This is a genomic window from Microbacterium sp. MYb62, from assembly GCF_002979475.1.
In the GTDB taxonomy this organism is placed as follows: Bacteria; Actinomycetota; Actinomycetes; order Actinomycetales; family Microbacteriaceae; genus Microbacterium.
In genome coordinates this window covers 114487-170953 of the sequence record NZ_PCOY01000002.1, presented here as the reverse complement: position 1 = coordinate 170953, position 56467 = coordinate 114487, and the positions used below count along the sequence as shown (strand labels likewise).

Genomic DNA, 56467 nt, shown 5'->3' with positions numbered 1-56467 from the left:
TCCCTTCCCCACGGAGGGTCTTCACGCGCCCGATGCACTCACCTGTGGAACTCGACATGATCAACGTCGATGACGAAGGCGCATCACCAGACCCGGAGTACTTCCCTCTCCAGGTTCGCCGCGACTGTTTCACGTGAAACACGGGCACCGCCCCCGACGCCTCACAGGGGTCGGTCGTGGCCATGCGAGGTTCGAGAATCTCCGTAGATACGCATGACGTGGAAGCGCGATCCCTGGCACACACCCACTCCTACTCCCACTCCCCCATCTTCTCCACGATCTACATACGAGCCTTCATCTGGCCATCGCCCGGGGGCGGATAACACTCCTGCCGGCGCGCACACGCCAAATCTGTCATCGCGGGAGCGCTCACCGCCTCAGATCAGTCGGGTGGTACGTTTCACGTGAAACATCCCAGATACCGATGTAACGGAAGCGCACTGCCCCATCGGCCACTCCCCCGACGACGTCGACCCCACAGACAGGCTTCCCGTTGTGCATCCGCTTTGCACAGATGGCGAGATGTGCACGGCTCACCGCCGCTGTCCGCGCCCGGGGGGTTACCGCCACGGAGGTCGATCCGTGCTTCTCACGCACTCTCGACGCACGCTGGAGCAGACCACACTCTCCCCTGCCTCGCTCTCTCTGCCGTGCACGGCAAGTGATACTTCGGAAACCTCAATATGTGCCGCAGATCACCATCCCGACGACGTTTCACGTGAAACAACACGGTTTCGGCCCCTCTCCGAGATCGACACTGGCCCCGGCTACTGCTCGATCTCCAGAGGTGGGGAGCCGCAACCGCTCCTGACAGAGCGCTTGCGGCAGATGAAACCGGGAAGAAGAGCGAACATGAAGGAAGTTGCGACAATACGGGAACAAGCACGCTGTGGAGGGGGCGGTGGTGTTTCACGTGAAACACCACCACTTCATCCCGTCAGCACTCAGCTCTTCCCGTTCTGCACACCACAACCTCACAGACACCGCGCCCAAGACAGGGATGACTGACCGCCCCGGTCATCGATGATCGCCTCGGGGTAAGACGCTCGAACCGTGCGAGTGTGAGAACCAACACCGTTTCACGTGAAACATGACCCGCTCGCACCACTGGCCCCTGTCGTCGCACTCACTGTCGGGCACCACGCTCCCCAGCAGCTACTATCCCACCCAGGAAACACAGAAAACGGGGTGTTTCACGTGAAACACCCTGCATCAGCACCAGCGCCAGCAGCTATCGGACCCGTGCGCGAACCACCCGAGTGGTCTCAGGGAGAACGCCCTCACCCAGAATCTCGACACGCACATCCGTGAGTCGGAACTTCTTGACCTGCTTCTGTGCCGCTTCGATCTCGTTCGCGACGTTGATCCCCTTGAGCAATGTCAACTCTCCGCCATCCCGAACCAGCGGGGCGGTGAGAGGTATCAGGGTGCGTAGCGCACTGACAGCACGGGCCGTCACCACATCGAAAGCTGCAAGCGGACGAACGTCTTCTGCGCGAGCGCGAACCACGGTGACATTCGCGAGCTCCAGTGCCTCGACCTGCTCGTTGAGCCACGTGATGCGGCGCTCCATCGGCTCGACGAGTGTCCACTCCACATCTGGACGAGCGATCGCCAGCACGAGGCCGGGCAGGCCGGCACCGGAACCGATGTCAGCAACTGATCCGTGGAACAGGGGCGCTGCGATCACACTGTTAAGGATGTGCCGCGTCCACAGGCGCGGGAGTTCGAGCGGTCCGATGAGACCGCGCTCCTCCCCTTCGCGCGCCAGAGAATCGGTGAACGCGCGTGCCACCTCGATGCGATCACCGAAGAGAGCGACCGCCACAGAAGGTTCGAGCTCGAGCTCACTCATCGACTGCTCCGAACTGACGATGTTTCACGTGAAACATCAACGACGACGGAGGACCGTGTGTCGGTCAGCACCCTCGCCATACGATTCCGAGACCAGCCCGCGCTCGGCAGCGATGTCATGAACGAGTTTGCGCTCGTAGCTCGACATCGACGGCAGTGAAGCCTGCGATGAACCTTCGTCGAGCTTCATGGCAGCGGCGTCGACCAGTGTCTCGAGCTGGCGGCGACGCGTGTCGCGCGACCCGGCGATGTCGAGGATGAGTCGTGAGAAGGATCCGGTCTTACTCTGGACAGCGAGTCGCGTCAGTTCCTGCAGCGCCTGCACGGTGTCGGGGGCCGAAAGCAGGGAAAGTGCGTCGCCTTCCGCCTCGATCGAGACATAAGCCCGGCCCTGACGAACATCGAGATTCAGATCACCGTCGATGTCGGCGATGTCGAGGAGTTCCTCGAGGTAGTCCGCCGCGACGTCGCCTTCGTTCTCGAGCTGAGCCACCGTGGGCTCGGTGTTCTCGGTCATGGTCTCGCTCACGAACCGCTCCCCTTCTTCTTCGAACGCTTCTTGCCGACCGGCTGCTGACGCTTGGGGGCCTCGGCCTTCGCCTTCTCCGCCTCTTCCAGCAGACGCTGCTGCTCGGCTTCGTATGCGGCCATCGGGACGACCTTGCCCGAGGAGTCGATCGCCTTGCCCTTGCGTGCGAGGCGCTCTTCCCGAGCCTTGGCGGCTTCCGAACCCGGAGTCGGCATCTCACGGATGACGAGGAACTGCTGTCCCATGGTCCAGAGGTTCGAGATGAACCAGTACACGACGACGCCGAGGGGGAAGAAGACACCCGAGAAGATGAAGCCCAGGGGCAGCACGTAGAGCATGATCTTCTGCATCTGGTACGCCTGGCCGGTCTTGGCCTCGGGCGACAGGTTCTTCGAGATGATCTGCAGCTGGGTGAAGAACTGCGAAGCGATCATGAGCACGACGAGCGTGACCAGGATGACGATCGCGGTGGTGTTCTTGGCGTCGACGGCATTGCCGAGGGTCTCGTGCAGCGAGGCGACACCGAAGAGCTTGGCGTCGTAGAACTCCTTGGTGAGCTCCGGGCTGAGCAGCCCGACACCGCCACTGCCGGCCTTCGCGTGCTTGCTGACATCGCTCAGAACGCTGTACAGCGAGAAGAAGATCGGCATCTGCACGAGGAGAGGCAGACAGCTCGACATCGGTGTCGTGCCGTGCTTCTTGTACAGCGCCATCGTCTCGCGGCTCATGGCCTCGCGAGAGAGCTGATCCTTCTTACCGCGATACTTCTCCTGAACTTTTCGCAGTTCAGGAGCAATTTCCATCATCTTTCGCTGGCTCTTGATCTGCTTCACGAAGAGCGGGATCAGGGCAGCTCGGACGACGATGACGAGTCCGACGATCGACAGCACCCAGGTGATGCCGGATGCGGCGGGCAGACCGACGGCGGTGAGCAGCCAATGCCACGCGACGAGGATCAGCTCGACGACCCACTTGAGCGGCCACAGGATGGTGCCGATCAGATCGAAGCCACCCGCAGCGGGGGCGTCGCTGGGAGTGGTGCTGGCTAGCAGAAGGTCAAGACCCACCGATCAGTCCTTTCGGGAAGGGACGACGAAACCGTGTGCAGTCAGGTCGTAGCGGAAGTGTTGATGCGGACGGACGTCGTCGACGCCTCCGCTGGTCCAGGGGTTGCAGCGGAGGATACGCCATGCCGAGAGCACCGCTCCCTTCACAGCGCCGTGCTGCTGTACCGCACCTACAGCGTAGGCGGAACAGCTGGGGTAGTACGCACAGACATCTCCGTACATCGGAGAGATCACCTTGCGATAACCCGTGAGGAACCCCAGGACGAGATTGCGGGGGACCAGCGGGATGCCACGCAGCAGATCCTGTGGCTGTACCTGTGCCGTGCCGATCGACGAGGCGGGCAACGCGGTCATGATGATCCCGCGGTCGACGAGGGGGCGAGCCTGCCGAGACAACGACGAACATCCGCCTCTAGCTCGGCGAACGACGCGATCGCGGATGCAGGAAGGGCACGGATGACGACATCCGTGCCCTCGGGGACGCGTGGGAGCGCCTCCGCGCACACGGCTTTGAGCCGACGACGCACGGTGTTGCGCACCACTGCAGTACCTACCTGCTTGCTGATGATGAATCCGAACCTCGCGGCCCTGCTCTCACCCGTCGACAGCATCGACGTGATGACGCGCGCCCCACCACAGCGGGAGCCACGACGAACGACCAGACGGTAGTCGCTCCCGCGGGTCAGCCGATACGGGCGGGCGAGCACAGCGGACTACGCAGAGAGCTCGGTGCGGCCCTTCGCACGGCGGGCAGCGAGGATGCCGCGGCCGGCACGCGTGCGCATGCGGGCACGGAAGCCGTGCTTCTTGGCGCGACGACGGTTGTTGGGCTGGAAGGTGCGCTTGCTCATGGGATCACTCCGGGAATGCTGCCACCGGATTCACTTCGACCGGAGACATGGGGAACTGCCAAAAATGGCATAAGTCAACCGACTTAGGGTACGTCTTCCTGGCGCACAGAGCAAATCTGCGCGTCCGCGACTCTATCCGAACCCGCCGGCGGGAGCGCGGTCCACCTCCGGTGGTGCGGACTGCAGCAGGCGAACGGTGATGGTGCCCGCGACGGGAGTATCACGGACACCGTACGAGAGGACCACTCGATCGAGGTTCGCTCGGCCGCCATCCGGTGTGATGATCATCTTCGTCGGTCGGAGGCTTTCCAGGAACTGCTCCACAGAGCTCTCCCGGCCCCAGCGCGCACGCTCCCAGACCTGAAACAGCTGGGAGGGTGCGGAGTCGTCACGCCGCATGGCGCCCTCGATCGTCTCACGGGCGATGCCGTCGGCGACGTCGGGATAGTCCAGCATCACGTCGATGTCGTCGATGAGCGTCTGGGTGAGCCGATCGGGGTAGTCGATCTCCAGACGCGTGGGAACCTGATCTCCGGCGAAATCGATGACCGCTTCCATCGAACCGCCCCCGGCACCGCCGTCGAGTTCGATGGGTCCGAGATAGCGACTCTCCATCGTGATCACACTCCCAGGTCTACGGTCAGACGTTCATCGGCGAGGAGGTTTCTCACGGTCTGCTCGGCGTTCGCGTCGGTGTTGAAGTAGTCCGCCGCCGTCGCATCGAACAGGTCATGCCCGCGCGAATACTCGGAGATGGTGAGATCGAGACAGCGGGCGACCAGACCGTGCAGGGCCGTCGCCTCCGCGTGCGTGCCCGTCGAAGATCGTCCGATCCCCGACGTTCGCGACGTCGGGGCGCTGGTGGGGGCGCTGCCGAAAGCGGATCTGGCCTCGGCGAGGGTCTCTTCGATACGACCCATGTTCCGTGACACGATGTTCGCGTCGGTCCGGTCCATCCGCATCGCGTTGTCCTGAACCGGGTACTCCGCCAGCGTCGACGCATCGAGGTTATAGCTCGCGATGTCACCGCGCATCGTGGAATCGGCCGACGTCAGCATCTCGGCCAGGGCCTTCTCCTGCTTGGTGATCGCTTCATCCAAAGTGTCCAAGGCTTTCACCAGGGATTCCAGGATCGAACCGTACGAGCTGCCCGAGACGGCAGCATTCGCCGTGATCCCGGCAACGGCCGTGTTCGCCGCGAGCGCGACTCCGCCGAGGCCGGCGACAGCAGCGACGGTACCTGCGCCGGCGGTCACGACCGAACCGACCGCACCCGCCACAGCAGCGAGAACCGTCAGCTGGAACGTCGCCGTCGCCGCGGAGGAATTCTTCGCCTGCGTCTCCCACGCCACCCGCGCACTGTCGCAGATCGTGGCCACGTCGTCTCCGACCGCGGGCCACATCGCACCGCATGCGGCGTAGTTCGCCTGGAGGATCTTCGCCGCCTGCCCGATGCCGGGGTGCACCGCGGAGAACTGCGTGAAGTACTTGTCGATGAAGGGGTCGCGGAAACTTCCATCCATCCGGTTCAGCACCAGTTCGGAGATCGTGCCGTTCGACGTGGAGATATCGCTTCCACCGATCGCATTCGGATCCGTCCCAGCGGCCCCGAGCGATGCCGCTGCAGAGTTCGCGGCGCTCTGGGGATCGGCGCATGCCGACCCGTCAGGAAGGCCGCGCCATCTCTGGACGACCCCGTCGATCGCCGCGCGGATCGCGTCGAACTCCGCGGCGCACGACACACCATCGCCGTAACCGACGCTCCCACCTCCCCCCGAGCCATCGGCTTCGGGGCGGAAGTACTGGTACGGAGCCCATCCCCACTTCGCGTAGGTGCCTTCGTTTCCCCACACGGGGTCGAAGCCCTGATCAGCCATCCAGCAATCGATGGCGGCGCGCTTCATCTTGCCGATGATGTCGTCGAGCTCTGCATATCCGGCCACTGCTCATCCCCCCGTTACGGTCGAGGGAGAGCCGCCGTCACGAATCCGGTCGCGCACTGCGAGCCGGAAGTCGGTCGTTCCCCCCGCCGGTATGCTAATCGAACCGTCGAAGCAGCGGGAGTATCTTCCTACCGAGAGGCCGCGATGACTGACCAACCGATCGGTTCCGTGAGCGGATCCGAGGTCTCAGAAGCCGACGGGACGGATCGCACGGCCGCACGGACGATCGCCAGCCTCGCGATCGTGGTGGGAATCATCTCTCTGGTGCTCACGGCAGCGCTCCTCATCCCGTACTACGCGCTCCAGAATCCCTGGATCATCCCCGTCTTCGTCGTCGCCGCGGCCGGCGCCATCGTGGCGATCGTCCTCGGTCGTCGATCGCGGCGCGCAGGAGCCGGATCGCGAGGCTCCGCGAGTCTGGGACTGGCTGCCGGCCTCACCGCCCTCCTCATCGACATCGTGCTGCTCATCGTCTTCATCGTCGGCATCTGGTCGCCCCCGTTGAATCGGGTTCAACTCGAAGGCACAGGACCGCAGGCCGGAGTGACCGCGTCCTTCAGCGGCGATACCGAGACCAGGACGCTTCCCTGGCCGGCGGTGGGAAGCGCTCAGTACACCACGGCGAAGTCATCGACGTGGATCACGATCACCGCGCCGAGCGACAGTGAGAACCAGACGGTCGGCTGCAAGATCTACTGGAACGACGAGCTCGTCGTCGAAGAGACCTCCGATTCCGGAACCGTCAGCTGCGAGTACGACGCCGACTGAGCACGTTCCCGGCCGGTACACACAGGAGCTATCCACAGCCTTCGCGCCTGCACCGAACACCTCTCACGCCCTGATTCTCTGCGGCAGGTTGCCGTTCGTGGCCGCGATGACTACCGTTGGCATCCGTAGTTATCCACAGGGGCAGCCTTCTTCCGCGGCCCCTCACCGAGCCTCGTCCGGAGCGTCATGTCATCACCAGCCCAGCCCGATGTTCCCATCTGGACCACGGTGCAGGAGCTACTGGTCGATGACGACCGCGTCACCCCGCAGCTGCAGGGCTTCCTGAGCCTGGCCGTCCCCGCCGGCGTCATGTCGGCGACCCTGTATCTCGAGGTGCCGAACGACCTCACCGCCGCGCAGATCAACAAGCGTCTCCGACTCCCGATCATGGAGGCTCTCTCCCACATCGGTGAGGAGGTCACCTCGTACCGCGTCGTGGTCAATCACGAGCTGGCGGAGCAGCAGACGGCACCGATCGCGGTCGGCGACTTCGGCCGCCACGAGCAGGCACGCGTGGAATCGCCCATGGAGCAGCCGACCCAGCTGCGTCACGAATCGCGCCTGAACCCCAAGTACACGTTCGACAACTTCGTCATCGGCCAGTCCAACCGATTCGCCCACGCCGCAGCGGTGGCCGTCGCCGAAGCCCCCGCCAAGGCCTACAACCCGCTGTTCATCTACGGGGACTCCGGGCTGGGCAAGACCCACCTCCTGCACGCCATCGGCGACTACGCCCAGTCGCTCTACGCCGGCGTCAAGGTCCGCTACGTCTCGAGCGAGGAGTTCACGAACGACTTCATCAACTCCATCGCGAACAACCGCGGCGCCGCCTTCCAGGCGCGCTACCGCGACGTCGACATCCTCCTGATCGATGACATCCAGTTCCTTCAGGGCCGCGCGGAGACACAGGAAGCCTTCTTCCACACCTTCAACACCCTGCACGATCACAACAAGCAGGTCGTGATCACCAGCGACGTCGCCCCGAAGCACCTCACCGGCTTCGAGGATCGGATGCGCAGCCGGTTCGAGTGGGGTCTGATCACCGATGTCCAGGCGCCGGACCTCGAGACGCGTATCGCGATCCTCCGCAAGAAGGCGCAGAGCGAGGCGCTCCACATACCCGACGAGGTGCTGGAGTACATCGCGACCGTCGTCTCGTCGAACATCCGCGAACTCGAGGGCGCCCTCATCCGGGTGTCGGCCTTCGCCAGCCTGAACCGCTCGGCGCTCGACATCTCTCTGGCGCAGACGGTGCTCCGCGACATCATCGACACGGCCGAGGACAACATCATCTCGCCGACCGACATCATCACGGCGACCGCGCAGTACTTCAAACTCACCGTCGACGATCTCTACGGCTCCAGTCGGTCGCAGCAGATCGCCACCGCCCGACAGATCGCCATGTACCTGTGTCGCGAACGGACGAGCCTCTCGCTTCCGAAGATCGGGCAGCTGTTCGGCAACCGCGACCACACCACGGTCATGTACGCCTACAAGAAGATCAGCGAGCTCATGAAGGAGCGTCGCTCCATCTACAACCAGGTCACCGAGATCACCACACAGCTCGGACGACGCTGACGCGCCGCATCTCCGAGAAAAAGGGGAGGATCGCACCTGAACGGGTGCGGGCCTCCCCTTTTTGCGTGCCCGACAGGGATTCTCATCGACCGATAGATGCCTCTATGCACATGTGGATAACTTGTGGATGACCGTGGATTCCATCGGGATGAATGTGGGCCGATCAGCCAAACCTGTGGATAACTCCGGGGAGGCCTCAATGGACCTGGATGCCGGTAACCCGCGGATTCCTCAGGGTTTCCACAACTGACAACTGTGTAGTTCCCTACTCGCTCTTGCTATCCACCGACTTATCCACAGTATCCACAGCTGTTAACACCGTTAAGGAGTTAAGTCATTCAAGAGCGCGATCCGATCACCAGACGGTGGGGACGACCCGACGAACGGATCACAAGAACCTCGGCGTAGGGATACGCCGGAGTGTGGGGCTAGCATGGGAAGCCCTGCACCGGCAGGGCCGATGACAACGCATCACAGTTCGACGACAAGGGAGCACCCGTGAGGTTTCAGGTCAACCGCGATGTCTTCAGCGAGGCCGTCTCGTTCGTCGTCAAGCTTCTGCCGCAGCGCAATCCCCAGCCGATCCTCGCCGGAGTGCTGATCGAAGCCGACGGTTCCGGTCTCACGCTCTCGGCCTTCGACTACGAAGCATCGGCGCGGACGACCATCGAGGCGACCGTCGACACCCCGGGCACGATCCTGGTCCACGGCCGACTGCTCTCCGACATCGCCAGCCGCCTTCCGAACGCTCCGATCGAGATCGCCGTCGAGGAAGACGGCGGCATCGCGGTGACCTGCGGGTCGGCGCGCTTCACCCTCGCCGCAATGCCGGTCGAGGAATACCCGTCCATCCCCGAGGTCACCGGATCATCCGGTGTCGTACCGGCCGACGATTTCGGCACCGCCATCGCACAGGTCGGGTTCGCCGCGTCCCGTGATGACGTGACTCCCGTCCTCACCGGTGTGCAGCTCGAGGTCTCGGGACACAACCTCAGCCTGGTCGCGACAGACCGCTATCGGGTCTCCCTGCGTGATGTGCCGTGGGATGGCGAAGCCGTCGAGGCCACGGCGCTGGTCCCCGCCCGCACGCTGCTCGAGGTCGGCAAGACCTTCGGCCACGCCGGAACCATCCAGGTGGCGTTCTCCGGAGCAGGCGACCGTGAGATCATCGCCTTCACCGCTGGCAACAAGACGGTGACTTCTCTGCTGATCAAGGGCAATTTCCCGCCCGTGCGGCGACTGTTCCCCGAGCAGACGGACCACTACGCGGTCGTCAACACCGCCGACCTCGTCGAGGCCGTGCGTCGAGTGTCGCTGGTGCTCGACCGCGCCGCTCCCCTGCGCTTCACATTCTCGAACGACAGCGTCACCATGGACGCGTCCGGCGGAGACCACGCACGAGCATCCGAGTCTGTCGACGCGATCCTCTCCGGAGGAGACGAGGTCACGCTCGGCCTGAACCCGCAGTACCTGATCGAGGCTCTCGGCGCCGTCAAGAGCGAGTTCGTCCGCGTGACGTTCACCTCGAGCGACAACGCCAACAAGCTGAGCCCCGTGCTCATCACGAGCCAGACCTCGGTCGACCAGGCGGGCCTCGATTCGTTCAAGTACCTGCTTCAGCCCAACCTCCTCCTTCGCTGATCCCTTCCGCTTCCCCCTACCCGAAACGTTCCCGGATCAGCCTTTCAGCCGATCCACGGGACCGTCGCAGGTGACGATGCTCCCGGAGCGAGCATCGGGAGGGGCCCGCGAAGCGGGAGGGAACCCGCTCTGCGAACGAAGGGAGCACCACATCTCCCGAAACCACGCGACCAACGAGCAGAATCAAGTGTCAGACCCCGAAGGTAGGCTGACTCCGTGATTGTGGAGCACCTGAGTCTGGTCGATTTCCGCAATTACGCGACCGCTGAACTCACCCTCCACCGTGGCCCGAACGTTCTCGTCGGACGTAACGGTCAGGGGAAGACGAATCTGGCGGAGGCCGTGGTTTTCCTGGCCACGCTCGGATCCCACCGGGTGTCGTCTGATGCGCCGATGGTCCGGGACGGGCAGGAGTTCGCGGTCATCCGCGCACGTCTCTCCCACGGAGAGCGCCGGGTCCTCGCCGAGATCCAGGTGAACAGGCAGGGTTCGAACAAGGCGCGCATCAACGGCTCGCCGTCGAAGCCGAACGAGCTCCCCCGCTACGCGCATGTCGTCCTGTTCGCGCCCGAAGATCTGCAGATCGTCCGCGGAGATCCGTCGGCGCGGCGTCGTTTCACCGATCAGCTCCTCATCCAGCGCACTCCTCGTCTGGCGGCCGTCCTCGCCGATTACGATCGTGTGCTCAAGCAGCGCAACGCCCTTCTGAAGTCGGCGCGGGCTCGCGGCATCCGTGGAGAGGGCTTGAGCACGCTGGATGTCTGGGACGACAAGCTCGTCTCCCTCGGATCCGAGATCATCACCGCACGCCAGCGATTGGCCGTGGATCTGCAGCAGCCGGTCGCCGATGCCTACGAGGCGATCGCCGGCGAAGACCATCGTCCGCAGCTGGAATGGGCGCTGTCGGTGGGCGGTGCTGATCCGGAAGAGGACGAGGACGGCGCCGGCGATGCCGCGGCGGAGTCGAGCATCGACCGGCTCGGTGATCCGAAGCACATCGCAGACCTGTTCCGCGCGTCGCTCGCTGCCAAGCGATCGAGCGAGCTCGACCGCGGACTCACTCTCACCGGTCCGCACCGCGACGATCTGGTGCTGCGGGTCCGCGATCTTCCTGTGAAGGGGTATGCCTCTCACGGGGAGTCGTGGTCGGTCGCCCTCGCGCTGCGACTCGCATCGGCCGAGCTCCTGCGCAGCGAATCCCCCGCCGGCGACCCGGTGCTGATTCTCGACGACGTCTTCGCCGAGCTCGATGCCGACCGGCGTCAACGGCTCGCCACCCTGACGGCAGGGTACGAGCAGGTGGTGGTGACGGCGGCGGTGGAGGAGGATATCCCCGTGGTGCTGCACGCCCATGTGGTGCGGATCAGCGGCGGAACGATCAGCGATGAGCGGGAGGTGGCGGATGACTGAGTCGGCATCGACACCCGCAGCATCGACACCCGCAGCCGAGGTTCCGGAGACCGTCGGCACCTATCTGCGACTTCGTGGTCTGCAGCCCAGCTCGAAGAGCTGGAAGCGCAAGCGGCGCATCACCACAGACGATGACAACGCGCCGTTCACGCCGGGGCGGGATCCCGGTGCTCTCGGGGCGGTGCTCGACAAGCTGAGTCGTGACTCGGGCTGGCAGATCACCCTCGCCAGGGAAGACCTCGTGCGTCAGTGGGCGGATCTCGCCGGCGCCGACACGGCGAAGCACTCCGAGCCGGTGTCTCTGGAGCGCGGTCTGCTCACCGTCAAGTGCGACTCGACGGCATGGGCGAAGAACCTGCAGTTCATGAGGGCGACGATTCTCACCGAGATCGGTCGGCGGTATCCGGAGGCGGGGGTCGAGAACCTTCGCTTCATCGGACCGGACGTTCCCTCCTGGAAATGGGGTCCCAGAGCCGTTCCAGGACGGGGCCCGCGCGATACCTACGGGTAGGGCACCACGCAAGGGGTCCGAAACGCTCAGAGGGCCACACACGGCCGTTGAGCGGCATTTCCCGACGAAACTCCGCTAGAATGGGAGTTCGTGATATCGATGTGGAGAATGCCCTCTGATGACGCCTGAATCCCCTGCTGACGAGACGGAATCGAACACCGGGGGGACCCCCGCAACCGAGGGCACCATTGCACCCAAGGCGAAGCAGCCTGGAGAGTACGGCGCGGATTCGATCCAGATCCTCGAGGGTCTCGAGGCCGTGCGCAAGCGCCCCGGTATGTACATCGGCTCCACGGGTCCTCGCGGTCTGCACCACCTGGTCTACGAGATCGTCGACAACTCCGTCGATGAGGCGCTGGCCGGCTACGCCGACACGATCTTCGTGACTATGCTCGCGGACGGCGGCGTGCGCGTCGTCGACAACGGTCGAGGCATCCCGGTCGATCCGCACTCGTCCGACCCGAACAAGTCGACCGTCGAGGTCGTGCTGACGATCCTGCACGCCGGTGGAAAGTTCGGCGGCGGCGCCTACGCCGTCTCCGGTGGTCTGCACGGCGTCGGCTCCTCGGTCGTGAATGCACTGTCGACGCGCTTCGACGTGGAGGTCAAGCAGAAGGGCTTCGTCTGGCGGCACAGCTTCGCCGACGGTGGCATCCCGCAGCAGAAGCTCGAGAAAGGCGAGGCGACCGACGAGACCGGAACGAGCATCACGTTCTGGCCGGACGCGTCGATCTTCACCGAGACGATCGAGTTCGAGTACGACACCCTCCGCACCCGCTTCCAGCAGATGGCATTCCTCAACAAGGGGCTGCGCATCGAACTGCGCGACGAGCGCGAGTCTTCCGCCTACGAGGTGGAGGAAGACGGCTCCACCGTCACCAAGCAGCCGGGAGACGTGTTCTTCTACGAGCGCGGCCTCGTCGACTACGTGGAGTACCTCAACAAGGTGCGTCACGCCGAGGTCGTCAACGACGAGATCATCGCGTTCGAGTCGGAGGACACCGAGCGCAAGATCTCGCTCGAGGTCGCGATGCAGTGGACGACTTCGTACACCGAGAACGTCTTCACCTACGCCAACACGATCAACACCCATGAGGGTGGAACGCACGAGGAGGGCTTCCGTGCGGCGCTGACCACCCTGGTCAACAAGTACGCCCGCGCGAACAACCTGCTCAAGGAGAAGGACGACAACCTCTCCGGCGACGACGTGCGCGAGGGACTGACCGCGGTCATCTCGATCAAGCTCGGTGAGCCGCAGTTCGAGGGGCAGACCAAGACCAAGCTCGGCAACACCGAAGCGAAGGCCTTCGTGCAGAAGGTCGTCGGTGATCAGCTCGGCGACTGGTTCGAGCGCAACCCGAACCAGGCGAAGAACGTCATCCGCAAGGCGATCGATGCCGCGACCGCTCGTCTGGCCGCCCGCAAGGCCCGTGAGACCGCTCGTCGCAAGAGCGTCTTCGAGTCGGCGGCCATGCCCGACAAGCTCAAGGACTGCACCAGCAAGGATCCGTCGATCAGCGAGATCTTCCTGGTGGAGGGTGACTCGGCCGGTGGTTCGGCCGTGCAGGGTCGCGACCCGCACACGCAGGCGATCCTGGCGCTCCGGGGCAAGATCCTCAACGTCGAGCGCGCGCGTCTCGACAAGGCCCTGGGTAACAAGGAAGTCCAGGCGATGATCCAGGCCTTCGGCACGGGCATCGGCGAAGAGTTCGACATCGAGAAGGCGCGCTATCACAAGATCGTGCTGATGGCGGATGCCGACGTCGACGGACAGCACATCACGACGCTGCTGCTCACGCTGCTGTTCCGCTACATGCGCGGGCTCATCGAGGCCGGCTTCGTATACCTCGCGATGCCGCCGCTGTATCGGTTGAAGTGGTCCAACTCGGCCCACGAATACGTGTTCAGCGATGCCGAGCGCGACGCCCTGCTCAAGCACGGCATCGAGAACGGCAAGCGCATCCCGAAGGATGCCGGCATCCAGCGCTACAAGGGTCTCGGTGAGATGAACCCGAAGGAGCTGTGGGAGACGACGATGGATCACACCACGCGCACCCTGCAGCAGATCACCATCGAGGACGCAGCCGCGGCCGACGAGATCTTCAGCGTGCTGATGGGCGAGGACGTCGAATCCCGACGCAGCTTCATCCAGCGCAATGCCAAGGACGTCCGCTTCCTCGACATCTGATGCCCGCGGGCTCAGACCAGATGTGTGACAGAGAGATTGATTCATGACTGACGAAGAACGCACCGCGCCGGAACACGATCACGGCAAGATCGACCAGGTCGACCTGCAGTCGGAGATGCAGCGCAGCTACCTCGACTACGCGATGGCCGTCATCGTGGGGCGCGCGCTCCCCGATGTGCGCGATGGTCTCAAGCCCGTGCACCGCCGTGTGATCTACGGCATGTACGACGGCGGATTCCGCCCCGACAAGTCGTTCTCGAAGTGCGCCCGCGTGGTCGGCGAGGTCATGGGCCAGTACCACCCGCACGGCGACTCGGCGATCTACGACGCCCTCGTCCGCCTGGTGCAGCCGTGGTCGCTGCGGTATCCGCTGGCTCTCGGCCAGGGCAACTTCGGCTCCCCCGGGAACATGGGCGCCGCAGCCCCTCGATACACCGAGACCAAGATGGCCCCGCTCGCGCTCGAGATGGTGCGCGACATCGAAGAGGACACGGTCGACTTCACCGACAACTACGACGGCCAGACGCAGGAGCCGACGGTCCTGCCGGCTCGCTTCCCGAACCTGCTCGTCAACGGCTCGGTCGGCATCGCGGTCGGCATGGCCACGAACATCCCGCCGCACAACCTCCGCGAGGTGTCCGACGCCGCTCTCTGGGCCCTCGACAATCCCGGGATCCCGCGCGAGGAGCTGCTCGACGGTCTGATCCAGCGCGTTCCCGGCCCGGACTTCCCGACCGGAGCGCAGATCCTCGGCACCAAGGGCATCCACGAGGCGTATCGCACCGGGCGCGGTTCCATCACGATGCGCGCGGTCGTCAACGTCGAGGAGATCCAGGGCCGCACCTGCCTCGTCGTCACCGAGCTGCCGTACCAGGTCAATCCCGACAACGTCGCGGTGAAGATCGGCGACCTCGCCCGTGACGGCAAGATCACCGGCATCGCCGACATCCGTGACGAGTCCTCCGACCGCACGGGTCAGCGTCTGGTCGTCGTGCTCAAGCGCGACGCGGTCGCGAAGGTCGTGCTGAACAACCTGTACAAGCACACCCAGCTGCAGGAGAACTTCGGCGCGAACATGCTCGCGATCGTCGACGGCGTGCCGCGCACGCTCGCGATCGACGGCTTCATCACGCACTGGATCTCCCACCAGATCGACGTGATCGTCCGCCGCACGGAGTTCCGCCTCCGCGAGGCCGAGAAGCGCATGCACATCCTGCGCGGATATCTGAAGGCGCTCGACGCCCTCGACGAGGTCATCGCGCTCATCCGTCGGTCGCAGACCACGGCGGATGCGAACGAGGGTCTCCAGAAGCTCCTCGACATCGATGAGATCCAGGCCGATGCGATCCTGCAGATGCAGCTGCGTCGCCTCGCAGCTCTCGAGCGTCAGCGGATCATCGACCAGGCCAACGAGCTCGAGGCGCAGATCACCGACTACAAGTCGATCCTGGCCGACGAAGGTCGTCAGCGTACGATCATCCGTGAGGAGCTGACCGGCATCGTCGACCGCTTCGGAGACGAGCGGCGCACGCACATCCTCCACGGCTTCGACGGCGACGTCTCGATGGAAGACCTCATCGCCGAGGAGGAGATGGTCGTCACCGTCACGCGCGAGGGGTACATCAAGCGCACGCGCAGCGACAACTACCGTTCGCAGCACCGCGGCGGCAAGGGCGTCAAGGGCGCACAGCTGCGCGCGAACGACATCGTCGAGCACTTCTTCGTGACCACCACGCACCACTGGCTGCTGTTCTTCACCGACAAGGGTCGCGTCTACCGTGCGAAGACCTACGAGGTGCCGGAGGCCGGACGCGACGCGAAGGGCATGCACGTCGCGAACCTGCTCGCGCTGCAGCCGGACGAGAGCATCGCTCAGGTGCTCGACATCCGCGACTATCAGGTGGCGGAGTACCTGGTGCTGGCGACGCGCGAGGGTCTGGTCAAGAAGACCAGGCTCGAGGCGTACGACACCAACCGTCAGGGTGGCGTGATCGCGATCCGTCTGAACGACGAGGACGAACTGGTCAGCGCGCTCATGGTGAACAAGGAGGACGACATCCTCCTGATCAGCCGCCGGGGCATGTCGGTGCGCTTCGAGGCGACCGACGAGGCGCTTCGTCCGATGGGTCGCGCCACGGCCGGCGTGCGAGGGATGAAGTTCAAGCTCGACGAGGACTGCCTGCTGTCGGCATCCGTCGCGGCACCCGGGAAGTTCGTGTTCGTCGTCACCGACGGCGGCTACGCGAAGCGCACCGCCGTCGAGGAATACCGCGTGCAGGGACGTGGCGGAACGGGCATCAAGGTCGCCAAGCTGAACGACGATCGGGGCACTCTCGCGGGCGGTCTGATCGTGTCCGAGGACGACGAGGTCTTGGTGGTTCTGTCCAGCGGCAAGGTGGTACGCTCTGCCGTGGCCGAGGTCCCCGCCAAGGGTCGAGACACCATGGGAGTGGTGTTCGCCCGGACGACGGAAGCCGATCGCATCCTCGCCATCGCCCGTAACGGTGAGCGTGGCCTCACCGAGGACGAGGTGGATGCGGAGGATGCCGAGACCCAGGCCTCCGAGACGACACAGACCCCCGAGGATACAGACGCATGAGCACAGTGGCCGACAAGCTGGCGAAGAAGTCGACCCGCAAGACCAGCGGCAAGCAGGTCAGGCTTCGCCTGGTCTACGTGGACTTCTGGTCGGCCGTGAAGCTGTCCTTCCTCGGTGCGGTCGCCCTCGCGGTGGTCACCATGGTCTCGTTCTTCCTCGTCTTCCTGGTGCTCCAGGCCACAGGGGTCATGACCACGACGGAGAAGTTCCTGGTCGGGATCACCGACAACACGTTCGTGCTCTCCGAGGTCGTCGGGCTGCCGCAGGTGATGGCGTTCGCGGCAGTCGTCGCGATCCTGAACCTGATCGTCTTCACCGTGCTCGGTGCCGTGGTCGCGGGAATCTACAACCTCGCCGTGAAGGTCACCGGCGGACTGCTCGTCGGGTTCATGTCGAACTGACCCGGAGGCGATCTCCGAAACGGATTCGATGAAGGGCGGATGCTGCGGCATCCGCCCTTCATCGTTCTCCGGCGGCGAGAAGACACCCGCCGATCCCGCCTGATCCCGGTTACGGAAAACCCGAAGCGGAGTGTCCGGTTGACTCGGTGTCGTGCCCGCCGGCCCCGCCGTACCTTGGAAGCATGACCACTCAGACTGCAACCCCGGCTCCCGCAACGGCGGTGAAGCCGCCGTTGCGCATCTTCCTCACGATCCTGCATCTGGCAGGCGTCGGTGCTCTCGGCGGTGCCATCCTCGGAATGCTCGGCGGGCTCCTCGGCACCGGCCTCGGACTCATCCTGGCCGCGGGCATCGGCCTCGTCCTGCTCGTGGGCCTGGTCTACGCCCTGTACGGGCTCGGGTGGTTCGAGGTGGCCCGCGTCGGCGCGCTCTACCGCACGTCGATCGCACCGCTGCGCGCACAGCCACGCGACCGCCCCGGCTTCGTGGGCTGGTTGCGTTCGCTCGGGCGTCAGGCGATCGACGGGCGCATGTGGCGCGCGATCGCCAACTTCGCGATCGCCGCCGTTCTCGGCGCCATCGTGCTCCGTCTCTTCTGGGGCTTCGTGTGGTCGATCATCATCGCCTTCGCCCCGCTCACCGCCGCAGACGCCGTGATCGGACCCTTCGGCGGCACAGGCATCCCCGTCTCATGGGCGCCGCTCGTCGGCATCCTGGGCATCGCCGCGTGCGTCGTCGGGACGATCGGACTGGCTCTGCTGCACCGCACCATCGCGCTCGCGATCGTGGTCCGTCCGAAGGAGACCGAGCTCACCGAGCGGGTCCGCACGTCGACCGCGCAGCGGGAGGGCGCCGTGCGCGCCGCCGACGTGGAGCGCACACGCATCGAACGGGACCTGCACGACGGGGTTCAGCCGCGACTCGTCTCGGTCGGCATGACCCTCGGCCTCGCTCAGCAGAAGATCGACAACGATCCCGAGGCCGCGAAGGAACTGATCAACGAGGCGCACACCTCGACCAAGGCGGCCATCACCGAACTGCGTCAGCTCGCACGCGGCATCCACGCCTCCGTGCTCGACGACCGCGGTCTCGACGCCGCGCTGTCGGCGCTCGCTGGGCGCTCGCACATCCCCGTCCATCTCGACGTGCGGATGGACGGGCGGTGCAGCCGCGAAGCCGAGGCCGCCGTGTACTTCTCGATCGCCGAATCGCTGACCAACGCCGCGAAGCACTCGCGGGCCAGCGAGGCGCGCGTGATCGTGCGGTTGCGCGAGGGCAAGACGCTCTGGGCGCGGGTGGAGGACAACGGCATCGGAGGCGCGCAGGTGCAGCCCGGCGGTGGCCTCGACGGCATCGCGAATCGCATCCTCGCTGCGGGTGGGACCTTCCGTCTCGACAGTCCGCAGGGTGGACCGACCAGCCTGGAGGTGAACGTCCCGTGCGCATCCTGATCTGCGAGGACTCGGTCCTCCTCCGCGAAGGACTCGTCCGTCTGCTCGAAGACGCCGGCCACGAGGTGGTCGCCGCTCTCCCCGACATCGACGGTCTCGAAGAAGCCGTCGTGAAGACGGCACCCGACCTCTGCATCCTCGACGTCCGTCTCCCTCCGACGTTCACCGACGAGGGCATCCGGGCGGCACTCGCGCTGCGATCGACGCATCCCTCGCTCGCCATCCTCGTGCTCTCCCAGTATGTCGAGGAGCGCTACGCCTCTGATCTGATCGCCGCGCAGGGAGGTCCGCTCGGATATCTGCTCAAGGACCGCGTCGCCGACGTCTCCGAGTTCCTCGCCTCCGTGCAGCGCATCTCGGAGGGCGCGACGGTGCTGGATCCCGAGGTCGTCGCCCAGCTGTTGACGCGGCGCAACCGCGATGACCGGATGATGCGGCTCACCGAGCGCGAGCGCACGGTGCTCGCGTTGATCGCGGAAGGCAAGTCGAATCAGGCGATCGCCGGACTGCTGTTCCTCTCGGAGGCCAGCGTCGAGAAGCACATCACCTCCATCTTCCAGAAACTGGGCTTCGATCCGGACGAGTCAGGCAATCGTCGTGTGCTCGCCGCCCTCGCCCACATCGAGAACACCGGTGGCCCGACGCCGCCGACCGGCCTGACAGGAGTGGCACGATGACCACCGAGAACAACGGCGCCCCGGGCGAGCACACGCCGCTCACCCCGCCGCCCGCCTCCCCGCCCGCTGCTCCGCCGCAGCCGACCGCTCAGGCGGCGCCCGCGCCGCAGGCTTCGACGAATCCTCCCTCCCCTGCTCCTCCCGGTGATCGCTCGTCCGGCGCGACGGCGGTGCTGGTCGTGACCGCCGTGTTCGGCGGGATCGCGCTGCTCGGAACCGGTGGTACCGCCGCAGCGGCTGCTGCGGGGAACATCATGTCGTCGAGCCGCCCCGACTCCGTGCAGACGATGGGGGTGGAGGGGATCGAAGGACTCGACATCGACGCCGACGCGAGCAGCATGCGGGTCGAGTTCGGCGACGTCGACGAGGCCGAGCTCGCCATCACGAACGGCCGAGGCACGGCGTGGACGTTCGAGCGCGACGGTGATGAGCTGGTCGTGCGCAGTCCGCAGGGTGTGTTCGGGTGGTGGTTCGGCAACTGGTTCGGTGATGAGGAGATCGCCGTGCTCACGCTGCCGGAGAAGCTGCGCAGTGCCGACCTCGATGCGGACATGACGCTCGATGCCGGCAGTCTCGATGTGGTCGGAGACTTCGGCACCCTCGACATCAACGTGAATGCGGGTGCGCTCGACCTCGAAGGGGCGGCGAGAGAACTCGATGTGCAGATGAGTGCCGGCCGCGCCGACGTACTGCTCGACGGTGTCGCCACCGCCGACCTCGGCGTATCCGCAGGGAAGTTGACGGTCGAGCTGACCGGCACGCCTCCGACGCAGACCGCGATCGACGTGAGCGCCGGATCGCTCGATCTGACCGTTCCCGATGTCGCGTATGCGGTCACTCACGACACCAGTGCCGGCACTCTGAACACCGTCGTCGACGAGGATTCGAATGCGCGGAGGACGATCGACGTATCGCTCTCGGCCGGATCCGCGACGATCCGACCAGGACGCTGAACGCGGACGAGGGCGAGGACTCCCCGGGGTCCTCGCCCTCGATTCGGATTTTCCGTCTTTCTCCGGTAAAGTCTTGGAGGTTGACGGGGCTATAGCTCAGGCGGTTAGAGCGCTTCACTGATAATGAAGAGGTCCCAGGTTCAAGTCCTGGTAGCCCCACACTTTTAACTCAAGAAATTCCCTCACGGGGCCTTAGCTCAGTTGGTAGAGCGCCTGCTTTGCAAGCAGGATGTCAGGAGTTCGAATCTCCTAGGCTCCACAGGATCGAGAAGCCCCTGGCAGCTGCCGGGGGCTTCTTCTGTTCACGGGGGATCGCTTCGCGGTCACCGTGAGACTCGAAACCACCCGGCAGACGCCCCTGCGGTCTTCGGGGCAATGTCAGTCGAGACCGATCTGGTAATGGATCATTCCCGACCGTGAGGCGACGTGATCGTAGAGCCCCCGAGCGGTGGTGTTCGACTCCGCGGTGAGCCAGTAGACCTTCGCCGAGCCGTGCTGTTCCGCCCATCCGCGCACGTGCGCGATCAAAGCCCTGCCGACACCGCCGCCGCGGACGTCAGGAGCGACGAACAGGTCTTCGAGGTAGCAGTAGTCGGCCGTGGTCCACGTCGCCGGGTGCGTGAGCCAATGGACGATGCCCACCGCTGCACCGTTCTCGTCACGGGCGAGAGCTCCGTGGATGCCGGAGTGGCTGTCGACGAGGCGTTCGAAGGTCGCCGCAGTGATCTCCTCATCGAGTTCCGATTCGTAGAAGGAGAGGTAGCCGTTCCAGAGTGCGAGCCACTCGGTGCGGTCCTCGGTCGTGATCGATGTGATCGTCGTCATGACTCGAGCGTACTGACCGGGGCGCAACGGCTGCGCCTCACTCGGCGGGACGCAGTTCCCGCAGGATCGTGGCGTGGCGGACGAGGAACGTGCGCTCGTCGAGCTTCTTGCGGCGCAGCCACCCGGTGACCTCGTCGTTGTGCTTGCTCGCGTTGCAGGATGCGCAGGCCGGCACCACGTTGTCGAGCGTGTAGCGGCCGCCACGGGAGATGGGCTGGATGCAGTCGCGCTGCAGTGCGGCACCGTCACCACCGCAGTAGGCGCATCCGCCCCAGGCGTCCATGAGGTCGTACCACTGGGCATCGGTGAGATCGTTGTCGACGCGGGCGAGCCGATTCTGCCGCCGCTTGGCATAGCGTGCACGGGTCGCCGGCGACGCGGTGGTGGAAGTGACCTTGCGGCGGCGGCGCATGGGCCGATGCTATCGCGGTGCTCGATCGACGTCGGTCAGCCGACGCCGACCGACGTCAGTTCGTGCGGCGCGACGTTCAACCTCTCGCCGCCCTCGGCCGTCACGAACACGATGTCCTCGATGCGGGCGCCCCAGGACCCGGCGAAGTAGATGCCGGGCTCGATGCTGAACGCCATGCCTTCGCGAAGCACCAGGTCGTTGCCCGGAGCGATGTACGGCTCCTCGTGCACCGAGACGCCGATGCCATGGCCCGTGCGATGCAGGAACGCCTCGCCCAGACCGGCGTCGGCGAGCACGGTTCGCGCCGCGGCATCCACCTCGGCTGCGGTGGCCCCAGGACGCACGGCATCCACCGCCGCCTGCTGCGCCCGCACCAGCACGGCGATGCGCTCGGCCGCTGCAGGGTCGGGCGTGCCGACGACGTAGGTCCTGGTGCTGTCGGAGTTGTAGCCGCTCGGCACGGCTCCTCCGATGTCGACCACGACGACATCGCCGTCTTCGATGACCCGGTCGGAGACCTCGTGGTGCGGGTCTGCGCCGTTCGGCCCGGAGCCGACGATCACGAACTCGACCGTGCGGTGGCCCTCGGCGACGATGGCCTCGGCGATGTCGGCCGCGACCGCGCGCTCGGTGCGGCCGGCCCGAAGCCACTCGTGCACGCGGCGGTGCACCGCGTCGATCGCCTCTCCGGCCCGACGCAGTTCGGCGATCTCCTCGGCGTCCTTGATCATGCGGCCCTCGCGCAGCACCGGGGTCGCGAGTTCGAGACGCACGCCCAGTCGCTCGCCGATCGGGATGACGTGCAGGGCGGGGAGAGCATCGGAGACGCCGACGCGCGACACGGTGCCGACGGCGTCGGTGACCAGCGCGTAGGGGTCTTCGCCGTCGACCCAGTCCGCGACGGCGAGTGCGAGTTCGCCGACCGCGGTGGTGCGCACCTTCGCGAGCTCCATCCGCGGGACGACGATCGTCGGCGCGAGGTCGGGGCCGATCACCAGGGCGGTGAGTCGCTCGATGGTGTCGCCTTCGACGCCCACCAGATACTGCAGATCGGGACCCGGGCCCACGATGATGGCGTCGAGCCCGGCCTCAGCGGCGAGGGAGGCGGCGCGGGCGAGTCGGGCGGCGTACACGGAGGCGGGGAAGGGCAGTGTGCTCACGGCTCCACGCTACTGCGCGGGCGGGTTCAGGGCACCCTGATCCAGAGGCGATCTCAGCCCGCGCGCACGGCACGGGGAGGCACCCCGTAGTGCGCACGGAACACCCGGCTGAAGTGCGCGGGGTCGACGAAGCCCGCGGCGATCGCGATCTCGGCGATGGAGCGGTGCGCCTGGTAGGGATCGGTGAGCGCGTCGTAGCAGCGCTGCAGTCGGCGACGGCGGATCACCGTCGAGACCGTGGAGCCCTGCTCGCTGAACATCGCGTGCAGGTGCCGCACCGAGATGTAGTGCGCCGCGGCGATCTGCGACGGTGAGAGCTCGCTGTCCGCGAGGTGCACGTCGATGTAGGTGAGGATGTGGGTCAGGGTCGCGGAGTGCGCGCTCACCGGGCCTTCCGTGGCGGCGAGGTTCGCCTCCAGCACCGTGCTGAGCATGTCGACGGCCGTGCGCAGCATCCGTCGTGCGATGCGGCTGTCGAGGTTGTGCGCCCCCTCGGCGAGGGAACCCAGGTAGGGCCCGACCATCGCGCCCAGGGCTCCACCCGCGTTCAGCCGGGTGGCGGTGATGCGGCTCGTGTCCTCCGACGGGATGTCGAGCAGCACTTTGGGGAACATCACGACCGACATCTGCACCGCGTCGTCGAACAGCAGCGAGTACGGGCGGTCGGTGTCGTACAGCGCCATGTCGCCGCTGCCGAGCGCGGTCTCGCGGCCGTCCTGCACGATGAGGCCGCTGCCGCGCTCGATGCGGGAGAACTTGAAGTACTGCTGCGGGGCGCGGGAGATGAGCGACGGGGTGCGGTGCACGCCGTGTCCGTCGGCGTCGATCGCGAACACGTGGATGTCGCCGGCGGCGGTGGCGTCGATCGCGCCGCGGAAGCGATCCTGCTCCGGCGCGGTCACATCGAGCGCGACGACGGCACGGGACACCGCATGGCGGTAATCGAGGAACGACAGACTCTCCATCAAGGCTCACCCCACTGTGGCCGATCATATACGATGCTACATTTTAGCATCAGCCCCCTGTGCCCGCGTAGACAAGTGTTCTGCCCTCGCCGTCAATCGATGACGCCCGGCCCTGGCGAGTATGAGGACATACCCGAGCATCGAAGGAGCTGCGCCATGGTGACGTCCACCCCCACAACGTCGACGACGAGAACGGCCGAACATCGGCGACTCGGCGTCTTCGCGGTCGCGTTCATGATCATCGCGGCGTCCGCGCCCTTGACGGTGCTCGCCGGTGGGGTGACCAGCGCCTACGCGGTCACGCACGTCGACGGCATCCCGTTCGGCTACATCGTGCTGGCGGTCGCGCTCGCCGTCTTCGCCATCGGCTACGCGGCCATGAGCAGGTTCGTCACCAACGCCGGTGCGTTCTACGCCTACGTCGCGCAGGGCATCGGACGCCCGACCGGCGTCGGCGCATCGATCCTCGCGTTCCTCTCGTACAACGCCATGCAGATCGGCATCTACGGCATGCTCGGGTTCCAGATCAGCTCGTTCATCGAGTCGAAGACCGGGTGGGCGAGCCCCTGGTGGGTGTGGGTGCTCCTCACGATCGTGCTCGTCGGCGTGCTCGGCGTGCACCGGGTCGATCTCTCGGCCAAGGTGCTGGGGATTCTCGTCGCGCTCGAGTTCGTCGCGGTGATCGTGTTCGACGTCTTCGCCTTCGGCAACCCGGCCGAGGGGTTCACCGCCGCCCCCATCACCCCGTCGGCGCTGTTCGTGCCGGGGGTCGGGGCCGTCCTCGCGTTCGGCATCGCGGCGTTCATGGGCTTCGAATCGGCGGCCATCTACGGCGAAGAGTCGAAGGACCCGAAGCGCACCATCCCGCGCGCGACGTTCCTCGCTGTCGGTGTCTCGGGCCTCTTCTACGCGCTCTCCTCCTGGGCGCTCGCGCTCGCCGTCGGCCCGAGCAAGATCACCGATCCCACCGGCATCTCTCCGGAAGAGGCCGGTCCCCCGCTGTTCTTCAACTTCATCGCTGAGCACCTGGGTGTGATCTGGGTCGATGTGATGTCGATCCTGTTCATCACGAGCCTGTTCGCCGCCCTCGTGAGCTTCCACAACGCCGTCGCGCGATACGCGTTCTCGCTCGGACGCGAAGGCGTGCTGCCCCGGGTGCTGGGCACCGTCCGCATCAAGAGCGGTGCACCGTGGGCCGGGTCGCTGCTGCAGTCCGCCATCGCCGTCGTCGTGATCGTCGGTTTCGCGATCGGCGAGCAGGGCTGGAACCCCGAGAACGGTCCGTACCCGGTGATCACGCTCTTCACCTGGCTCACCAACCTCGGCGCCTTCGGTCTCGTGCTGCTCCTGGTGTTGGTCTCGGTCGCGGTGATCGGCTTCTTCCGACGAGATCGGCGCGAGGTCGGTGCCGGCAGCAGACTGATCGCTCCGATCATCGCGTTCGTGGCGCTCGCGATCGTCTGGGTGCTCATCCTCGTGAACTGGGACGTGCTGCTCGGTCAGACCGAGTCCACTCCCACCACCTTCATCCTTCCGGCCGTTCTCCTCGTGCCCTCGGCGCTCGCCGTGGTGTGGGCACTGTGGCTGCGCCGGGCCCGACCTGAGGTCTACCGTCAGATCGGGCATGGCACCGAGCTGCCGGAGAACCCGCACCTGGGTGAGCCGGCGGTCGAAGCGACGAGAGGAAACCAGTGAGCACCCCGGACACCCGATTGACGTTCCGCTATCTGTCCGAGCCCGACACGATCGCGGCGGGAGTGACGGACATGGGTCTGTGCGTCGACGTGATGGAGGAGACCCTGCGCCTCGTCGACGTCGGCGACTACCGGATGGGCGGTCCCGACGGGAACTCCCATGGCTCCATGGTCACCTTTCCCGCGGCGTCGTCGCACGACGGGATGCCGCTCGACGGGCCGCACCGGCGGATGATGGCGATGCCGGCCTACCTCGGGGGAACGTTCCAGACGGCCGGATGCAAGTGGTACGGGTCGAACATGGCCAACCGCGAGAACGGGCTCCCCCGCTCGATCCTGATGCTCACGCTGAGCGACAAGGACACCGGGGCGCCTCTCGCGCACATGTCGGCCAACCTGCTGAGCGCTTATCGCACCGGGGCCGTGCCGGGTGTCGGCGCACGTCACCTCGCGAATCCCGATGCCCGGAGCGTGGGCATCGTGGCACCCGGCGTCATGAACAGGACCACGCTCGAGGCGTTCGTCGCGGTGCGCCCCGAGCTCGACACCCTGAAGATCGCCGGACGCAGCCGTTCGAGCATCGACTCCTTCGTCGAGTGGGTGCGACGGGAGTATCCGCAGTTCACGTCCGTGACGATCGTCGACAGCGTCGAGGACGCCGTACGCGACAGCGATCTGGTCACGATCGCCCCCACGACGCCGGCAGGGTCGGCGAACTACGTGCGGATCGAGAAGCGGTGGATCACGCCCGGAGCGCTGGTGAGCCTGCCCGCCGACATCATGATCGACGACGATCTACTTCGGGGCGCTCGGCACATCGCGGACTTCCGCGGTCTCTACGAGGCATGGAGCGAAGAGGTTCCGCACCCGGCCCACGAGCACATCGGACTCCACGGCATGTACCTTCTCGACCGCATCCGCTCCGGCGACGTCGGCGGCGACGCCCTCGAGAACCTGCCAGCGATCATGAGCGGCGAGGCCGAGGGGCGCCGGAGCGAAGACGAGATCTTCCTGTATTCCGTCGGTGGGATGCCGGTGGAAGACGTGGCGTGGGGAACCGTCGTCTACCGGCGCGCGGTGGCCGAAGGCATCGGCACCGAGCTTCTCCTCTGGGACACCCCGGCGCTCGCATGACCGGCGTCCATCCCCCATCGTCTTCTCGTCAGGAGTCTTCATGAGTGCGCAGGTCAGAAAGCGGATCGTCATCGTCGGGTTGGGAGCTGTCGGTGCGCTCGCCGCCTGGCGGCTCTCGCAGCGCGACGATGTCGAGGTCATCGGCGTGGAGCAGTACGGCAGGGTGCACGACCGCGGCTCCTACGCCGGGGAATCGCGGGTGTTCCGCACGGCCTACCACGAGGGTGGCCGCTACGTGCCGATGCTCCAGGAGTCGCGGCGGTTGTGGCGTGAACTCGAGCAGCAGTCGGGCCGGGAGCTCTACCTCGAGGTGGGCGCCCTGTCGATCGCCCAGCCCGACCGCGTGGAGATGCGCACGACGCTCGACACCGTGCGCGAGTTCGAGCTGCCGCACACGCTCTACGACACCGAGGAGCTGCGGCGCGCCCACCCGCAGCACAACGTGCACAACGGCGACGTCGGCGTGCTCGACCACCACGGTGGCGGCATCCGTCCCGAGGTGTCGCTGATGGCAGCACTCGACCTCGCCGAGGCGGCCGGTGCGCAACTGCACTTCCACGCCCCGGTGCTGTCGATCGAGGAGGAGCCCGGTGGTGTCGTGGTGCGCACCCCGACAGGGGCGATCAGGGCCGACACCGTGATCCTCGCCTCCGGGTCGTGGTCCACGCGACTGGATGGCCGACTGCGCGACCTGCTGCGGCTGCAGGTCCTGGGCCTGACCTGGTTCATGCCCACGGACATCGCCGACTTCCTTCCGGAGCGCTTCCCCGCCTTCCTGCGCGATGTCGGACCCGTGCACTTCTTCGGGGCGCCGAGCCTCGACGGCTACTCGATCAAGGCCAGCAGCAACCCGACCTGGCCGGTCGCCCGCGATGTCGATGAGGTCCCCCGGGAGTACACGCGCCACGAGCTCGCGAAGATCGGGCAGCAGGCGAAGGAGTTCTTCCCGACGGTGAACCCCGAGCCCGTGCGCTCCAGCGTGCATCACTGCGCCTACACGCCCGATCGCACCCCGATCGTCGATGTGAGCGGGAGCGAGCGGGTCGTGACGGTGACCGGACTCTCCGGGCACGGCTTCAAGTTCGCGCCCGTGCTCGGGGAATGGGCGGCACGGCTCGCCATGCAGCCGAGCGATTCCGACATCGATCCGCACTTCGCCCTGGCCGCCCACCTCGACCGCCTGGCGAAGATCGGCCCGTACCGTGGCGGAGGCCACTGAGCCGTGCTTCGTGAGCCCTGCACCCGGGCGGCGTGCTTCGGTCACGGACCGGCAAGGGCACCGCACGGGCAGTCAAATCGCGCTCGCCCCTCGAGCGCAGACTCGAACTGCGCGATGAACCTGTCGCGCACCCCATCGTGAGGAGACAGTGATGTCGGAGATCGCCCCGGTTCTGGATGAGGCCGCCCTGCTGGAGCGCGTCGGCGCACCGGAAGGACAGGGTCGCGAAGTGGTCGACGCGGCGACGCGGGAGCCCATCGGTCGCGCGCCCGTGCACACGGTCGAGGAGCTCGACGCCGCGGTCGCGCGCGCCAAGGCCACTCAGCCCGCGTGGGATGCGCTCGGGCATGCGGAGCGCAGCGCGCTGCTGGTCCGCGTCGCCGATGCGATCGACGCGAACGCCGAGCCGCTCGCGCGGTTGCTCTCGCGCGAGCAGGGCAAGCCGCTCAACGGACCGAACGCCCGCTTCGAGGTCGGGGCGTGCTCGGCCTGGCTGCGCACCGCCGCCGCGACGCCGCTCGAGGCGGAGGTCGTGGTGGACGACGGCGAGACCCACGCCGAGCTGCACTACCGGGCGATCGGCGTGGTCGGTGCGATCGGGCCGTGGAACTGGCCGCTCATGATCGGCATCTGGCAGATCGCCCCTGCACTGCGCATGGGGAACACGGTGGTCGTGAAGCCGAGCGGCTACACGACGCTGAGCGTGCTGGCTCTGATCGAGGTCATGAACCAGGTGCTCCCCCGCGACGTGCTGATCGGGGTGGCCGGCGACCGCGAGGTGGGAGCCAGGATCGCCTCGCACCCCGACATCGGCAAGGTGATGTTCACGGGGTCGACCGCGACCGGCCGCAGCATCGTCGAGAGCTCGGCGAAGAACCTCGCCCGCCTCACGCTCGAGCTCGGGGGGAACGACGCGGGGATCGTGCTTCCCGGTGTCGACGCGGCGGCCATCGCGCCGGACCTCTTCTGGGGTGCGTTCATCAACACCGGTCAGACCTGCGCGGCACTCAAGCGGCTCTACGTGCACGACTCGGTCTACGACGAGGTCGTCGAGGCCTTGGCGGATGTCGTGCGTCAGACCCCGATGGGCAACGGCCTGGATGAGCAGAACGTGCTCGGTCCGCTGCAGAACCACGCGCAGTTCGAGATCGTCCGCGATCTGGTCGAGGACGCCGCTCGCAAGGGCGGACGGATCGTCACGGGGGGAAAGCCTGCGACCGAGCTCGGCGAGCTCTTCTATCCGGTCACACTCGTCGCCGATGTCGCCGACGGGGTGGCCCTCGTCGACGAGGAGCAGTTCGGGCCGGCCCTGCCGATCATCCGGTACACCGATGTGGAAGACGCCGTGGCCAGCGCCAACGGTCTCGACGTCGGTCTCGGTGCGTCGGTCTGGGGCGAACGCGAAGAGGCGCGGAAGGTCGCCGCGCGCATCCAGGCGGGAACGGTATGGATCAACTCGCACGGCGGAGTGCATCCGATGATCCCGTTCGGCGGCCACAAGTCCTCGGGCTACGGCCTCGAATTCGGCGTCGAGGGGCTGAAGTCGGTCGCGGTGCCGCAGATCATCAACGGCTGAGCGAAGGGTGCGCGACCGAGCGGTCGCGCACCCTTCCGCAGAAGGTCAGCTGATCGCGACGCGGATGCGCTCGGCGAGGAACTCCAGGTCGGCCTTCGTGAGGTCGGTCACCGCATACGCGGTCGGCCAGACGGTGCCGTCGTCGAGGTTCGAGAGGGGCTCGAAGCCGAACGTCCCGTAGCGGACCTTGAACTTGCTGGCCGGCTGGAAGAAGCACAGCACCTTCCCGTCGCGACCCCACGCCGGCATCCCGTAGTAGGTGCGGGGGACGAGTTCGGGGGCGACCTCGGAGACGAGCGCGTGCAGCTTGTTCGACAGCGCCTGATCTTCGGGCGTCAGCTTCTCGATGGCCTCCTTGATGTCGGCCTCCCCCGCGGCCCGCAGCTCCTCCGGGGACTTCTTCGCGCGGGAGCGCCGCGTGCGGGCCTCTTTCGCGGCGGCCTGCATGGCCTCGCGTTCCTCGGCGCTGAAGTTCTTCGTCTCTTCGTGCTTCTCGGCCATGATCGGTCCTCTCGATGTGCTGCCGGTGTGGAGATCACATTACGGATGCCGGACACCGGTGCGCTTCTCGATTCGTGATCGATCTCCGACGCGCCGCTGCCGACTGCCAGACTGACGCCATGACGACTGTCTTCCTGGGCCGTATCCGTCCACTCGCGCCGCGAATCGACATCGAGGTCGAAGCCATGGCGGTCGACGACGGCATGATCGTCGCTCTCGGGTCGGCAGACGAGATCCGACGCAGCGATCCCGAAGCCGAAACGGTCGCGCTCGACGGGTGGGTCATGCCCGGACTGATCGAACCGCATGGACACCCCGGATTCTCCGCGATCCTGCTGTCCGATCTGGTCGTCGACCTCCGTCCCGTCGTCATCCCCGATGCTGACGGCGTCCTCGCCGCGCTCAGGACGGCGGTGGCGGATGCCGGAGGGGAAGCCGTCTTCGCGAACGGGTGGGATGCGCTGCTGCAGCGCGGACTCCCCGACCCCGACATCCGCTTCCTCGACGATCTCGCCGGCAGTGTGCCTCTCGTCGTGATCCACAACTCGGGCCACTCCGTGTACTTCAACACGGCGGCCGCGCTCGCTGCGGGCCTCGACCGGAGCACCCCGGATCCGGTCGGCGCCTCGTTCGTTCGGGATGCAGAGGGAGGGCTCACCGGTGTCGCACTCGAGGCGGCCGCCGTCGAGATGGTGGTCGCCCCGATGCTCGCGAAGGCGCAGCAGCATCTTCCTCGCATCCTTCCCGCGCACCTGCGCGATCTGTCCTCCCGCGGCATCACCACCGTGTCCGACCTGTCGTGGAATCCCGGGCTCGATCCGCTCATCGATGCCCTCCGTGCGCAGGGCGCGATGCCCTTGCGGCTGCGGTGGTACGAGATGTCGCGTCCGGGCGGGGCTCCGTCCGTGCGAGGAGGCGAGGATCCGGTCTTCCGTCAGACCGGGGTCAAGACCTGGTCGGACGGTTCGCCGTGGGTCGGGAACATCGCCACGTCGTTCCCCTACCTCGACACCCCGGCGACCCGGGGGCTCGGACTCGAACCACACCACATCGGGCACGCGAACTACACGCCGGATGAGCTGTCGGCCATCGCCGAGCCCTACGCCGCCGCGGGCTGGCAGCTGGCCTGCCATGTGCACGGCGATCGTGCGATCGACGCCACGCTCGACGTCTACGCGCAGATCATCGCGCGGCACGGCCTCACCGATCACCGGTTCCGGCTGGAGCACTGCGGAGCCATGACGCCTGCGCAGTTCGAGCGTGCGGCGTCGCTCGGCGTCACCGTGAGCCTGTTCGTCGACCACATCACCTACTGGGGCGAGGTCCTCGTCGACGACCTCTTCGGTGCGGAGCACGGCGGTGCCTGGGCGGACGCCGGTGCGGCGTTCGCGGCCGGACACCGCGCGACATTCCACAACGACGGATGGGTCACCCCGAACGAGCCGTTCCGCAACATGGCCGTGGCCGAGACCCGCACCACTCGCAGTGGCTACCGGATGCCGGGCGGCACGGTGGTCACGAGGGAGCAGGCGCTCCTCGCGCACACGGCCAATGCGGCCTGGCAGCTGTTCAGCGAACATGAGGTGGGCGCGCTCTCTCCTGGGCTGTTCGCGGACTTCATCGTCGTTGACCGCGACCCCGTCACCGTCTCCTCCGAAGACCTCGCCGCGACGCAGGTGTCCGCGACGTATGTGGGCGGTGTCCGCGTGGTCTGACGCGCGGTCATCGAGGGGCTTCGTCGGCGGCTAGTGTGTGATCCATGGACCTGCGTGTCGCGGCGTACGCGGTCGTCACCGATGACGACGGGCGGCTGCTGCTGGCGCGTTGGACCGAGGGCCGCCGCGTGGCGTGGACGATGCCGGGCGGTGGGCTCGAGGCCGGCGAGTCGCCGGAGGATGCCGTGCGCCGTGAGCTCCGCGAGGAGACCGGCTACACGGTGAAGGTCGGAGAGCTCCTCGGCATCCACTCCCGTGTGATCCCCGCGGGGCGTCGCGTGCAGAAGGCGGCGGATCCGCTGCACACCCTGCGCATCCTCTATCGCGCCGAGGTCACCGGCGGCAAGCTGCGCTTCGAGACCGGGGGCTCGACGGACATGGCGGAGTGGTTCCCCCTGAAAGCCGTCGCGGAGCTGCAGCGGGTCAAGCTGGTCGACATCGCCATGCGGATGGCCGGCATCATCTGACCGGTCAGCGATCCTCGGGGACGGAGATGTCGGCGACGGTGGCCCCGTAGGCGGCGATCAGGTCGTCGGCGTCGACGAACAGACTGTACCCGTGTGCTCCGGCGCCCATCGCGATGCGCTGGCCGACGATCGACTCATCGGCGTAGATCGGCCAGTCGGTGGTGCTGCCGATCGGGACGATCGTGCCGCGTTCGTAGCCGGTCGCCGCGAGCGCCAACTCCGGCTCCGGCAGTCGCAGCTTGTTCACGCCGACCAGGGCGCGCAGCTTCGGCCACGAGATCGAGCGTCCCCCCGGTACGAGGGCGAACAGGAAAGTGTCGTCCGAGCGCTTCACGACGAGCGTCTTCACGATGCCGGACGGCGGGATCCCGAGCAGTTCGGCAGCCTCGACCAGGCTGCCGGCAGCGGGGCGTTCGCGGATCTCGATGTCGAGGTCCCGCGCCGCCGCCGCCTCGCGGATCCGCGCATGCCGATCGCCTCCGCCACCAGAGGCGACGGAGGCGGGATCAGACAGGTTCACGCGTCGGGTGCGGCGAGCGGGTCGTCCGCGACCCAGAGCTCGTCGTCTGCGCGCAGCGCCTGCCACGCGGCGTAGAGCACGCCGACGGCCGCGGCAGCGCCGAGGACGATCGCGATGATCGAACCGAGACCAGGTCCCGACTTCTGCGGTGCGGCCTTGCGCACCTGCACGGCGACGCCGTGGCGCTTGGCGTTCGCGACGTCCCACGCGGTGAGCGCCGAACCGACGACCCCACCGACGATCGGCACGAACTTGTCATCGACGACGTGCTTGCCGAGCTTCACGCCCCGGTCGACGACGGGGGCGACACGACGGTTGTACGTGTCCTGGATGACCGGGACGACCTGCTCGCGATTGAGGTTGCCGAGCTGACGACCGGCCTCGCGGGCGACATCGGCGGCGTGACCGACGAGCACCTGCTGGTTCTCCCAGAGCTGGTTCGCGTCGTTCTGAAGACGACGCAGTTCCTTCTTCCGCTTGCGGCTGAGGCTCACGATGCTCTCCTGTCCATTGGAGTACGGGTTCCCCATCTTGCCACGAGAGGCTGGATGCCGGGCGGGAATCGCCCGGCCCTTGCTTCTTCGTCTGATCAGGGGTAGTCACCACGGCCAACTCACCGGAAGCTCTGCGAGAATGGGCACATGGCTCACGCTTCTCATGTCGCAACCCTGCACACCAACCACGGTGACATCGTCATCAACCTCTTCGGTGACCACGCCCCGAAGACGGTCAAGAACTTCGTCGGCCTCGCCGACGGCACCCAGGAGTGGACCGATCCCGCCACCGGCAAGCCCGGTGAGGGAGCTCTCTACAAGGACGTCATCTTCCACCGCATCATCCCGAACTTCATGATCCAGGGCGGCGACCCGCTCGGACAGGGCGTCGGCGGCCCCGGCTACAACTTCGACGACGAGATCAACATGGAGCTCAACTTCAACGAGCCCTACATCCTCGCCATGGCCAACGCCGGCCTCCGCCGCAACGCCATCACGGGCAAGCCCGAGGGCACCAACGGCTCGCAGTTCTTCATCACCACCGACCCGACGCCGTGGCTGCAGGGCAAGCACACGATCTTCGGCGAGGTCGCCGATGACGCCTCCCGGGCCGTCGTCGACGCGATCGGCGCCGTGCAGACCGGTGCGGGTGACCGTCCCGTCGAGCCGGTCGTGCTGCAGTCGATCGACATCGTCGCGGCCTGACGACAGCTGCGGCCGATCCGGATGACCACGCCTGAGTTCACGAGCAATCGCGACAACTTCTGCTACCGGCATCCGGATCGGCAGAGCTTCGTGCTCTGCCAGAGGTGCATGCGCACCATCTGCCCCGAGTGTCAGACCCAGGCGGCCGTCGGGGTCATCTGCCCGGAGTGCATGAACGCCGACCGCAAGAACCGGACGCCCGCGCAGAAGAAGGCGGCACGTCGGTGGGGTGGCCGCAGCGGCGGAACCATGGCGATCGCCCGCAGCGGCAAGCCCGTCGTCACCTACGCCCTTCTGGCCCTCACCTCCTTCATCGGGCTGGTGCAGCTGATCCCCGGCTTCAAGGAGCCGATCATCCAGGCCCTGGGGTTCTACGCCCCGTACCTGTACCCGAACCTCTTCGCCCTCCCCTTCGAGCCCTGGCGGCTCCTCACCGTGCTCTTCGTGCACGGCAGCTTCATCCACCTGGCACTCAACATGCTCGCGCTGTGGATGCTGGGACAGAGCCTCGAGCCCATGCTCGGCCGCGCCCGCTACCTCGCGCTGTATCTGATCAGCGGCCTCGGCGGGTCGGTGATGGTCGCCATCCTCGCGCCCGGCACCTGGACCGTCGGAGCATCCGGAGCGATCTTCGGACTCCTGGCATCGCTGCTGATCATCGGACGCCACATCGGCGCGAACGTGACCGGGATCCTCGTCATCCTCGGCATCAACTTCGCCTTCGGCTTCTTCGCCGGGGGAATCTCCTGGCAAGCGCACCTGGGCGGTGCCATCGTCGGCGCCCTCGTCGCCCTCATCCTGGTCAAGACGAAGCGTCGAGATCAGCGCACCTGGCAGATCGTCCTGCTCTCCGCACTCGTCGTCCTGTTGATCGTCATCGTGGCGTTCGTGCCGCAATGGATCCTTTTGTCCTGATCCCGAGTTGTTAACAGGGTTGTTAACCCCTGTGAATAACATCGGTGTAATTCTCCCCAGGCTGTGGAGAGTCCTGTGGATAACTTCCGCTCTCGGGGACTTGTGGGACGGGTGCAGGGCTGTTCCCTTCGCTCGCAGAGCGGGCACCCTCCCCGCTGCGCGGGTCCCCTCCCGATGCTCGCGCCGGGAACAACCCTGCACCCTCACGTGAGTCCTCTTTCGCTCCAGGCATGAGAAAGGCCCCCTCGCGATGCGAGAGGGCCTTTCGACGTAAAGGGGGCGTCAGCGCCAGCGGGTGGTCATCAGGAAGCCGATCAGTGCGATTCCGAGCCCGATGGCGAGGTTCCAGTTGTCGAGGCCCGGGATCGGGAACTGCATGCCGGAGATGTAGAAGACGAGGATCCACGCGAGGCCGAGCAGCATGAAGCCGATCATCACCGGCTTGAACCACACGGCGTTGGGAGCGGCGTCGCCTTCGGCGCGCTCGACGGCGGGTTCTTCGGTCTTGCGGTCACGTGCCATTCCGTCATTGTACCCATGACACCTGTCATCCGACGAGGCCGCGATGCCGCTCGTTCCGGGGATGCCGGAGCATCCGTCCAGCCTTCCCGGATATGATCGCGGCATGACTGCTTCCGTCGTGCCTGGGGGGCGACGCCCGCGGCGAGAGAGACCACGCTCTCGCGCGACTTTCGCGAGCGTGCTCGGCGAGCTGCTCCTCACCGCCGGAGTGCTGGTTCTGCTGTTCGTCGCCTGGCAGATGTGGATCGGCGACATCATCATCAGCGCCCAGAAGAACGACGAGGGCGCGGCGGTGTCGCAGGAGTGGGCGCAGGCCGAGGCTCCCGAACTCCCTCCCGTCGTCGAGGGCGATGACGGAACCGTCGCGTACGTGCCCCCGGTTCCCGCCGCGCCGGCCGACGGCGAGCAGTTCGGGCAGATGCAGATCCCGCGTTTCGGTGCCGACTACAACTTCGGGATCTACGGGGGGACGAGCCGCGCTCGCACCCTCGACCAGAAGGGGATCGGCGTCTACACGAACTCGAAGATGCCCGGAGAGGTCGGCAACTTCTCGCTGGCAGGACACCGCACCACCTGGGGCAAGCCCTTCAATCAGCTCGACAAGCTGCAGCTCGACGACGCGATCGTCGTCGAGACGCCCGACGGCTGGTACACCTACCGCTTCCGGACGCTCGAGTACGTCAAGCCGTCGCAGACCGACGTGCTCGCCGATGTGCCGCAGATGCCGGAGCAGCAGACAGGTGAGCAGTACATCACCCTCACCGCATGCTCGCCGCTCTACTCCCTCGCCGAGCGCATCGTCGCGTACGGTGTCTTCGAGAGCTTCCAGCCCCGCGCCGAGGGCCCCCCGGCCGCGCTGACCGATCCGCCGCCCCCGCCGGCCGCACCGTCCGTGTGATCGTGGACGTCCACAAGGGAGAAGACTGATGTACGCCGCACTCTGGCGACTGCTGCCTGGCCCGTGGTGGCTGCGCGTGATCATCCTGCTCGTCCTCGTCGCGGCCGTCCTCTACGGGCTGTTCTGGTACGTCTTCCCGTGGGTGAGCCCCCTCATCGCTCCCGGCGAGGTCGACGTCGAATGACACGAGTTCTCGTGGTCGACAACCACGACAGCTTCGTGCACACCCTCGTCGGCTACCTCCGCGAGCTCGGGGCCGACACCGTGATGATCGAGTCCGATGCCACGGACGCGGTAGAGCTGGAGAGGATGCTGCCACAGTATGACGCGCTGATGCTCTCCCCCGGTCCGGGGACCCCCGCGGATGCCGGCGCCTCGCTCGATGCGGTGCGCATCGTCGCACGGCTGCGGATGCCGACGCTCGGCGTGTGCCTCGGGCATCAGACGATCGGCGAAGCCTTCGGCACCCCGGTCTCACCGGCGCCGGAGCTCATGCACGGGATGGTCTCTGCGGTCACGCACGACGGCTCGGCGTTGTTCGCCGGCATCCCCTCGCCGTTCGATGCGGGTCGCTACCATTCCCTGGCGCTCGCGGCGGCCGACCTTCCCCCCGAGATCGCCGTGACGGCCTGGGCCGAGAACGGAACGGCGATGGCGCTGGCGCATCGTGATCTGCCGCTGCTCGGCGTGCAGTTCCACCCCGAGAGCGTCCTGACGCAGGGCGGCTACCGGCTCCTGGCGAACTGGCTGGAGATGTGTGGCGATGAAGAGGCCGTCGCCCGCTCGGAGCATCTGCACCCTCTGTCGACGTGACGGCCGAGAGGGTGCTCCTCCGACATCACAACTAGCCCGTGCAGTACCGGAGCTCGACCGGTGAGCCGATCGGCACGTCTCCCGGTGCCACCGACATGGAGTGGACGGTCGGGGGCTCGGTCGCCGGGCAGTCCGCTGTCTCCACCGGGACGGCGACAAGGCCGAGATCGGTGAGGTTCGTGGTGGCGGCATCGACGGTCCAGCCGACGAGGTCCTTCAGCGTCATCTTGCCACTGGCCACGACGAGGTTGATGACCGTCCCCGGGTCCAGTTCGGTGTCGGCCTTCTCGCTCGCCGAGATCACCGTGTTCGCGGCCAATGCCTTGTCGTTGCGTTGGATGACGGTGCCGAGTTCGAGGCCGGCGGCGGCCAACGCATTCGTGGCATCGTCGAGTGCCATGCCCTCGAGCTTCGGCATGACCACCGTCTCCTCGCCGGACGAGACGTGCAGCGTCACGGTGGAGCCCGCCTCGACGGAGACCCCCGCTTCGGGATCGGTGCTGATCACGTTGCCCTCGGCGATGTCGGAGCTCGACTCGATCACGATCTTCGACGTCAGGTCGAGCTTGGCGAGGTCGTCCTGTGCGCGCTCCGATGACACGTTCACGAGGTTCGGGATGATCCGCGACGTGCTCGGCACCTCCGGCGGGCGCATGCTGATCGTGACGACCCAGAAGAGGACGGACGCCAGCAGCACGGCGAGCAGGGCGACTCCGGCCCAGATCCACGCCACGGGTGGGCCCGACTGCGTGCGGGTCATCGTCGTGTCGCTGCTCAGCTGCCGCAGCGATCGCGCGGTCTCCTGCGCCTGCCGCGGACTCGGACCGTACAGTTCGCTGGTCAGCGCGCCGAGTTCCTTGCGCGTCGGCGCGTTCCCCGTCACGGCGGCGTCGAGCGCGGCGCGGAAGTGCGCGGCGTCCGGGTACCGCTGGTAGGGGTCCTTCGCGAGCGCGCGCAGCACGATCGGGTCGAGGGCACCGGGAGCGTCCTCGTTCACCTCGGTCGGCGGCACGGGGGTCTCGCTGACGTGCTGGTAGGCCACGGCCACCGGCGACTCTCCGCGGAACGGCTGGCGTCCCGTGAGCAGTTCGTAGAGCACGACGCCGGTCGAGTAGAGGTCGGCACGGGCGTCGACGGGCTCGCCCTTCGCCTGCTCCGGCGAGAAATAGGCGGCGGTGCCGATGATCTGCGTGGTCTCGGCCACGGTCGATGAGGAGTCGGAGACGGCGCGGGCGATGCCGAAGTCCATCACCTTGACCTGACCCTTGTCGGTCACCATGACGTTGCCCGGCTTGATGTCGCGGTGCACGACACCCGCGCGATGCGAGTAGTCGAGAGCTTCCAGGATGCCGTCGACGTAGTGCACGGCGTCTTCCACAGGCACCGGGCCCGCCGCGATGATGTCCTTGAGCAGCGTGCCCTTGACGAGCTCCATCACGATGTAGGGCGGTTCGCTCGAACCGCTGTCGTTGCTGGAGGGGTCTCCGGCGTCGAAGACACGGACGATCGACGGATGGGACATCCGTGACGCGGCCTGCGCCTCCAACCGGAATCGCGTGCGGAAGGCGGTGTCGCGAGCAAGTTCCGGATCGAGGAGCTTGATCGCCACCTCGCGCCCGAGTGTGAGGTCGTACCCGCGGTAGACCTTCGCCATTCCGCCATGCCCGATGAGCTCGTCGACGCGGTACCGGCCCGCGATGACTCGTGGCTCTGTGGACACGGATGACCCCCCTGAAAACTACGGTGACTGAACTGGAACTACAGGCTACCCGTCGGCGCCGTCTTCGCCGTCCCCAGGGGCGGGTGCGGCGACGATCGGGACCGAGAGCGGCGGCGACGCGGCCGAGGTGCGCTGGTCGCCGCCCGAGCACATGCCCTGGTAGGTGACGATGAGCTGCTGACCGGCGGCGTCGGCCACCTTCACCTGCGTGTTGCGCTGCGTCGGCTGGAAGTTCGGGCCGCCCGACACGAAGGTGCCGTTCTGGACCGAGACGACGTAGCCGGAGAGCGTCGTGCCGCTGGGGCAGGTGAATCCGGTGCCCCAGGAGATGGTGACGGTGCTGCCGGCGACCGGCTCGCCCGTGATGGTGGGGGCGTCGGTCGGGGTCGGCAGGGCGGCGCGGGCTGCGTAGATCGTGAGGGTGATCGCCTGCGTCGTCTCGACGTTCCCGGTGGGGTCGACGCGGTACACGGTGCCGACCTTGTCGTCGGAGGGTGCGGGGTCGCCTTCGGGGCAGCTGATGCTGCTGTCGAAGCCGGCCTCGTTGAGCGTGGACGTCGCCGTGCCGCAGTCCATGCCGACCAGGTTCAGCGCATTCACGTTGACGCGCGTCACCTCGGGCGTCGGGGTGGTGGGGGGCGGCGTCTCGGACTGCGTCACCGACTGGCTCGGCGACTTCGACGGCTTCTCGGCGCCGTCATCGCCCTGGTTCGCCAGCATCGCCCACAACGTTCCGCCGAGCACGATCACGAGCAGCGCGATCAGTGCGATCAGCGGCCACGTCCACGGGCTGCGCTTCTTCTTCTTCTTCTCCTCCGCAGCAGCCTCCTCGGTGGGCAGCTGAGCGGTGGTGGGAAGGATGCGTGTCGTGCCGTCGTCGCCCGAGGCCGTCAGCATGCGGGTCGCATCGTCGCCGCCGGCGACGCCGCCGGTCGCGATCGCGGGGACGGCGATGGCCGCGGAGTTCAGGTCGCCGCGGCGAAGAGCCTGCGCGGCACGCGCCACCGTCGCGGAGGACGAGGGCCGGTCGGCGGGCTTCTTGGCGATCATCGCCATGACCAGGTTCTGCACTGGGATCGGCACGGTCGGCGGCAGCGGCGGGGGCTGCTCGTTGATCTGCGCCATCGCGATCGCCACCTGCGATTCGCCGGTGAACGGGCGCTTGCCCGCCAGGCACTCGTACGCGACGATGCCGAGCGAGTAGGTGTCGGTCGCGGGCGACGCCGGGTGTCCTGACGCCTGCTCGGGCGACAGATACTGCACGGTGCCCATGACCTGGCCGGTCGCGGTGAGCGGCACCTGGTCGGCGATGCGGGCGATGCCGAAGTCGGTGATCTTGACGCGCCCGTCGGGCGTGATCAGCAGGTTGCCGGGCTTGATGTCACGGTGCACGAGGCCTGCGGCGTGAGCGGCCTGCAGCGCGGAGGCCGTCTGGGCCACGATGTCGAGCGTCTTGTCGGCACTCAGCGCGCCGTCGCGTTCGAGCACGGTCGAGAGCGCCTCGCCGGGCACCAGCTCCATGACGAGGTAGGCACTGCCGTTCTCCTCGCCGTAGTCGAACACGCTGGCGATGCCCTCATGGTTGACGAGTGCGGCGTGCCGGGCCTCTGCCCGGAAACGCTCGAGGAACCCGGGGTCCCCCATGTACTCGTCCTTGAGGATCTTGATGGCGACGGTACGTCCGATGACGTGATCCGTCGCTTCCCACACCTCGCCCATGCCACCGATCGCGATACGCGACTGCAGCTCGTAACGACCACCGAACGACACACCCTGCGTCGGCCTCATCTGCCCAGCACCGCCTCTATGACCTTCTTCGCAATCGGAGCGGCGATGGTGTCGCCGCTGCCTGATTGTCCCTGTCCGCCGCCGTCTTCGACGACGACCGCTACTGCGACCGCGGGGTCGTCCGCCGGCGCGAAGCCGGTGAACCACAACGTGTGCGGCCTGTTTCCGTTCTCTGCGGTGCCCGTCTTACCGGCCACGTCGATCCCGTCTATTCTTGCACCCTGGGCAGCGCCCGTAGCGACGCTCGCGACCATGGCCGAGGTCACGTCGTTCGCCACGCCGGCCTCCATCGCACGACCGAACTCGCTCTCCTGGAACGCTCGGATCACCGAGAGGTCGTTGCCGATCACGGAATCCACCATCTGCGGGTTCATCACGACCCCGTCGTTGGCGATGCCGGCAGACACCATGGCCATCTGCAGCGGGGTCGCGGTCACCTGCCCCTGCCCGAAACCGGTCAGCGCGGTCTGAGCGTCATCGAGGGCTCGCGGGTAGCTCGACGGCGTCGACTTCAGAGGCGTCTCGAAGGACTGGTTGAAGCCGAGCTTCTCGGACATCTCCCGGATCGCATCGTCGCCGAGCTCGACCGCGAGCTCCGCCATCGGGATGTTGCAGCTGAGGCGGATCGCCTCGGCGATCGTGACCGTCTCTCCGGGGCCGCACGTGCCTCCCCAGGCGTTCGAGACGCGGTTGGACGAACCGGGAAGGGTGTACAGGGCGGGGTTCGGCAGGGTCGAGTCGGGCGTCCAGTTGCCGCTCGCGTATGCCGCCGCCGCGACGACGACCTTGAACGTGGAGCCGGGAGGATTGAGATCCCCGCCGATCGCGCGATTGGAGAGCGGCTTGTTCGGGTCGGCGACCAGCTGGTCGTACGTGGCATTCGCGGCATCCGCGTCATGGGTCGCCATCAGGTTCGTGTCGAACCCGGGGGTCGAGGCCATCGCCAGGATCCGTCCGGTCTTCGGGTCCATCGCGACGACGGCGCCCTTGAGGTCGCCGAGGGCTTCGTACGCGGCCCGCTGCGCCGCGGTGTTCAGGGTGAGCTCGACGCTGAAGCCGCGCTGCGGCTGGCCGGAGAGGATGCGCTCCACCTCGGCGAAGAAGGCGTTCGACCCGGTGCCGGAGAGGTCGGCGTTCATCGCCTGCTCGATGCCCGTGGTCGAGCCGAGCGCCGGGTTGAAGTACCCGGTCACCGGCTCCCAGATCGGCGCATCCGCATAGACGCGCTGGAACTGGTACTGGTCGTCGGCGGGCACCGAATTGGCGATGGCGACGCCGTCGACGATGATCGATCCGCGCTGGATCTCGTAGCTGTCGAGCCGGGTGCGCTTGTTGTGACTGTTCTGGGCGAGGCTGTCGGCCTCGACGACCTGGATCCAGCTGGTCGCGGCGAACAGTGCGATGAACATGAAGAGCATCAGGATGCTGAGGCGGCGGAGTTCCTTGGTCATGTCAGCCGATCACCACCCTCGGCTGACGGCGTACGCCGTCGGAGATGCGCAACAGCAGTGCCACGATGAGCCAGTTCGCCACGAGCGAGGATCCGCCGGCGGCGAGGAACGGTGTGGTCAGGCCCGTCAGCGGGATCAGGCGGGTGACGCCGCCGACCATGATGAACACCTGCAGGGCGATCGTGAAGGAGAGCCCGGTGGCGAGCAGCTTGCCGAAGTCGTCCTGACCGGCGAGACCGATGCGCATGCCGCGGCTGACGAACACCATGTAGAGGCAGAGGATCGCGAACAGCCCGATCAGGCCGAGCTCTTCGCCGAGGCTGGTGATGATGTAGTCGCTGTGGGCGAGCGGGGTGACCTCGGGGCGGCCCTGACCCCAGCCGGTGCCGATGAGCCCGCCGCGTGCGAGGCCGAAGAGGCCCTGCATGGGCTGGTATCCCGCGCCGTCGGGGTCGACCTGATCGGCGTCGAAGAGGAACAGCCAGTTGACGAAGCGGCCCTGGACGTAGCTGAGGATCTGCGTCGCGAGCGCGACGCCGGCGACGACGAGCGCGAGTCCGATCAGAACCCAGCTCGTCTTGCCCGTGGCCACGTAGAGCATCGCGACGAACATCCCGAAGATCAGGGTTCCGGTGCCGAGGTCGCGCTGGAAGACGATGATGCCCAGCGAGATGATCCACACGACGAGCACGGGACCGAGCTCGCGCATCCGGGGCCAGGTGATGCCGAGGACGCGTTTGCCGACGGAGGTCAGGCTCTCGCGCGTACGCACCAGATATCCGGCGAAGAAGATGGCCAGGCAGATCTTGGCGAGCTCGCCCGGCTGGAATGCGAACATGCCACCCAGCGACACCCAGACCGCGGCGTTCGCGTCGGGGATGCGCAGGCCGGGGATGAACGGCAGCAACAGGAGCAGGATTCCGGCGAGACCGAAGATGTAGGTGTATCGGAACAGGACGCGGTAGTTGCGCAGCAGGATGACGACGGCGATCGCGCCGGCCAGGGAGATCGCGGTCCACGCGAGCTGCTTGGTCGAGTAGGCGTCCCACCCCGTGTTCTTGAACGCGATGTCGATGCGGTAGATCATCGCGATGCCGAGGCCGGTGAGCAGGGTGGCGATCGGCAGCACGAACGGATCGGCATCGGATGCGACGAACCGCAGCACGAAGTGCAGCGCGAAGGCGAGGACGGCGAGTCCGCCGCCGATCGCGAGGATCATCGGGTCGATCACGCCGAGCGCGCCCAGCTGCACCAGGGTGAGTGCGGCGCCGCTGATCGCACAGGCGAACAGCAGCAGCCAGAATTCGCGGTTGCGCTGGTTCTGCGGCATCCGGATGCGCTTGAGGGCCTTGATGACGCTGGTGTCGGCCGTGACGTCGGTGCTCATCCGTCACCCCCATCCGGAGTGTCGCTCGGCGTCGGCGACGGCAGGGGGAGCGGGGTCTGCTCGATCGCGTTCGCCTCGGCGCCCGCGCGGAGGCGGTCGACGATGGCCATCGCGTCCGACAGCGAGCGCGCGGTGATCGTGCGCTCGACCGAGGCCCGCTGATAGGGCGGAAGATTCGCGAGGAGGATGTCGGTGTCCTCGATCGGCGTCGACAGCGTGATCGGGCCGATGTTCTGCTGCACGCCCTGGAAGATCACGACGCTGTCCTCGTCGGCACCGATGAAGTAGCGCGTCTGCGTCCAGCTGTACGCCGCGAAGGCGGCGACGCCGAGCATCGCGATGACGACCAGCGCCCCGGCGATCCAGCCGAGACGGCGACGTTTGGCGCGCCGGCGATCCTCCTCGATGAGCTCCTCGAGGTACTCGGGTGCCGGCTCGAAGTGGCTGGGCTCGTTCGCGGCCTGACGCACCGGGTGCAGCCAGTTGCCGCGCGGCGGACGGACCGGAGGCACGTAGACGCCGTCGGGATTCGAGGCCGACCCGACGATCGTGGGCGTGCCGGAGTGGATCGGATGCTGTCCGCCGACATCGACCAGGACGATCGTGACGTTGTCGGGTGCTCCGCCGTCGAGCGCCTGCTTGAGGAGGTTGTCGGCGGTGCGGCCGGGGGCGAGACCGAGCTGCATCGCCTTGAGGATATGAGGCTCGTCGACCACGCCGGAGAGGCCGTCGGAGCACAGCAGCCAGCGGTCGCCCGGCTGCGTGTGCATGACGAACATGTCGAGCTCGGGATCGGAGTCCATGTCGCTGAGCACGCGCATGAGCACGGAACGGCGCGGGTGGTAGCGCGCCTCCTCCGGGGTGATGCGGCCCGAGTCGACCAGGCGCTGCACGAAGGTGTGGTCGGCGGTGATCTGGGTCAGCGCCTCGTCACGGTACAGGTAGATGCGCGAGTCGCCGATGTGGCCGATGACCGCGTACTCGTCGACCATGATGATCGCGCTGACCGTGGTGCCGAGGCCGGCGAGCTCCGGCCGGTCTTTCGCGGCGCGGATCAGGTCGCCGGCAGCGGTCGTCGCCGCGGCCTGCAGCGAGGCCTGCGCGTCTTCGGTCGAGGCGTACGGCTGGTCGAGGGGCTCCAGGCGCTGGATCGCGATGCTCGAGGCGACGTCTCCGCCGGCGTGGCCGCCCATGCCGTCGGCGACGACGAACAGGTTCGCCCCGGAGTAGCCGGAGTCCTGGTTGTTGGAGCGGACCTTCCCGGTGTGGGAGATCGCGACGCTCGACCCTTCGAAGACCATGCCGGGGTCAGGCTCGCAGCTCGAAGGTCGTGGCGCCCACCTTGATGGGGGTGCCGAGCGAGAGGTTCACGGGTGAGCCGGAGACGCGCTGGCCCGCGACGAAGGTGCCGTTGGTGGAATCGAGGTCCTGGATCGCCCAGCTGTCACCGCGCAGCATCAGTCGCGCGTGGTGGCTGGACGTGTAGTCGTCGCGGATCACGAGCGCCGACTCGCTGGAGCGGCCGATCGTGAGCGAATCGGCACCGAGCGGGAGTTCCAGGCCCGCCTTCGGACCCGAGGTGATCACCAGGCGCTTCGCCGTCGCGACCGTCGCCGGTCCGGTCGAGGGGCGCGACGATGACGGCTTCGCCGCGGGAGCGGCTGCCGGGGCTGCGGTCGGCGCCGGGGCCGGTGCGCCTGCCGTCGCCTCGGCGGGGAGCTTGCGCACACGCACGCCGAACAGGTCGGCGCGGAGGGAGTACACGACGCCGAACACGAAGAACCACATCAGGACGAGGAACCCGATGCGGAGAAGGAGGAGGACCAGTTCACTCATCCGAGGGCCCCGAACGCTCGGGTCGCGTCGTCGTCACGCGGAGAGGGGCGCGAGGGCGTGGCGACGGGGACGATGCGGAACACCAGATCGGTGCGCCCGATCGTGATGGTGGTGTCGGTGGGGAGGGCGGCTTCACGCAGCTTCTGACCGTTCACCTTCGTGCCGTTGGTCGAACCGAGGTCGCGCATCATGGCGCGCTCGCCATCCCACAGGATCTCGACGTGCTTGCGGCTCGATCCGGCATCCGCGATCGTGATGTCGGCGTCCGACCCGCGGCCGATCACCGTGCGGGCTCGGGAGATCGAGTGGCGACGGCCGTCGACGTCGACGACGGCCTGCCAGCTGACGCGGCCCTCGACCGTGCCCGAGCTCACGCGCACGGTGCCTGTGGCGACCTTCTCGTCCGACTCGAGGTTGATCGACAGCGGCCCGGCGAAGCTGTAACCCTGCGCCTTGGCGTGCTTGGTGAGAAGGGCGTGCAGCTCATCCGTGAGGGCGCCGCCGAGACCGCGCATCCGTTCCGAGTCGTCGGCGCTGAGACGCACGACGTAGCTGTTGGGGGCGATGATGCGATCGCGGCTCACGACGGCTGCCTTCGTATCGGCCTCGCGCCGCAGCGCTGAAGCGATCTCGACCGGCTGGATGCCGCTGCGGAAGGTCTTCGCGAACGCGCTGTTGACCGCGCGCTCGAGACCCTTCTCAAAGCTGTCAAGTAGTCCCACGGGGCTCCTCTGGCATGCCGACTGGTAGACACATCGTAGCCAGGTGTCCTGGGGGAACGCCGCCGATCGGGCCTTCGGGGCCGTGAATGTCCACAGATCATGGAGCTCGGGAGAACCGTGGAGGAGGGCCGACGGCGACCGGCGGAGGACACGGCGATGGGCGGGCGGATGGCGCGGAACCCTCCGCTCGACCGGGGAGGCTTCGGTCGGAATCCGGGCACGGCGCCCCGGTTTCATCGGCAGGCGGATCGCGTGATATCCTCGCAAAGTTGAGTTCTTCGGAACGAGACACTCGCGCGAGTGGCGGAATGGTAGACGCGCTGGCTTCAGGTGCCAGTGTCCGTAAGGACGTGGGGGTTCAAGTCCCCCCTCGCGCACAGGATGTGCGTATCGGATTCGTCCGATCTGTGTGTGAAAGTGGCCCGGTTCCTCGAGGAAGCCGGGCCTTTTCTGTGCCCGCACCGGGCGCCCGTGAGCGGAATGCTGCGCCGTCGCCCCGCGGCGTCGGACACCGCGGACCGACGAGGGGTCAGTCGGCAGGAGTTTCCGAACCTCGGTCGCCTCGTCGTCGGACGGACCGCCCCGCGGCGTCGGCGACGACATCGGTGATGAGCTCAGGGGCGTAGCGCTCGGGGGCGATACGGCTCATGCCCGCGAGCGCCACGGCGAGGAGCATGGAGCGTCGCGCTTCTGCGAGGTCCATCCCGGGAGACGACGACTGGAGTACCGCGGCGACGAGGTCGAGGCTGTCGGCGTACGCGGGTGCGAAGGCGGGTACACGGAGGGCGTGCGCCCACGCATCCGCCCACAGTCCGAGGTCCGGTGCCGCTCGGGGGTCGAGGTGGTTGGCGAAGAACTCGAGGATCGGATCGGCGGTGGGGTTCCGCGCATCCTCCGTGAACCCCGCCACCTGCTCGGCCACGTAGGTCTGCCAGGCGGCCGCCTGCAGTTCCGTCACGCTCGCGAAGTGCTGATGGATGAGTCCCGGCGATCCTTGCACCTCGAGCGCGACGGTACGGGCGGTGATGCCCGCCAGTCCGGAGCGCCGCGCGACCCGCACTGCCGCGTCCACGATGGCGGTGCGACGCTGCTCGCGCGGGAGGTAGGCCATGGCGACCCATTCTAGGCTCGCCGACCGCCACCTCCTGCTAATCTGTACACACGTACAAATTCGATGCGAGGAGATGCGGAATGCACGGCAGGACCCTCAGCGAGCTTCGCGCGGCGCTGCTCAACGTGAGCGAGGCGACTCGACGCACCGTGCGGATGCCGAAGACGATGCGGTCGGACGGGACGGACCTCGACTACCTCGGATGGAGAGACCCGAGTGCGCGACAGCGCGGGTACGTCTTCATCGAGCGGTCCGGGGTGCTGGAGGGGGTCATGCTCGTGCACTCCCGGCTCCCCGTGAGCCCGGCGCGGGCGGTCATGTGCACCCTGTGCAGGATGCCGCGGCGTTTCGGTCAGGTGATCCTGTTCACCGGCTCGTCCGGCACCTCCGATCGGAGCTTGTCGTCCCGCGGGAGCTATCTCTGCGCCGATCTGGACTGCAACATCCGCATGAACGTGCTGACACCGGGCTCGGCCTGGGAGGCGAGCCCCGAGGAGTATGTCGCTGGTCGGCGCGCGGGACTTCGTGAGCGCGCGCAGGCGTTCGTCGCCGAAGTGCTGCGACGCGAGTAGGCCAACCGCCACCGGCCCGGGCCGGCCAGGCGTGGCCTGACCGACGATCGGGCGCCGTGAGAAGATGACGCCATGCGCTCACGTCTTCGGAGTGGCTCGGGCGATGGCTGAGGCGATGCCCCGGATGCAGTCCTTCCGTCGCGCCTGGGTGCTGCTGGCCGTGCGCCTGGGATCGGTCGTCGTCGTGACGCTCGGGATGTGGCTCGTCGTCCGGGCGGCGACCGGGGTCGATGCCTTCCCGCCGAACACGATGTGGGCGACGCTGGGTCTCGTGCCGGTGAACGTGCTCTGCCTCGTGCTGGTGCGGAGGTTCCTCCGGGAGCAGGGAGTGTCGCTCGGTGCTGCGCTCGGGGTGCGGAGAGGGCGTGTCGGGCGAGACGTGCTCTGGGGACTGCTCTGGCTTTTCGTGCTCAACGTGCCCTTCATGGCGGTGGTGACGGGAACGGTGTTCCTTCTCTACGGCCGCGAGGCACCCTCCGCCTTCGCGACGATCTTCTTCGATCCCGCCTCGTCCGTCCGCATGGACCCGGTGGTACTGCTCGTGATCTCGCTCGTCGCGGTGGTGCCGTTCATGCTGATCAACGCGCCGACGGAGGAACTCGTCTTCCGGGGATACGGCCTGGACGGGATCGCGTCGCGCTGGAGTGTGGCGGCGGCGATCGTCACGACGTCACTCCTGTTCGGCGCTCAGCACATCCTCTTCGCGGCGACCGTGCCGGGGATGCTCATCTATTTCCTCGCCTTCACCGTGTGGGGTCTGTGCGCGGCGATCATCGTGCGGAGGCAAGGGCGACTCCTTCCCGTGGTCATCGCCCACTGGATCGTGAACATCACGATGTCGTCGCCCGCGATCATCCTTCCGATCCTTCAGATATCCGGTGCCATCCCGGCCCTGTGAACGGAGGCGTCAGGAGGACTCCTCCAGGGGGCCTTCGAGGATCGTCAGCACGTCGATGTCCTCGAACCCGAAGGACCTGTTGAGCGCGAGCATCGGCTCGTTCGTCAGAGACGTGTAGGTCTGCACGAACCGCGAGTCGGCGCTCTCGGGCAGACGCATGAGCTGGCGGAGGTTGGCTGATTTCAGTGCGCGCCCGATGCCACGGCCGCGGACGTGCTGCTCGACGAACGTGTCGTCCTGGAACGCGATCTCCGGGTCGGCGCGCGAGAGCAGGATCTCGGTGTAGCCGACGGCTTCTCCCTCGACCCGCGCCAGACTGCGCACCAGCGTGTAGCCCTGGTCGTGCATGCGCTGCTCGTTCCGGCGGACGGCCTCGACCTCGGCGCTCACGGCCGTGCGCGTCAGATCGCCCATCGGCACCTCGTCCGCCATTCGGGATCGGAGCAGAGCCCAGCTCTCGACGACCTTCTCGGGGCACCGTCCTGACCAGGAGAGCAGATCGACATCCGCCGGCGCGGAGCCGAGCGCGGCGAGGGCATGCGCCGACAGCGGAAGGCCCAGCACCTGCCGCCCTTCACGGATGCCGACGGTCAGTCCTTCGGAACGGGCGAAGTCGACGCCGGCGTCGGAGTACGTCTCGGCGCGCATCACCGTGGCGACGCTCCGCAGCCTCGCGCGCAGGGCGTTCAGCAGCGCTCCCCCGACCCCCTGGCGCCGGAAGCCCTCGAGGACGGCGATCTCGACATCCGCGGGTTCGCCGGGGCGCACGTGCCCCTCGGCCGCGCCGACAGGAACGCCGTCGATCTCGGCGAGGAGCAGGACCGCGACGCGGGTCGGGTGCGGCTCGCGGAATTGCGCGCACGTCGCCTCGTCGCTGCGGGACCATACGTGACGGCGGCCCACCGCGAAACCGTCACGCAGGATGCCGTTCCACCGGAGGAGGCGAGGGACGTTCCGCGGATCGACGACCTCGACGTGCACGTTCACCGGGGACCACGCTTTCGACGTTCGACGAGGGAGGAGCATGCGACGCAGGTCGCCCCCTCACGCTATCCGACAGCGTCATCGCACCCCGCGTTCGGCCTTCGCCGATGTCGGCGACTGCTCTTGCCAGGCGGGCTGCGGAGGAGGATCCTTGTCGCACATCGGGGCCGATGGGGCGGACCCCGCAGTATTCGGCTGGGGCAGGCATGGCACTGCAGGACTGGGGACTGACGCGCGAGCAGGTCGAGGCGCTCTCGGCATCGCAACGGGCCGCCTACGAGGCCGCGATCGCCGAATACGACGCGGCCATCGACGCCGCGACGACGCCGTGGGCTCCGATGTCTGGCCTGCCTTTCCCCGTCTCGCCCGACGGGATCCGCGCGATCGCGCGAGTGATCCGGGAGATCGACGGCGAGGGGAGGGTGCCGTGAACGTCTTCTGATCCTGATCTGGCATCACGGATCAGAAGCGGGGCCGCTGGGGAGTGGCCCTGGTGGGGTGCCCCGCCTCTCCCCCTCCGGGGCACCCCACGCCGACCGATCACCTCCGTCCAGCCGGTTTCGGAGATGCTATGGCGGAATCGCGGGCACGGGAGGATGATCATCCCGGGGAGTGTCTCCTGCCCGTCATCGGATGACCGGGCAGGGCGAAGCGGAGGGAAGAGACCGTGAGACTCGACACCAGACCTCGTGATGCGCGCCCCGGGCGGCGCCGACTCATCGCCATCGCCGCGGCTGCGCTGCTGACGCTGATCGGCCTCGTCGCACCGGCCGCGGCCCAGGCCGCCGAGTTGGATGCGATCACCTCGGCGACGATCGTCGAGCCGAGCAGCCAGGTCCACCTCTACGACACGATCCGTCTCGAAGCGACATGGGCGGTGCCGGACACCGCGCAGCCGGGGGACACGTTCTCGTTGAGCTTCCCCACGACGCCTCAGCTCGTCGGCATCTCCTCGACGTTCCAGATGCTGGACCCGGACGGCGCGACCATCGGCACGTGCACCGTCTCCGCGACCGGGATCGCCTGCACACTCAGCGACTACGTGGCCACGCATGACAACGTGCAGGGGACACTCTTCTTCCAGGTGAAAGCCGAGCAGACCACCGAGGACGGCACCCTCACCTTCACCACGGGCGGAGGCGTGCCGATCATCGTCCAGATCCCCGGAGGGGGGATCCTCTCGCAGGAACCGAATCCCGTGCCGACCGACGCGTTGAAGACGGGGTCGCAGACCGTCAACGGCGGAATCGAGTGGTACATCTGGGTCCCCGGCAGCCTTCTGACCGGTCAGAACCCCACGATCGTCGACACCTTCACGCCGGGCCTCACGCTGCTGCCGGGAACGATCTGGCTCGGGCACGTCGCGACCGCCGACTGGAACGGCGGATTCTTCGACCCGTCGCTGTTCACGACGCTGACCCCGGAGACCGACTACTCGCTGACCGTGGACACCGCCAACTCGTTCACCCTCGAGCTCGCTGCCCCGGCACTGGCGGATCACCTCTACCGGCTGCAGTACCAGACCCAGCTTCCTGCCGGCGTGCAGACCGGCGACGTCTTCGAGAACACCGTCACCGGGTCGAGCTTCACCACGACGACGGCGACCCTGACCGTGACGACCGCCGGCGGTGGCGGTGACGGCGACGGTCTCGGCGGGTTCACGGTGTCGAAGGCGATCAGCGGTGAAGGGGCCTCCCTCGTCCCCGACGATGCGAGCTTCATCGTCGACTACTCCTACTCGACGGCCGAAGGCCCGGTGACCGGTTCGCTGACCCTCGCTGCGGACGGCACGACGCAGTCGGTGCAGGGCATTCCCGTCGACACCGTCGTGACGCTCAGCGAGCGCCCGGCGACGCCGGTCGCCGGAGTCGTGTGGGGGGCGTCCGTGTTCGCCGGCGCGGGGGTCACGGTCGTGGACGGCGCCGCGCAGCTCACCATCGGCGACGACACGACCGTCGCCGCCCAGCTCACGAACTCCACCACGCTCGCACCGCCCGCGTTCGGAGGGTTCTCCGTGTCGAAGCAGATCACCGGGAACGCGACCTCCCTCATTCCGGGCGATGCCACGTTCGTCGTCGAATACGCCTACGCCACCGACGAAGGGCAGGTCACGGGGAGTCTCGCGCTCGCCGCAGACGGCGCACCCCAGACGGTGCAGGACCTTCCCGTCGGGACCGTGGTGACACTCACCGAGCGCCCCGCGACCCCTGTCACCGGCGTCGTGTGGGGAGAGCCGGTGTTCTCCGGCCCGGGCGTCACGGTGGTGAGCGGCGGTGCGCAGCTCACGATCGGTGCCGAGACCACGGTCGCGGCGCAGCTCGCCAACCCCGCCGCGCTCGTGCCACCGCCGAGCGATCCGCCGCGGCCTCCCACGGCAGGACTGGCGACCACCGGTGGCGACGCCGGACCGATGGCCGCACTCCTCGCCCTCGCGATGCTGATGGTCGGCGCCGGCATCGTCCTCACGCGCCGAGCGACCATCCGGGCTGCGCAGACGCGGGACGTCACGCGGCGATCCGCCCGCTGAGGTCACGACCCGCGAGGAGGTGCCGGGGGCTCGTCCGTCTCCTCCGGCACGTCCGAGACGCCCGACGACGCACCCGAGGAGGTGTGCGAAGGTGGGGATCGCGGCGCCCGTTCTCGATCCCCGAAAGCGCGCGTAACGACGGGCTCCGAATCGCGCGCGGTCACGGCCGAGCGGGATCCACGGGCGACAGGAGATCAGATGCAGACGCCGAAGTGGTTGCGCCGGGCGGTGGGCATGCCGGGGACGGTCTCGTTCACCGGGATCGAGCCGTCGGTGGTCGCCGCGCTCTCGCTGCTGCCGGACCTCGCGTCCCTCTCGTCGCCGGAGTTCCTGCACCGCGCACAGGCGTTCGACGGCACCCGCCCGGAAGCGCTCGCTCTCGCCGCGGACGCCTCGAGCCGGGGCCTCGGGGTCGTCCCGTTCCGTGAGCAGCTGCGCGCTGCCGCTGCGATGCTCGACGGGTTCGCGGTGGAGATGGACACCGGCGAGGGCAAGACGCTCGCCGGCGCGCTCGCGGCAGCAGGGCATGCGCTCGCCGGGCGCTCCGTGCACGTCATCTCGGTCAACGACTACCTCGCCAGGCGAGACGCGGAGTGGATGCGCCCGCTGTATGCCGCGCTCGGCATACAGGTCGCGGCCGTCGGGGAAGCCAGCACCACCGAGGAGCGGCGCGCGGCGTATCGTGCGGAAGTCACGTATGCGAGTGTCAGCGAGGTCGGCTACGACGTGCTCCGCGATCGGTTCTGCGTCCGTGACGACGACAGGGTGGACCCGAGGATGGACGTGGCCATCGTCGACGAGGCCGACGCCGTGATGATCGACGAGGCGATCGTCCCTCTCGTTCTCGCGGGGAGCACGCCGCACGACGAGGGTGACACGGCGCAGGCCGCCGCCTTCGTCCGGAACATGACAGAAGGCGCCGACTACGTCATCGACGCCGAGGGAGCAACCGTCGGCTTCACCGACGAGGCGCTCGACACCCTCGAGGCCAGGCTGGGAGGCGTGAACCTCTACGCCTCCGCGCACATCCCCACCCTCACCGCGCTCAACCTCGCGCTGCACGCGCGGGTGCTGATGCACCGGGACGTCGACTACGTGATCGAGGACGGGGAGCTCCGACTCGTGAACACGAGCCGCGGACGCATCGCCGACGGCCAACGATGGCCCGACGGGCTGCATGCGGCGGTGGAGGCGAAGGAGGGGCTGCAGGCCAGCGGCTCCGGCGTCATCCTCGACACGCTGACCGTGCAGGACCTGCTTCTGCAGTACCCCTCGCTCACCGGCATGAGCGGGACCATGCTGGCCGTTGCGGATGAACTCATCGAGTTCTACGAGGTACCGTGCGGTCGGGTGGAACGACGTCTCCCCCAGGCCCGCGTGGACGAGCCCGACCTCCTCCTCGACACGGAGGATGAGGTGTTCGCCGCGGTGGCCGCAGAGGTGGAGCGCCGACATGGCCTCGGTCAGCCGGTTCTCGTCGGCACGCAGAGCATCGCGGACTCGGAGGCCGTTGCGGCGAAGCTCACCGCCCGCGGCTTGGAACTGCGGGTGCTCAACGCCAAGAACGACGAGACCGAGGCGCAGACCGTGGCGCGGGCCGGTGAGCGGGACGCCGTCACCATCTCCACGCAGATGTCGGGACGTGGAACCGACATCCTCCTCGGCGGTGCGGATGCCGCCGACCACGATGCCGTCGCCGCGCGGGGCGGCCTCGCCGTGATCCAGGTCGGGCTCTATCCGTCGCGTCGGCTGGATGCGCAGCTGCGCGGACGCGCCGGCAGGCAGGGCGACCCTGGTGTCTCCGTGCGCATCTGCAGTCTCCACGACGATCTGATCGTGACGACGGCGACCAGGACGATCCGCGCGCAGATCGACTCCCCCGCCGCGCTCACGGACAGAGCCCGCCAGCGCATCGTGCGCATTGCTCAGGACATCTCCGAGGCTCTGCGTGCCGACGCGCATCGTGCGACGTGGGGATACAACCGCGCGATCACGAGGCAGCGCCAGACCGTCCTCGCAGAGCGGCGGACCATCTCGACCTCGGACGATCTCCTGGGGGAGCGGATGGGGGACATCCCGGGTCTCGAGGCTGACGACCCCGCCGTGACGGACGCGGTGCGCGAGATCGCCCTCCTCAGCCTGGACGACGTGTGGTGCGAGCACCTCCAGATGCTGCAGTCGGTGCGCGACGGCATCCACCTGCGCGCGCTCGGCGGCCAGAATCCGCTGGATGAGTTCCACCGCCTGGCGCTCGCGGAGTTCGACGGCTTCTTCGATCGTGCCTACGCCGACGCACGGCGGCTGATCTCCGCCACCGGAGCGGTCGACGTCGCTGCCGCGCTCGCCGCGGCACGTCAGCGCCGGCCCTCCGCGACCTGGACCTACATGGTCAGCGACGATCCGCTCGGTGATGCGGCCTCCCGGGCGGCCGACTCGCTTCGCGCGATGTGGGCGGGACGGCGGAAGGGGCGCTGACGACGCGGCACGGGCGCCGTGCGGATCGTCTCAGGCGACGGTGACGTATCCGTTCGAGGAGTCGTCCTCGACGAGGGCGTACGCGAGCACGCCGTCCGCATGGGGCCGTGTCCGACGCCAGATCCGCTCATGACCGCCGGTGGCGTAGTCCAGCACGATCCACTCGGGAACGCTCTGGCCCTCTCGTCCGACGAGGTACGAGGTGCTGCCGAGGGCGACCGAGCCGAGCTGGGCGACGAACTGATCGTCCCTGCGCGACCTCGGCGGCGTGCGGCACAGCTCGACGGGCTGGACGTGCAGGGTCAGCTCGGGCCGGCCTGACCGCGCCCTCATGAGGCGCCACCGGCGCGCGCAGCCAGATCGCGGAGGTCGCGGAGGTCGTGCGTGTCGAGGTAGGCCCGGATGACGTCGTGCACGAGGCGGATCTGCGCCTCGTTGCCCATGGCCGCCTGCACGTCGCCCATCGTCGGAGCCGGCTTGCCGCTCACGCGGTCGAGAGCCTCCCACACGATGTCCTCGCGCGAGCCTCGGCCCATCGAGTGCGGCATCGAGCTGAACACCGGGTTCGGCTTCCAGCCGGTTCGGTTCTCCTCCATCAGTGGTTCCTTCCTCTGTCTCCGGGCACCGTCGGATGCGGGTGCATCCGTGTTCGCGTCTGGGCGCGCAGAACACGCCTCGGGGCGGTATGCCCCCGATGAACGGCGCGCGTTCTGCCGGCCAGGCACCTTCCCTGAGAGCTGTCGGCTGTCGACGGAGGGAAAGACGATCGGGCCGTCCGGTTCCCTCCGACAGTATCACGTTGTTTTGAGTCATTCAAAATAACGGACGCGCCCCGGGGGAGGAAGAAGGCCCGATCCTCCGGGGACCGGGCCTTCGCCGTCGTGCGCGTCAGGCGTGCGGAGCGTCGTTCCAGGACCAGATGTCGTCGCCGCGGAGAACGGCATCCGCCCCGCCGTCGCAGTAGATGGTCTGGCCGGCCATATGGGTGTTGACCGGGCTCGTCAGCCACACGAGCAGCTCGGCGATCGAGGATGCCGGCTGGTGGTAGTTCAGCGGCATCGGCACGGCGGCATCGACCTGCGCCAGACCCTCGGCGCTCGCGAGCAGACCGGCGGTCATGGCCGTCGTGACCGTGCCGGGAGCCACCGCATTGAGGGGGATGCCGGCGCCGGCCCACGCCTCGGACACGGACGCTCTGCGCACCCAGCGGGAGAGTGCCCGCTTGCTCGACGAGTAGTTCAGGAACCCCGCCTCCGGCGTGGCCGCGAGCTGGTCGCCGATCCGCAGCGCCAGGGGCTCGTCACCGGCCAGGGCGGCATCGACGAGCTCGGCGGACACCGGCTGCAACGAGGCCATCGACGACACGACGGCCGCGCGCGGCTGGTCCGCCAGCCGCAGGGTCGGCAGCAGCGCGGTCAGGAAGTCGGTGACGCCGAAGTAGTTGATGGCCATGGTCTTGGCGATCGGCGCGGCGATGCCCGCGCACGCGATGATCGCGTCGATGCCGCCGTCGGTCTCCGCGCGCACCGCCTCCGCGGCGGCGATGCGGCCCTCGGGCGTCGACAGGTCGCCGGCGACCTCCACGCCGGCGAGATCGACGCCGATCACGCTGTGTCCCTGGGTGCGAAGAAGTTCGGCGGTGGCGGCTCCGATGCCGGATGCCGAACCGGTGACGACGTAGGTGCGGGTCATGTTTCCTCCTGGGGTGAGACGGGGGCGGATGGCGACCGGCGAGCGGTCGAGAGCGTCGCCCGGGGCAGGGCGGCGACGAAGCGGGTGAGTTGCGACTGGAACCGGGTGATCTCCTCGGGCGTCCAGTCGGTGAGAGCGCCGCCGACCATCTGCTGCCCGGCGGCGACGAGTCGCGCGTAGGCTTCGACGCCTGCCTCGGTCAGCCGGACCTCGACCGTACGTCCCGAACGCACCCGGTCGAAGAGGCCTCGCGCCGACATGCGCGAGACGAGCTTCGACGTCGTCGGACGCGACAGCGCTCCGCGCTCGGCGAGCTCCCCGAATCCGAGTGATCCGCCGCTCATGCCG

Annotated in this window: 56 protein-coding genes and 3 tRNA genes (1 of these 59 cut by a window edge); 30 read left to right on the top strand and 29 right to left on the bottom strand. The window is 67.4% G+C overall.

Annotated elements, in window-relative coordinates; genetic code table 11:
* Positions 1–1231 precede the first annotated feature (1231 nt).
* From rsmG to CQ042_RS03240, 8 genes are all read right to left on the bottom strand, one after another.
* The gene (rsmG, locus tag CQ042_RS03275) at positions 1232–1855 is read right to left on the bottom strand and encodes a 16S rRNA (guanine(527)-N(7))-methyltransferase RsmG (protein ID WP_105668794.1); all 624 of its coding nucleotides are present in this window, start codon (positions 1853–1855) and stop codon (positions 1232–1234) included.
* A 36-nt stretch (positions 1856–1891) separates the two neighbouring features.
* A complete protein-coding gene (locus CQ042_RS03270; protein ID WP_181157444.1) occupies positions 1892–2371 on the bottom strand; it encodes a R3H domain-containing nucleic acid-binding protein in 480 nt (159 codons plus the stop codon).
* Positions 2372–2379: 8 nt separating this feature from the next.
* A complete protein-coding gene (gene yidC / locus CQ042_RS03265) occupies positions 2380–3450 on the bottom strand; it encodes a membrane protein insertase YidC (protein ID WP_105668792.1) in 1071 nt (356 codons plus the stop codon).
* A gap of 3 nt (positions 3451–3453) precedes the next feature.
* Positions 3454–3804, bottom strand: a complete 351-nt coding sequence (gene yidD, locus CQ042_RS03260) for a membrane protein insertion efficiency factor YidD (protein WP_105668791.1) — start codon at positions 3802–3804, stop codon at positions 3454–3456.
* Entirely contained in the window at positions 3801–4157 is a 357-nt protein-coding gene (gene rnpA, locus CQ042_RS03255) for a ribonuclease P protein component (protein WP_105668790.1), read from the bottom strand. Before rnpA ends, yidD begins: the two co-directional genes overlap by 4 nt.
* A gap of 6 nt (positions 4158–4163) precedes the next feature.
* Positions 4164–4301, bottom strand: coding sequence for a 50S ribosomal protein L34 (gene rpmH / locus CQ042_RS03250; protein WP_013584598.1), 138 nt, complete (start codon positions 4299–4301; stop codon positions 4164–4166).
* Positions 4302–4433: 132 nt separating this feature from the next.
* Positions 4434–4916, bottom strand: a complete 483-nt coding sequence (locus tag CQ042_RS03245) for a hypothetical protein (RefSeq protein WP_146115333.1) — start codon at positions 4914–4916, stop codon at positions 4434–4436.
* 5 nt (positions 4917–4921) lie between these two features.
* Entirely contained in the window at positions 4922–6244 is a 1323-nt protein-coding gene (locus CQ042_RS03240; protein ID WP_105668788.1) for a hypothetical protein, read from the bottom strand.
* A gap of 144 nt (positions 6245–6388) precedes the next feature.
* Between CQ042_RS03240 and CQ042_RS03235 the strand changes: the two genes are divergently transcribed.
* From CQ042_RS03235 to CQ042_RS03175, 13 genes are all read left to right on the top strand, one after another.
* Complete coding sequence (locus tag CQ042_RS03235; RefSeq protein WP_105668787.1) at positions 6389–7012, top strand: hypothetical protein; 624 nt, start codon at positions 6389–6391, stop codon at positions 7010–7012.
* Positions 7013–7198: 186 nt separating this feature from the next.
* The gene (dnaA, locus tag CQ042_RS03230) at positions 7199–8590 is read left to right on the top strand and encodes a chromosomal replication initiator protein DnaA (RefSeq protein ID WP_105668786.1); all 1392 of its coding nucleotides are present in this window, start codon (positions 7199–7201) and stop codon (positions 8588–8590) included.
* A 498-nt stretch (positions 8591–9088) separates the two neighbouring features.
* On the top strand, positions 9089–10231 hold the full coding sequence (dnaN, locus tag CQ042_RS03225) for a DNA polymerase III subunit beta (protein WP_105668785.1): 1143 nt from the start codon (positions 9089–9091) through the stop codon (positions 10229–10231).
* Between the two features lie 216 nt (positions 10232–10447).
* Positions 10448–11641, top strand: a complete 1194-nt coding sequence (gene recF / locus CQ042_RS03220) for a DNA replication/repair protein RecF (protein ID WP_105668784.1) — start codon at positions 10448–10450, stop codon at positions 11639–11641.
* Positions 11634–12152 (top strand): DUF721 domain-containing protein, encoded by a 519-nt coding sequence (locus tag CQ042_RS03215; protein ID WP_105668783.1) that lies wholly within the window; start codon positions 11634–11636, stop codon positions 12150–12152. Before recF ends, CQ042_RS03215 begins: the two co-directional genes overlap by 8 nt.
* A gap of 118 nt (positions 12153–12270) precedes the next feature.
* Complete coding sequence (gyrB, locus tag CQ042_RS03210; RefSeq protein WP_181157422.1) at positions 12271–14340, top strand: DNA topoisomerase (ATP-hydrolyzing) subunit B; 2070 nt, start codon at positions 12271–12273, stop codon at positions 14338–14340.
* Positions 14341–14383: 43 nt separating this feature from the next.
* Positions 14384–16939: a DNA gyrase subunit A gene (gene gyrA / locus CQ042_RS03205; RefSeq protein WP_105668782.1), complete on the top strand. Its 2556-nt coding sequence runs from the start codon at positions 14384–14386 to the stop codon at positions 16937–16939.
* On the top strand, positions 16936–17340 hold the full coding sequence (locus tag CQ042_RS03200) for a DUF3566 domain-containing protein (RefSeq protein ID WP_105668781.1): 405 nt from the start codon (positions 16936–16938) through the stop codon (positions 17338–17340). The genes gyrA and CQ042_RS03200 overlap by 4 nt, the downstream gene beginning before the upstream one ends.
* Positions 17341–17522: 182 nt before the next feature.
* Positions 17523–18791 (top strand): histidine kinase, encoded by a 1269-nt coding sequence (locus CQ042_RS03195; RefSeq protein WP_105668780.1) that lies wholly within the window; start codon positions 17523–17525, stop codon positions 18789–18791.
* The gene (locus tag CQ042_RS03190) at positions 18779–19468 is read left to right on the top strand and encodes a response regulator transcription factor (protein WP_105668779.1); all 690 of its coding nucleotides are present in this window, start codon (positions 18779–18781) and stop codon (positions 19466–19468) included. The genes CQ042_RS03195 and CQ042_RS03190 overlap by 13 nt, the downstream gene beginning before the upstream one ends.
* Positions 19465–20421 (top strand): DUF4097 domain-containing protein, encoded by a 957-nt coding sequence (locus CQ042_RS03185; RefSeq protein WP_258131991.1) that lies wholly within the window; start codon positions 19465–19467, stop codon positions 20419–20421. Before CQ042_RS03190 ends, CQ042_RS03185 begins: the two co-directional genes overlap by 4 nt.
* An 85-nt stretch (positions 20422–20506) precedes the next feature.
* Positions 20507–20580, top strand: a tRNA-Ile gene (locus CQ042_RS03180).
* A gap of 27 nt (positions 20581–20607) precedes the next feature.
* Positions 20608–20680 (top strand) — tRNA-Ala (locus CQ042_RS03175).
* Positions 20681–20799: 119 nt separating this feature from the next.
* On the opposite strand, the gene CQ042_RS03170 is transcribed toward CQ042_RS03175, so the two are convergent.
* From CQ042_RS03170 to CQ042_RS03155, 4 genes are read right to left on the bottom strand one after another with little or no spacing between them, the layout of a single operon-like run.
* Positions 20800–21246, bottom strand: coding sequence for a GNAT family N-acetyltransferase (locus CQ042_RS03170; RefSeq protein WP_105668778.1), 447 nt, complete (start codon positions 21244–21246; stop codon positions 20800–20802).
* Between the two features lie 37 nt (positions 21247–21283).
* Entirely contained in the window at positions 21284–21658 is a 375-nt protein-coding gene (locus tag CQ042_RS03165; RefSeq protein ID WP_105668777.1) for an HNH endonuclease, read from the bottom strand.
* Positions 21659–21693: 35 nt separating this feature from the next.
* Positions 21694–22818 carry a Xaa-Pro peptidase family protein gene (locus tag CQ042_RS03160; protein ID WP_105668776.1) on the bottom strand — a complete coding sequence of 375 codons (1125 nt, stop codon included), beginning with the start codon at positions 22816–22818 and terminating at the stop codon, positions 21694–21696.
* 53 nt (positions 22819–22871) lie between these two features.
* Positions 22872–23783: a helix-turn-helix domain-containing protein gene (locus CQ042_RS03155; protein WP_105668775.1), complete on the bottom strand. Its 912-nt coding sequence runs from the start codon at positions 23781–23783 to the stop codon at positions 22872–22874.
* A 156-nt stretch (positions 23784–23939) separates the two neighbouring features.
* Here CQ042_RS03155 and CQ042_RS03150 point away from each other — a divergent pair, with 156 nt between their 5' ends.
* From CQ042_RS03150 to CQ042_RS03135, 4 genes are all read left to right on the top strand, one after another.
* Positions 23940–25478 carry an APC family permease gene (locus CQ042_RS03150; protein WP_105668774.1) on the top strand — a complete coding sequence of 513 codons (1539 nt, stop codon included), beginning with the start codon at positions 23940–23942 and terminating at the stop codon, positions 25476–25478.
* On the top strand, positions 25475–26611 hold the full coding sequence (locus CQ042_RS03145; RefSeq protein WP_105668773.1) for a tyramine oxidase subunit B: 1137 nt from the start codon (positions 25475–25477) through the stop codon (positions 26609–26611). The genes CQ042_RS03150 and CQ042_RS03145 overlap by 4 nt, the downstream gene beginning before the upstream one ends.
* A 40-nt stretch (positions 26612–26651) precedes the next feature.
* A complete protein-coding gene (gene solA, locus CQ042_RS03140; protein ID WP_105668772.1) occupies positions 26652–27830 on the top strand; it encodes an N-methyl-L-tryptophan oxidase in 1179 nt (392 codons plus the stop codon).
* Between the two features lie 151 nt (positions 27831–27981).
* Positions 27982–29406, top strand: coding sequence for an aldehyde dehydrogenase family protein (locus tag CQ042_RS03135; protein WP_105668771.1), 1425 nt, complete (start codon positions 27982–27984; stop codon positions 29404–29406).
* 45 nt (positions 29407–29451) lie between these two features.
* Here CQ042_RS03135 and CQ042_RS03130 read toward each other — a convergent pair whose 3' ends face one another.
* Complete coding sequence (locus CQ042_RS03130) at positions 29452–29907, bottom strand: hypothetical protein (RefSeq protein WP_105668770.1); 456 nt, start codon at positions 29905–29907, stop codon at positions 29452–29454.
* A 119-nt stretch (positions 29908–30026) separates the two neighbouring features.
* Between CQ042_RS03130 and CQ042_RS03125 the strand changes: the two genes are divergently transcribed.
* Complete coding sequence (locus CQ042_RS03125) at positions 30027–31622, top strand: amidohydrolase (RefSeq protein ID WP_105669247.1); 1596 nt, start codon at positions 30027–30029, stop codon at positions 31620–31622.
* Between the two features lie 44 nt (positions 31623–31666).
* A complete protein-coding gene (locus CQ042_RS03120) occupies positions 31667–32089 on the top strand; it encodes an NUDIX hydrolase (protein WP_105668769.1) in 423 nt (140 codons plus the stop codon).
* A gap of 4 nt (positions 32090–32093) precedes the next feature.
* Here the strand turns inward: CQ042_RS03120 and CQ042_RS03115 are convergent, their stop codons facing one another.
* Both CQ042_RS03115 and CQ042_RS03110 read right to left on the bottom strand, forming a co-directional pair.
* Positions 32094–32549: an aminoacyl-tRNA deacylase gene (locus tag CQ042_RS03115; protein ID WP_181157443.1), complete on the bottom strand. Its 456-nt coding sequence runs from the start codon at positions 32547–32549 to the stop codon at positions 32094–32096.
* Between the two features lie 56 nt (positions 32550–32605).
* Entirely contained in the window at positions 32606–33103 is a 498-nt protein-coding gene (locus CQ042_RS03110; protein ID WP_105669243.1) for a DNA helicase, read from the bottom strand.
* 147 nt (positions 33104–33250) lie between these two features.
* Here CQ042_RS03110 and CQ042_RS03105 point away from each other — a divergent pair, with 147 nt between their 5' ends.
* Positions 33251–33808, top strand: coding sequence for a peptidylprolyl isomerase (locus tag CQ042_RS03105; protein WP_105668768.1), 558 nt, complete (start codon positions 33251–33253; stop codon positions 33806–33808).
* Between the two features lie 21 nt (positions 33809–33829).
* Positions 33830–34723, top strand: a complete 894-nt coding sequence (locus tag CQ042_RS03100; protein WP_105668767.1) for a rhomboid family intramembrane serine protease — start codon at positions 33830–33832, stop codon at positions 34721–34723.
* Between the two features lie 282 nt (positions 34724–35005).
* On the opposite strand, the gene CQ042_RS03095 is transcribed toward CQ042_RS03100, so the two are convergent.
* Positions 35006–35245 carry a cell division protein CrgA gene (locus CQ042_RS03095; RefSeq protein WP_025102888.1) on the bottom strand — a complete coding sequence of 80 codons (240 nt, stop codon included), beginning with the start codon at positions 35243–35245 and terminating at the stop codon, positions 35006–35008.
* 103 nt (positions 35246–35348) lie between these two features.
* Between CQ042_RS03095 and CQ042_RS03090 the strand changes: the two genes are divergently transcribed.
* The 3 genes from CQ042_RS03090 to CQ042_RS03085 are packed head-to-tail and all read left to right on the top strand — an operon-like array spanning position 35349 to position 36956.
* Positions 35349–36143, top strand: coding sequence for a class E sortase (locus CQ042_RS03090; protein ID WP_105669241.1), 795 nt, complete (start codon positions 35349–35351; stop codon positions 36141–36143).
* A gap of 28 nt (positions 36144–36171) precedes the next feature.
* Entirely contained in the window at positions 36172–36327 is a 156-nt protein-coding gene (locus tag CQ042_RS20250) for a DUF4175 domain-containing protein (protein WP_146115332.1), read from the top strand.
* Positions 36324–36956: an aminodeoxychorismate/anthranilate synthase component II gene (locus CQ042_RS03085; RefSeq protein ID WP_105668766.1), complete on the top strand. Its 633-nt coding sequence runs from the start codon at positions 36324–36326 to the stop codon at positions 36954–36956. Before CQ042_RS20250 ends, CQ042_RS03085 begins: the two co-directional genes overlap by 4 nt.
* A 31-nt stretch (positions 36957–36987) precedes the next feature.
* On the opposite strand, the gene pknB is transcribed toward CQ042_RS03085, so the two are convergent.
* Genes pknB through CQ042_RS03050 form a run of 7 tightly spaced genes read right to left on the bottom strand, consistent with a single transcriptional unit; the run spans position 36988 to position 45860 of the window.
* The gene (pknB, locus tag CQ042_RS03080) at positions 36988–38676 is read right to left on the bottom strand and encodes a Stk1 family PASTA domain-containing Ser/Thr kinase (protein WP_105668765.1); all 1689 of its coding nucleotides are present in this window, start codon (positions 38674–38676) and stop codon (positions 36988–36990) included.
* A 45-nt stretch (positions 38677–38721) separates the two neighbouring features.
* A complete protein-coding gene (locus tag CQ042_RS03075) occupies positions 38722–40464 on the bottom strand; it encodes a protein kinase (RefSeq protein WP_258131986.1) in 1743 nt (580 codons plus the stop codon).
* Positions 40461–41915: a penicillin-binding transpeptidase domain-containing protein gene (locus CQ042_RS03070; protein ID WP_105668763.1), complete on the bottom strand. Its 1455-nt coding sequence runs from the start codon at positions 41913–41915 to the stop codon at positions 40461–40463. The genes CQ042_RS03075 and CQ042_RS03070 overlap by 4 nt, the downstream gene beginning before the upstream one ends.
* 1 nt (position 41916) lies before the next feature.
* The gene (locus CQ042_RS03065; RefSeq protein ID WP_105668762.1) at positions 41917–43302 is read right to left on the bottom strand and encodes an FtsW/RodA/SpoVE family cell cycle protein; all 1386 of its coding nucleotides are present in this window, start codon (positions 43300–43302) and stop codon (positions 41917–41919) included.
* The gene (locus CQ042_RS03060) at positions 43299–44603 is read right to left on the bottom strand and encodes a PP2C family serine/threonine-protein phosphatase (protein WP_105668761.1); all 1305 of its coding nucleotides are present in this window, start codon (positions 44601–44603) and stop codon (positions 43299–43301) included. Before CQ042_RS03060 ends, CQ042_RS03065 begins: the two co-directional genes overlap by 4 nt.
* A 7-nt stretch (positions 44604–44610) precedes the next feature.
* Entirely contained in the window at positions 44611–45138 is a 528-nt protein-coding gene (locus tag CQ042_RS03055; protein ID WP_105668760.1) for an FHA domain-containing protein, read from the bottom strand.
* Entirely contained in the window at positions 45135–45860 is a 726-nt protein-coding gene (locus CQ042_RS03050; protein ID WP_181157421.1) for a DUF3662 and FHA domain-containing protein, read from the bottom strand. The genes CQ042_RS03055 and CQ042_RS03050 overlap by 4 nt, the downstream gene beginning before the upstream one ends.
* A 294-nt stretch (positions 45861–46154) precedes the next feature.
* On the opposite strand from CQ042_RS03050, the gene CQ042_RS03045 reads away from it, so the two are divergent.
* A tRNA-Leu gene (locus CQ042_RS03045) sits at positions 46155–46237 on the top strand.
* 152 nt (positions 46238–46389) lie between these two features.
* Here CQ042_RS03045 and CQ042_RS03040 read toward each other — a convergent pair.
* Positions 46390–46971 carry a TetR/AcrR family transcriptional regulator gene (locus CQ042_RS03040; protein ID WP_105668758.1) on the bottom strand — a complete coding sequence of 194 codons (582 nt, stop codon included), beginning with the start codon at positions 46969–46971 and terminating at the stop codon, positions 46390–46392.
* Positions 46972–47051: 80 nt separating this feature from the next.
* On the opposite strand from CQ042_RS03040, the gene CQ042_RS03035 reads away from it, so the two are divergent.
* Both CQ042_RS03035 and CQ042_RS03030 read left to right on the top strand, forming a co-directional pair.
* Positions 47052–47543: an FBP domain-containing protein gene (locus tag CQ042_RS03035; protein ID WP_105668757.1), complete on the top strand. Its 492-nt coding sequence runs from the start codon at positions 47052–47054 to the stop codon at positions 47541–47543.
* Positions 47544–47646: 103 nt separating this feature from the next.
* Positions 47647–48441: a CPBP family intramembrane glutamic endopeptidase gene (locus CQ042_RS03030; protein ID WP_181157420.1), complete on the top strand. Its 795-nt coding sequence runs from the start codon at positions 47647–47649 to the stop codon at positions 48439–48441.
* Between the two features lie 9 nt (positions 48442–48450).
* Here the strand turns inward: CQ042_RS03030 and CQ042_RS03025 are convergent, their stop codons facing one another.
* A complete protein-coding gene (locus tag CQ042_RS03025) occupies positions 48451–49428 on the bottom strand; it encodes a GNAT family N-acetyltransferase (RefSeq protein ID WP_105668755.1) in 978 nt (325 codons plus the stop codon).
* A 203-nt stretch (positions 49429–49631) separates the two neighbouring features.
* Between CQ042_RS03025 and CQ042_RS03020 the strand changes: the two genes are divergently transcribed.
* From CQ042_RS03020 to secA2, 3 genes are all read left to right on the top strand, one after another.
* Positions 49632–49856, top strand: coding sequence for a hypothetical protein (locus CQ042_RS03020; RefSeq protein WP_105668754.1), 225 nt, complete (start codon positions 49632–49634; stop codon positions 49854–49856).
* A gap of 236 nt (positions 49857–50092) precedes the next feature.
* On the top strand, positions 50093–51952 hold the full coding sequence (locus tag CQ042_RS03015; protein ID WP_105668753.1) for a DUF5979 domain-containing protein: 1860 nt from the start codon (positions 50093–50095) through the stop codon (positions 51950–51952).
* A 198-nt stretch (positions 51953–52150) separates the two neighbouring features.
* Positions 52151–54427: an accessory Sec system translocase SecA2 gene (secA2, locus tag CQ042_RS03010; RefSeq protein ID WP_105668752.1), complete on the top strand. Its 2277-nt coding sequence runs from the start codon at positions 52151–52153 to the stop codon at positions 54425–54427.
* Positions 54428–54457: 30 nt separating this feature from the next.
* Here secA2 and CQ042_RS03005 read toward each other — a convergent pair whose 3' ends face one another.
* The 4 genes from CQ042_RS03005 to CQ042_RS02990 form a co-directional block, all read right to left on the bottom strand.
* Positions 54458–54760 (bottom strand): hypothetical protein, encoded by a 303-nt coding sequence (locus tag CQ042_RS03005; RefSeq protein ID WP_105668751.1) that lies wholly within the window; start codon positions 54758–54760, stop codon positions 54458–54460.
* Positions 54757–55023, bottom strand: coding sequence for a hypothetical protein (locus tag CQ042_RS03000; RefSeq protein ID WP_105668750.1), 267 nt, complete (start codon positions 55021–55023; stop codon positions 54757–54759). The genes CQ042_RS03005 and CQ042_RS03000 overlap by 4 nt, the downstream gene beginning before the upstream one ends.
* Positions 55024–55315: 292 nt before the next feature.
* Complete coding sequence (locus CQ042_RS02995) at positions 55316–56119, bottom strand: SDR family oxidoreductase (protein WP_105668749.1); 804 nt, start codon at positions 56117–56119, stop codon at positions 55316–55318.
* On the bottom strand, positions 56116–56467 hold the 3' portion of the coding sequence (locus CQ042_RS02990) for a MarR family winged helix-turn-helix transcriptional regulator (RefSeq protein WP_105668748.1). Its footprint extends 146 nt past the window's final position; the window shows 352 of its 498 coding nt (coding positions 147–498); the start codon falls outside the window, past its right edge; the stop codon is at positions 56116–56118. Before CQ042_RS02990 ends, CQ042_RS02995 begins: the two co-directional genes overlap by 4 nt.

Excerpts from the sequence above, each read along its gene's own strand:
- CQ042_RS03035 (WP_105668757.1), top strand. The coding sequence starts at position 47,052 with ATGCACGGCAGGACCCTCAGCGAGCTTCGCGCGGCGCTGCTCAACGTG.
- CQ042_RS03020 (WP_105668754.1), top strand. The coding sequence starts at position 49,632 with ATGGCACTGCAGGACTGGGGACTGACGCGCGAGCAGGTCGAGGCGCTC.
- CQ042_RS03055 (WP_105668760.1), bottom strand. The coding sequence starts at position 45,138 with ATGAGTGAACTGGTCCTCCTCCTTCTCCGCATCGGGTTCCTCGTCCTG.
- CQ042_RS03185 (WP_258131991.1), top strand. The coding sequence starts at position 19,465 with ATGACCACCGAGAACAACGGCGCCCCGGGCGAGCACACGCCGCTCACC.
- CQ042_RS03090 (WP_105669241.1), top strand. The coding sequence starts at position 35,349 with ATGACTGCTTCCGTCGTGCCTGGGGGGCGACGCCCGCGGCGAGAGAGA.
- CQ042_RS03105 (WP_105668768.1), top strand. The coding sequence starts at position 33,251 with ATGGCTCACGCTTCTCATGTCGCAACCCTGCACACCAACCACGGTGAC.
- CQ042_RS03195 (WP_105668780.1), top strand. The coding sequence starts at position 17,523 with ATGACCACTCAGACTGCAACCCCGGCTCCCGCAACGGCGGTGAAGCCG.
- CQ042_RS02995 (WP_105668749.1), bottom strand. The coding sequence starts at position 56,119 with ATGACCCGCACCTACGTCGTCACCGGTTCGGCATCCGGCATCGGAGCC.
- CQ042_RS03235 (WP_105668787.1), top strand. The coding sequence starts at position 6,389 with ATGACTGACCAACCGATCGGTTCCGTGAGCGGATCCGAGGTCTCAGAA.
- CQ042_RS03155 (WP_105668775.1), bottom strand. The coding sequence starts at position 23,783 with ATGGAGAGTCTGTCGTTCCTCGATTACCGCCATGCGGTGTCCCGTGCC.
- gyrB (WP_181157422.1), top strand. The coding sequence starts at position 12,271 with ATGACGCCTGAATCCCCTGCTGACGAGACGGAATCGAACACCGGGGGG.
- CQ042_RS03135 (WP_105668771.1), top strand. The coding sequence starts at position 27,982 with ATGTCGGAGATCGCCCCGGTTCTGGATGAGGCCGCCCTGCTGGAGCGC.
- CQ042_RS03060 (WP_105668761.1), bottom strand. The coding sequence starts at position 44,603 with ATGGTCTTCGAAGGGTCGAGCGTCGCGATCTCCCACACCGGGAAGGTC.
- CQ042_RS03215 (WP_105668783.1), top strand. The coding sequence starts at position 11,634 with ATGACTGAGTCGGCATCGACACCCGCAGCATCGACACCCGCAGCCGAG.
- CQ042_RS03095 (WP_025102888.1), bottom strand. The coding sequence starts at position 35,245 with ATGGCACGTGACCGCAAGACCGAAGAACCCGCCGTCGAGCGCGCCGAA.
- CQ042_RS03000 (WP_105668750.1), bottom strand. The coding sequence starts at position 55,023 with ATGGAGGAGAACCGAACCGGCTGGAAGCCGAACCCGGTGTTCAGCTCG.
- CQ042_RS03150 (WP_105668774.1), top strand. The coding sequence starts at position 23,940 with ATGGTGACGTCCACCCCCACAACGTCGACGACGAGAACGGCCGAACAT.
- rpmH (WP_013584598.1), bottom strand. The coding sequence starts at position 4,301 with ATGAGCAAGCGCACCTTCCAGCCCAACAACCGTCGTCGCGCCAAGAAG.
- CQ042_RS03125 (WP_105669247.1), top strand. The coding sequence starts at position 30,027 with ATGACGACTGTCTTCCTGGGCCGTATCCGTCCACTCGCGCCGCGAATC.
- CQ042_RS03070 (WP_105668763.1), bottom strand. The coding sequence starts at position 41,915 with ATGACCAAGGAACTCCGCCGCCTCAGCATCCTGATGCTCTTCATGTTC.
- CQ042_RS03030 (WP_181157420.1), top strand. The coding sequence starts at position 47,647 with ATGGCTGAGGCGATGCCCCGGATGCAGTCCTTCCGTCGCGCCTGGGTG.
- CQ042_RS03165 (WP_105668777.1), bottom strand. The coding sequence starts at position 21,658 with ATGCGCCGCCGCCGCAAGGTCACTTCCACCACCGCGTCGCCGGCGACC.
- CQ042_RS03245 (WP_146115333.1), bottom strand. The coding sequence starts at position 4,916 with ATGGAGAGTCGCTATCTCGGACCCATCGAACTCGACGGCGGTGCCGGG.
- CQ042_RS03100 (WP_105668767.1), top strand. The coding sequence starts at position 33,830 with ATGACCACGCCTGAGTTCACGAGCAATCGCGACAACTTCTGCTACCGG.
- CQ042_RS20250 (WP_146115332.1), top strand. The coding sequence starts at position 36,172 with ATGTACGCCGCACTCTGGCGACTGCTGCCTGGCCCGTGGTGGCTGCGC.
- yidD (WP_105668791.1), bottom strand. The coding sequence starts at position 3,804 with ATGACCGCGTTGCCCGCCTCGTCGATCGGCACGGCACAGGTACAGCCA.
- CQ042_RS03170 (WP_105668778.1), bottom strand. The coding sequence starts at position 21,246 with ATGACGACGATCACATCGATCACGACCGAGGACCGCACCGAGTGGCTC.
- CQ042_RS03005 (WP_105668751.1), bottom strand. The coding sequence starts at position 54,760 with ATGAGGGCGCGGTCAGGCCGGCCCGAGCTGACCCTGCACGTCCAGCCC.
- CQ042_RS03065 (WP_105668762.1), bottom strand. The coding sequence starts at position 43,302 with ATGAGCACCGACGTCACGGCCGACACCAGCGTCATCAAGGCCCTCAAG.
- rsmG (WP_105668794.1), bottom strand. The coding sequence starts at position 1,855 with ATGAGTGAGCTCGAGCTCGAACCTTCTGTGGCGGTCGCTCTCTTCGGT.
- CQ042_RS03270 (WP_181157444.1), bottom strand. The coding sequence starts at position 2,371 with ATGACCGAGAACACCGAGCCCACGGTGGCTCAGCTCGAGAACGAAGGC.
- CQ042_RS03040 (WP_105668758.1), bottom strand. The coding sequence starts at position 46,971 with ATGGCCTACCTCCCGCGCGAGCAGCGTCGCACCGCCATCGTGGACGCG.
- dnaA (WP_105668786.1), top strand. The coding sequence starts at position 7,199 with ATGTCATCACCAGCCCAGCCCGATGTTCCCATCTGGACCACGGTGCAG.
- CQ042_RS03120 (WP_105668769.1), top strand. The coding sequence starts at position 31,667 with ATGGACCTGCGTGTCGCGGCGTACGCGGTCGTCACCGATGACGACGGG.
- CQ042_RS03085 (WP_105668766.1), top strand. The coding sequence starts at position 36,324 with ATGACACGAGTTCTCGTGGTCGACAACCACGACAGCTTCGTGCACACC.
- CQ042_RS03200 (WP_105668781.1), top strand. The coding sequence starts at position 16,936 with ATGAGCACAGTGGCCGACAAGCTGGCGAAGAAGTCGACCCGCAAGACC.
- CQ042_RS03075 (WP_258131986.1), bottom strand. The coding sequence starts at position 40,464 with ATGAGGCCGACGCAGGGTGTGTCGTTCGGTGGTCGTTACGAGCTGCAG.
- secA2 (WP_105668752.1), top strand. The coding sequence starts at position 52,151 with ATGCAGACGCCGAAGTGGTTGCGCCGGGCGGTGGGCATGCCGGGGACG.
- CQ042_RS03130 (WP_105668770.1), bottom strand. The coding sequence starts at position 29,907 with ATGGCCGAGAAGCACGAAGAGACGAAGAACTTCAGCGCCGAGGAACGC.
- gyrA (WP_105668782.1), top strand. The coding sequence starts at position 14,384 with ATGACTGACGAAGAACGCACCGCGCCGGAACACGATCACGGCAAGATC.
- solA (WP_105668772.1), top strand. The coding sequence starts at position 26,652 with ATGAGTGCGCAGGTCAGAAAGCGGATCGTCATCGTCGGGTTGGGAGCT.